This is a genomic window from Cutibacterium sp. KB22876, assembly GCF_059728865.1.
Window position 1 is genome coordinate 1,148,542 of record NZ_AP040858.1, and the last position, 57,127, is coordinate 1,205,668.

Sequence of the window (57,127 nt, forward strand, 5' to 3'; positions counted from 1 at the left end):
GGCAGGATCCACTCGGACGGTACGTAGGTCAGAGCGTTGAATAGTGCGTCCACCCTCGATGGGACGGGCGGCAACGATGACCTCTCGTCCGGAGGATGTCGTGGCGATTCCGGGGGAGGCCACGAGCAGCACCGCCAGTGCGGCGAGAAGGGCTGCCAGGCCGCGTCGATGGCGCGCGACGAGGACATGCAGACGGCGTCGCGCGGTGGTCTTGTGCTTAAGAGTCGATTGTGGTCGGCGAGGGTCCTGGGAGTTCTTCGATGTCAGTCTCACACCCACAGTTATCGTCGGAGGAGACGAAATCGTTCAGTTGTCCACAGGGCAATTTCTGTCCACAGGCAGTTCACGTCCTGTCCGGACCCTCCACTCAGGACGCGCTGTCAGCAGTCTTCGTCGTCGAGGGGGATGACGAGGACGACTCGGACTTCGTCGAGGAGGAATCGGAGGAGGTCGAACTCTCGGCGGTAGCCGCTTTGGATGCTCCCTTGGTGTGGTTGTCGGTGGAGTAGAAGCCCGACCCCTTGAAGACCACGCCCACTGCGTTGAAGACCTTGCGCAGCTCACCCTCACAGGTGGGGCATTCGGTCAGCGAGGGATCGCTGAACTTCTGCACGACCTCGAGGTCATGGCCGCAGTCGTTGCATCGGTATTGGTAGGTGGGCATGGTCTCCTCGTTCCGGCCCGATCGGTGTCAGGCGCCTGTCGAATGATAGGCGTACTGCCGGGTACCAAGAAATTCCGCGTCATTCACTGACCCAGCAGGTGCAGGCCAGTGGGAGTGAGAGCAGCGGTGACCGGCTCGTCCCATGGATCATGGGGAACCTCGTCGACGATCTCGTCGTCATTGACGACTGCCCACACCGGAACCCCAGGGGTTCGCTGGGTGAGGACGCGGTCGTACCAGCCGCCTCCCACGCCAACCCGGTACCCCGCCCGGTCGACCAGCAAGGCTGAACACAGCACGACCTCGGCCACGGTGATGGCTGAGGCCGGCAGCACAGGAGCGATCGGCTCGGGGATCTGCCACAGACCGGTACGTACGTTCTTGCCGTCGTACCACGCCCACGCTGGTTCGTGCAGGGAGTGACCGTGGCCGTCCGTCAGGACCGGAGCAAGAACCTGTTTTCCCATCATGACGAGGGTGTCTGCCAGACCTACAGTGTCCGGTTCGTCCCCGCGAGACAGGTAGAGGGCGACCTTGTGAGCCCACAGCAGCCGACTCATGGCGTGCTCGGTGCGTCGGTCGTCCCTGCCCATTCGGGTCCGGTGGTCCACGGCTGCCCGGCGGTCACGGCAGCCACGTCGGAGCTCCTCCTTGCCGAGCCGAGGATCAGAGAAGTCCTCATTGGCTGGGCCGTGGTGCGTCATCACCCCCTCATAGTACGCCCTGGCCGAGTCGCTGTCGGGCAGACAGTGCAATGACCTCTAGGGTGATGCCATGGCGTTGTTCCACAGGAAGAAGCAGGTCGATGCCCCGGAGTCCGAGATGGAGCCCCTCGGTTTGCCGGGAGCGCCCGAGACGGACATGTCCGGGCGTCGGTCAGTCGTCGATCATCGCGACTACCTGTGCAGCCTCGTGCAGGCCGTTCCACCAGTCGCCATGAACTTGCCGCAGGCCGTGGGGCTGGCGGTGTGTGAGGACATCCACGCACCTCATGACGTCCCAGTGGTGACGACTGCCGTCATCGACGGGTATGCCCTCGATTCTGCGTCCACCAGAATGGCAGGTCGTTCTGGTGCCGTGGAGATCCAGATCGATCGTCGTCCTCCCACTCCGGTGACCCCGGGCACTGCTGTGCGCGTCATGGCTGGGTCGCTGTTGCCGGAAGGCACCGACTGCGTCCTCCCACTGGACCTGCTCGACGCCGACGGTGACATCGTGCTGTTCTCTCCGGTCAAGAGGTGGGCTGGGGCTCGCCTCGCGGGTTCGGACTACGGAACAGGTGAGGTTCTGGTCCGCAATGGGACGATCTTGCATCCGGGGATCATCTCGATGCTGGCCTCGGCCGGTATCGACGAGGTGTTCGTACGGCCGCGGCCCAAGGTCGTCATCGTCGCGGTGCGACCTGATGAGGATCAGCGCGAGGAGATTGAGAGGCGAGCTCGGGTCAATGGCGTCGAAGAGGTGGCCTCTCTCGATGCCACCGCTGCAGCCATCGAGTCCGCCACCCGGGCCCTTGACGTCGATGTCACCGTCATCTCCACCGACACCTCGAGCGACAACGAGTTGGCGCGGTTGCTCGCCGATGCCGGACGTGGTGCGGATCTCGTCCTCACCACCAGCGATCACATGGTTGTCGGTCAGCAGGACCCCGTCTCCTCGGTACTGCCACGTATGGGAGGTACTGACTTCGCCAGGGTAGCGATGGAGCCGGGGGCCAATCAGGGATTCGCCCTCATCGACCCGAGCCTGGTCCCCCTGGTCGTCCTGCCGGCAGGTCCTGGACCAGCTCTCATCTCGTTCATGGTGTTCGTGCAGCCTCTGCTGCGCAAGCTGTCAGGCCTGCCGCCGGCCGATGTGCTCAGGGCCGAGACGGATCGGCCGATTGCCCGTCACCCGGACTCCACCACCTTCGTCCCGGTGCGTCTGGCTCGAGTCGGAGGCCGCCCGGTCCTCTTGCGAGCGGGAATGGGTGATGTCACCCACACCATTGACCTGTCGATGGCCGACGCGATCGCCGTCGTCGGGGCGGGCGATGAGCCGGTTCCGACCGGTATGCCGCTGGTGTGCTGGCGGTTGAGGTGACGCCATGGCCTCATCTCGTCTGCCGTGGGGGGTGACGCTGCCACGTCACCACCATTGGCCGGTGACCCTGCAGGCTGGTGGGGTGGTTTTGCGTCCGCTTCGGCGAGCCGATGAGGTGAGATGGACGGCCACGCGCGAACTCGACTGGGAATGGCTCGCCCCTTGGGAGGCGACGAAACCACCGGGGTCCCACGAGCGCGTAGGTGGATATCTCGCGATGCTCTCCAGGAATCGCAAGCGTGCCAAGGAAGGCAGCAATCTGCCGTGGGCCATCGGTTGGGACGACGGATGGCCCGATCATCGGGCCACCAACCGTGCCACGACTCCGCTCATCGGTCAGCTGACGGTGTCGTCGATCTCCTTGGGATCGGCGATGTCATGCTCGATGGGCTATTGGGTGGCGTCCGCCCATGCGGGCAAGGGAGTTGCGCCGACAGCAGTGGCTCTGGCGTGCGACTACGTCTTCCAAGTGATGGGGTTGCACCGGGTCGAGATCTGCGTGCGTCCTGAGAACGTCAAGAGCTTGCGTGTGGTGGAGAAACTCGGCATGACAGAGGAGGGCATAAGGCCCGCTTACCTCCACATTGACGGTGAATGGCGCGATCACCGGGTGTTTCGTCTGCTGGCTGACGACTACCCCGATGGCGTCCTGTGCCACTACCTCGCCAACCACCTTCTGCCGGGGTCGCCGGTGGGTGAGGACGAGGACTGAACAACATCGTTGTGATTCGTTTTCCGACACTCCGCGTGTGGTCCACGCGACACGCCGAAGAGAGACCGTAGCGTGTCAATCGTGCAAGCCGTCCAAGCTGTTCTCATCGCCATCGTCCTCGTGGGATGGATCGCTTATCTCGTCCCCATGGTCGTCAATCGTCGACGTTCCCAAGAGGTGTCTGATGACAGGCACGAAGACTTCCCGGACACCATGAACGTGGTGTCCCGAGGCTTTTGCACAGTTACCCCTGACAAGACCGAGGACGGCCCCGAGGTGGAGCTGTCCACCCCGTACACCAGGTCGTACGCCCGTCGTGACTTGAGGCGGTCCTGGGCAGTGGCTGCCAAGCGTCGGATGGCGACGATGCTGGCGCTGTTGAGCTTGACGGTACTCTTCATGGTGCTTGCCATCGCCGACGTCACTCCGTGGTGGCTGGTGGCGGTCTTCGGCCTTCTGCTGGTCGGGTTTTTCGCCCTGGCGCGGTGGTCCGTGGTGGAGATGACGAAGCGTTTTGATCGTCGTTACGCCCTCATCGACAGGGGATGGGACGAGGACACCATTGTCTTGGAGGTGAAGACGGAGCCCTTTCGCACCGACGACGAGCCCACTTCCTGGACCATCGACCTCGACCGCCCGGTGACAGCCCCGGAGGGCTCGCTGTGGGATGACGTCGTCGTCACCGCTCCCACCTATGTCTCGACGCCGTTGAGCGCCCGGACCGTTCGCACCATCGACCTCTCCGCTCCTGGCCCGGTTCCTGGCCAGGTTGACACCCCCGTCGTCGCAGAGAAGCCGGTCGAGGCCTCCGACGACGAGCAGTCTGTCTCGGAGGTCCATGAGGGGCCATCGGGGATTGTCCGAATTGCGTCGGCCTGAGCACGGTTCCGACAGTCGCCAGATGAGGTGGCACAATGGCATCCGTGTTTTCCGGTCTGACGCTGTGCACGGTGCTTGCCGCGGTTGTCCTCCTCGTCTCGGGGGGCAGCAAGGTTCAGTCTCACGACACAGTCAGTGATGCCCTCGACGCACTCGGCCTCCCCGGTTCGCAACTGCCGTCGGGGGTGCTGTCCATGCTGCCCTGGGCAGAGATCGTGCTGGGGGCTCTGCTGCTCATCGTCGGTGGGGTGTTCGGAATCGTCGTCGCCTCCTGCGCTGTCGCGCTGTTCTGCCTCTACCTCGGCATCATCATTCGGGCAGTCGTGACGATCCCGGATCCGGTGGACTGCCATTGTTTCGGTGATCTTGCCCCCGGTGACATCGGAGCTCGAACCATCGTCCGCAACGTCTTGCTCGTCGCTGCGTCGGTGTTGGCCCTCATCGCGGCCATTGACGACCGTCGTCCGGCTATCGAGAGGATCATCAAGGCCTCAGCCGGTGACCTGTGGTGGTGGCTTGCCGCCGTGCTGACGGTCGTTGTCGTCGCGACGGTGCTCTACCGCCCGGTTGATGATGCGGCCGAGGAGGACGACGCCGAGGAGATCGCCGACTATGAGTCCGTGCCGATTCCGCTGGCATCGGTGACCGATGTCGAAGGACGCACCACGACCCTGCGTGGCCTGGTGGCGCAGCGTCCGGTTCTGCTGATCTTCGTCTCTCCCGGTTGCGGCCCGTGCGAGAGAGTCATGACGAAGGCTCCGGGATGGATGATGCTGTTGCCCGAGGTTGACGTGCGATGCCTGGTGACGAGCGAGTCTGTTCGCGAGGCACTGCCAGAGTCGTTGCGTCCGCTGTCCTTGGTTGACAAGGACGGGTCCACGAACCTGGTCTTCGAGGTTCACGGGTACCCGACGGCGTGGTTGCTGGGCGTGGACGGCCGTATTGCAGGTGGACCGCAGAAGGGCCCGTCCAACATCGAGATGATGATTCAGGACATGCGCGCCGTCCTCGACGACGTCGCCAGCGAACAGGGACAATCCGGGGCTGACGAGGTCCTTGTCGACTGAGTCACGTCCGTGGCGCGGGTCGCCCGGATGTGGTAGCGTAACCGCGTTGTTGGGGCATTGGCGCAGTTGGTAGCGCGTCTCGTTCGCAATGAGAAGGTCAGGGGTTCGAATCCCCTATGCTCCACCAGCAAGAAACCTCGCTGACTAGGAATTATGGTTCCGGTCACGCGGGGTTTTTCGATTTCAGGGCCATGTCATCGCCTCTCGCGGGCCCCCGGCGGGCCCCGGGGCTGCATTGAGCCTTGCCAGACCGGCGATGTCGGCGGTGGTCCCCAGGTGGTGCAGGTACCGGTTCGTGGTGGCGATGGACTCATGGCCCATCCATGCCTGCACGGTCCCCGGGTCCACGCCGCGGGCCAGCCACAGGCAGGCGGCGGTGTGCCGCAGGTCGTGGATGCGACGGCCCTGGGCGGTGTTCTTCCAGTCGAGCGTGCGGACCACGGCATTGCGGTGCAGCTGGGCACCCATGTACGTCGTCAGCAGCAGGTCGTTCGGGCCCTTGCCCAGGGTGAACCGCTTGATGATCGGCAGCACCCGGTTGGCGACGGGCACGCGACGCGAGCGCCCGCTCTTGGTGGCCTTCACCTCCACGCCCTCGGGAGCCGGGCGACGCACGTACAGCGCCGGGGAGGGCACCTCGACGAAGTCACCGACCCGCAGCTCGCGAGCCTCGGCCCAACGCAGTCCGGTCCAGCCAAGGACGAGCATCACGTCGGCCAGGCGAGGGTCGCGCTCCTGCCACGCGAGGTAGGCGGCTTCGAGTTCATCCTCGGTGAAGGGGTGCATCTCCACCGGAGGCGCGGAACTCTTGGGCACGCGGACGGCCGTGACGGGGTTGGTGGCGATCAGCTTCTCCCGCACGCACCAGGCGAAGAAGACCGAGAGGCTGGCCCGGTAGCGAACCACGGAGTTGTGGCCGAGCCCCCGCGAGAGCAGGGCCTCGAAGGAGCGAGCGACCTCGCGCCCCCTGACGGACGACACCTGCAACGCCATCATGCTGGTGGGCACCAGACGCAGCAGCTCGCGGTCGGTCTGCCAGGTCTTCGCCGCGACGGTCGTGCGACGGATCTCGAGCCAGCGGGGGAGCAGGTTACGCACCCGCTCCTTGCCGGCGCGAGGATCAATGCCCCCGTCCAGGGCGGCACGTTCACGGGTGAGCCAGGCGACCGCCTCGCGACGGGTGTCGAAGGTGCGGGTGGCGACCTTCACACGTCCGCTCTTGAGGTGGGCGCGGAAGCGCCCGTTGGGGGTCTTCTCGATGCTCACGCAGCAGCCCGCCTCAACCAGGCCTCCACATCGGCGCGCAGGTAGCGGGGGCAGGTGGACGACAGCCAGGTGCAGCGCGGCCCCTGACCGGTCTTGCGCCACCGGCACAGGGTGGACGGGGAGACGCGCAGCCAGACGGCCAGCTCGTCGCTGGTCAGGTAGTCGAAGGCGGTCTCGAGCCGGGGCGTGGTGTCCAGGCCGGGCAGGGTGTCGGTCTTGCTCATGGGTTCAGTTCTCCTTGGGGTGGGGGTGGGTGTTCTTGCGTGCGGCCTTCCACTGGTCGTACTCGCGGGCGCGGGCGGCGGCTGCGAGGGCGAGTGCTTCGTCGGTGGTGGTGTCCCATCCGGTGCCGTCGTAGGCCCAGTCGCGCAGCACAAGGGTGGTGTCGTCATCCTGTTCGTCGGCGAGCAGGTCGACTGTGGCCCAGTCGATGGGCTGGCCGGTGCGGTGCTGTTCGGCCATGAGGGACTGGAAGCGGGCACGGGCCCGACGTAGGGCGCCGAGGGTGATCGAGTAGCGGCGGCTCTTGGTGGAGAAGTGGCCGCGGAAGCCGAGTTCATGGGACCACTTGCCCAGGTGCGTGTAGACGTCGAGGCCGTCCTTGCCGACTGGTTGGGGGACGTGGTGGCCGGTGCGGCGCAGGTTGTCCCGGCCCCGGGCATGGCCCGACCAGGCGCGGCAGAGGGCAACCAGCCGGTCGAGGTGCGGGTTGGTGGTGCCGTGCGTGCCGGCGGTGGCGTCCTTGGTGGCGTACTTGGCGAGGTAGCCGGCCACCTGGGCGGGCTGCAGTTCGCGGTCGGGGTCGTCGGGGCGGTGGCTGGTGCGGACGGGCTTGGCGTCGACCTGCGCGCCGAAGACGAGCAGCATGGGCCGAATGGACGGGTGGGGCGCCGGAGCCACGTAGGAGACGGCCGCGGCCGCGTCCCGGGCGATCTGGGCGAGGACTTCGGAGGTGATGCCCGCCGGGGCGGGGGCGCCGATGCCCTGGGCCACGGGCCCGTCGAGGCGGATGAGGGCGTGAAAGTGGATGGCGCCACGGGTCTGCATTTCGGCAACCTTGGCGAACTGCACCGAGCACGAGTCGTTGAGCTTCGACGGCGACACACCCAGCACTCCGGCGAGGTGGCGGCGCAGGGTGATGGTGAAGCGTCGCCACAGCTCGGGGGCCCACCACTGCCACATCAGGTGGTGGCCGTAGCGGTAGCAGTCGGGGCAGATCGGTTGCCCGAGCAGCGTGTCGTTCTCGTCGTGTCGCAGGTTGCACCACTGGGGCTTGCCGTGCGGGCAGAGCTGGCCTTCGCGGCGCGGGTGACAGGGCTTCCCGCCGCGGGTGCCGTGGACGGCGCCGAAGGAGGGGGCGGTGAGGGTGAGGAAGACCAGCGGATTGTCGGCGACGGTGTCGGGGATGTTCTTGCCACCCTGGACGCCGCAGCGGATCACCTCGAAGGTGTCGCGGGCGTAGAGGCGGGAGCACGACGGGCACACGGATTCGCGGCGGTTGCCGCAGCGCTGGAACAGGACACCGAGGGGCTGGTCGGTGGAGCGGAAGACGCTCAACACTTCACCCGTGTGCGCGTCGATACGGGTGGTGGAACCGGACAGGCGGATGGGGTGGGCGCAGTGCCCGACGTGGGCGGCAGCGGTGGCGAAGGCATCGAAGGTGCCGTCCTTGACGCGGTCGAGGAGCTGGGCGGCCATGCGGGGGCTCAAGTCGAGGTCGAGAGGGGATGCCTCACCGAACCCGTCGAAGTGAGCCCCCGCAAGCGTGGTCATGCTGCCTGATCACCCTTCTGGTCCTTGAGCCTGTCAAAAGGACCGTCCGCGTCGTCACGGTCATTGACCTTGTCGAAATGACCCTCGCTGCCACCGCTGCGTGGCTGGCGGGGCTTGCGCGGGGCCCGGGGCTTGCGTGCCCTGGGCATGGCGCCCTGGGATGCAGCGTTGCCGTCAGGAGCGTTGGTGATGTTGAGCGCCGGCGGCAGCGCTGCTTCCGCAACCTGCTGTTCGGTGGGCAGCTCGACCACCACGGGGGACGGATACCGGCGGGCCACCTCGCGGATGGTCTTGTCGGGCCAGTAGTCGGCGCGGACCTTGTCGAAGCTGCCTTCCTCGTCCTGGATCCAGCCGGTGCCCTGGTGCGAGCGCAGGATGCGGTGGGCGGGGGCCACACGGGTGGTCTCGTCGCCGAGCACCATCCGGGTCTCGGTGGCGCTGTTGAGGCGCAGCGCGAGGGTCTGGGTGAACAGGTTGCGCATGCCGACGATCTCCTTGCGGGGGTCCTGCACTGCGGCGAGAACGACGACACCGAGGGCGCGGCCCTGCGTCAGGATCTCGGAGAGCAGACGGGACGACTCCTTGACGGTCTCGGGCGGGCCGTAGGAGGTGAGCACGGCCAGCTCGTCGATGACCAGGACGTGCAGCGGGTCACCAGGGCGGGGCTCATGCAGGCGCGAGACACCTGCCTCAACTGGCGCAGCACCTCCAACGCCTGGGCGGGGGTGGTGGCCATGCAGCAGAACAGGTCCTTGCCCATGGACAGTTCGAGGCCGTGCTTGAGGTCGATACCCCACAGCTGCACCTCACCGGTCGGCACAGCGGGGGCGAGGTTCCCGACCACCGACCACATCGGCGAGCCCTTGCCGGACCCGGACGCACCCACGATCAGCGTGTGCCGCCCGATCACCTGCAGACGCCACGTGGTGCCTGCCTGGGTACGACCAGCAGGGACGATGCCGACAAAGTCCAGATCTTCACGGCGCAGGATGCTTGCCTCACGGCCGGAGGCGAGGGTGTTGCGCATCATGAGCTGCACCTCCACCTGGCACTCCGAGACGAACACGCACCGGCCCGAGGTGGCGGCGGCAGCGACCTGCAGGGCGGGGACGGCGGCCTCGATCTCCTCCAAGGTCTGCCCGATGCGGGCCCGGATCCGAAGTACCAGCAGGTCACCCCGCGTCTCGACACGCGACAGGTACGGCGCCACCCAGTGCTTGACCTCGCGGGGCTCACGGACGTACTCGGTGTGATCGCCCACACGGATCTTGCGGGTCACCTTTTCGACGCGGGTGCGCTGCACCGACAGGCCACATTCGCGGGCCAGCTCGCCCCAGTTCTTCCGAGCCCACCGACGCCAGTGCCAGCGACGCCACGGGCCTGCCACGAATCGGTCGAAGGTGAACGGGTTGGCCAGCGACCACACGACGCCCAAGACCACCACCACCGCGTATGCGCCGAAGATCCAACCCATCAACCGCACTCCGCGCTCGATGCCGAGGAGCCAGCAGCTGGCCAGCCATGAGGCGTCGCACGCGATGAAGAGCCACTTGGTGGTCCAGAACCCCTTGCCCAGTCGAGCCAGCGCGACGCCGACGAGCCGGATGCCGTGCCAGATATCGGCTAGCACGGGCGGCGCAGTCCAGCGGCGGCTGGGGATGGCGACGATGGCCATTGTCAGGCCGCCTTGCCCTGGTCGCGGGACGAAGGCGTCGGGGCGGCCTCGGTGAAGCCGGAGGCACGCAGGGAGTAGGCGATCTTCGGCTTGGGGCCGTTGTCGTCAACCCAGGGGGTGACGGTCAGGTCGGTGAAGCGCACCGGCGTGAAGGGGAAGCCCGACTTGTTCTCGGGCGGCACCGGCTGGTGCTGGGCGATCAGCTTCACCACGACGGTCTTTTCGCGGTTGCCCGCCTCAGGGTCGGGATCCAGGACTGCGACCTGCCAAACGGGGAGGCCGGTGTCCTTGTCGAAGAGCTGCGGGCGAGAACCGTCAGGACGGCGCACCTTGTCGTCGAAGTTCAGCACCGGCTCGACCTGGCCGACCAGAAACGGCGGGATGGGGAAGACCGTCGTATCCACGACGGACAGTTTGCGAGGGACAGCCATGATCACTCCTTCGTGACGTCTCCTGCCACCTGCAGGACGTATAAGACATCTTGCACGACCTGAAGGTCTCCTGCAAGACGTTTTCGTCATCTCGTGTGATCTATGCGTCCGTTCCTGTCCTTACGCTCCGCATGGGGTGCAGGTCAGGCATGATGTCTATATGGACATGTCAGAAGTCATTCGCGCGCGCCGTGCTCGCCTTGGCATGTCCCAGGCCGAGCTCGCGTCGCAGTCAGAAGTGGCGGTGCGACAGATCGCCCGCTATGAAGCAGGGGAACAGCAGCCGGCCTTCAACGTCGCCCAGCGGATCGCCACAGCCCTCGACCTCACTCTCGACGAGCTGGCCGGCAGCTACAGCGACGGTCTGGACCTGTCCGGTGACTGGCACATGTCGTGGCAGACCTGGAAGGACGGCGAGGAGTACTACACCGTCCAGCGGGTCCATGTCGCCCAGAAGAACGACCGCCTGGTCTTGGTGGCCGAGCGCGGAGACGGTGAACTGGAAGACGGGTACTACGCCTGGCGCGGCGAACTACGCCTGTGGGACAACGACACACTTCTGGGGTGGTACGCCGCCAGCGACGGCGCATCCCGCTCCAAGGGAACCCTGATCTTCCGTTTGAACCCGCAGGGGCTTCACGCTGACGGCTTGTGGACTGGCATCAGCTACGACGGGCTTCTGGCTGGACGGGGCGGAATGGCTCGTACGCAGGCCAAGGCTCTAGAGATAGCGAAGGTCCCGCAAAGTGCATGACTCTCTGATCCTGGTGACTCTAACCGGACCAACCGAAGGCCAGTTGGCTGAGCTCTGTAAAGTCCTAATAGGTGATCGGTTAGCTGCCTGCGCGAACATCGTCCCCAAGATTCGCTCTATCTACCGGTGGGCGGGACAGGTACAAGACGAACACGAGGTGCTGGCGATACTTCACACAACAATAGGGGCTTTTGAACCTCTGGTCGCGCGGGTTGAAGAAATGCACCCATATGACGTTCCCCAGATAGTTGCGACAGACCTGCTCGCGAGCGACTCTTATGGACGTTGAATCAAAGAGTCCGTCGCTTCATCGTCGTGAGTGGCCCCTAGAAAATCGATATGCAGAAGCAGACGGAGTCGGCCGCGGTCAGGTCGCGTTATCTCGATCAAGAAGGGTGAGACATGCTGAGAACTGTGGACATAGATGACCTTACATTGGACCGAAAGAATCCCAGATTTCCAGACGAGGTGGATTCTGAGGGTGAGGCTGTTACAGCACTGATAATGGACGGCCCAGCAAAGCTCTACAATCTCGCCGAGGACATTGCCAAGAAGGGTTCTCTCAATCCCACAGAGCTGCCCGTTGTGTGCCAGGAGGACGACGAACTCGTGGTGGTCGAGGGCAATCGACGAATCGCTGCCCTCAAGCTGCTGTCAGATCCTAAGCTGGCTGACTCGGCTACCGCGAAATCTCCGGGCTTGAATCTAGTGAATCGCCTGACTGCGCTCGGTAAAGACGTCAAGCTGCCAACTGCGGTTGACGTGTACGAAGCGCCCGATAGAGAATCCGCCCGACACTGGATCGAGCTCCGCCATACCGGAGAGAATGATGGCGTCGGCGTTGCCAGTTGGAAATCGTGGCAAGCAAACAACTATAGGCGTCGCAGGGGCAGTCAAGCGGATAAAGCGTCAATCTACTGCGCAGCCATTCAGCAGGACTACGCCAACGATCCTTCGATCTTGGCGGATGTTGTTCAGGTTCGGAAGACCCGCCTAACTACTTTGGGGCGCTTGCTGTCGGATCCCGACTTCCGGCGCGAGGTTGGCGTGATCTTCCAAGATGAAGATCTCGTGTTTGAGTTTCCGGCAGACGCAATACAACCATTCGTGCGTAAGCTCTTTCAGGACTTGGCTGACCCATCTGGTCTTACCGTGACCGCAATCAAGACTAAACAAATGCGTCGCAAGTACGTCGCTGATAATGAAAGCTACCTCCCGGACCGGGCCACTCGTCTGCCAATTCCTCGACGTCCAGGCGCAGCAGCGTCCAACCCACCTTCCCAACAGTCCGCTCCGGGCGCCCCCTCGGCGAACTCGGCCACCACAGGGACCGGACAACAACAGCAGCAGGCTTCTCCGGCGGCACCGCCGTCGGGGCCCACTGGCTCTGTTCCCCCGCCTCGGACTCCACCGGCCGAACGGGTAATCTTCCAAGGAGCGCGGCTGCCGAAGTCGAACGCACGTATCGGATCACTTCTGCGCGAGAGTCAGAAGATCAGCATCGATGATGCACCCCAAGCTTGCGGAATTCTACTAAGAATCATTCTGGAACTCGCGATCACTGACGCAATCAACCGTAAGAAAATCAAGGGCAACGAGAGTGATACGCTAAGGAAAAAATTTCGCAACGCGTTACTTGCCATTGACCCGGACTGCGCAGATCCCAAGCGGCGTCGGAAGGACCTTGAAGTCGCTTGGACGCAGAGCCAAGACCCAAACGGAGTGGCCATCCAGTCAATGCATGCTTTTGTTCACAACTCCCATGCGTCACCGAACTCCCAGGACGTTCGCAACTTGAGTCACAACTTCCGTCCGCTGCTGGACGGAATAACCGGAATTCTATAATCTTCGGAAAGCTATGGCAGACAGATTCCTCAGTCCCCTTCGCTATCCGGGCGGTAAGGCCCGCATGGCGCCTTACCTTGCCCGTTTGATCGCAATGCAGCCAGTCCGCCCAACAGCATACGCCGAGCCCTTTGCGGGCGGCGCCGGTGCCGCTCTTCGGCTTCTGGTTGATGGCACGGTTGATCGAATCTACATCAACGACCTAGCGCCCGGCATCGCGGCATTCTGGCGCAGTGTCTTTATGCACACGGAAGAACTCGCCACCATGGTCGAAACGGCCACGGTGGACCTCACGCATTGGTATCGCGCCCGTTCGATTTGCACTAGTCAGGTCGGCTATGATGATCTATCGCTGGGCTACGCCACCTTCTTCCTGAATCGCTGCAATAGAAGCGGAATCCTCGGGGCGCGTCCTATTGGGGGCCTTCAACAAACCGGAAAATGGAAGATTGATGCCCGCTTCAATCGGGCGAATTTGGCCGGCCGTATCCGGATGTTGGGCGAATACCGGGATCGAGTCGTCGTTTCTCAGCTGGACGCGCGAGAGTTCCTGGATCAAACGAAAGATCTGGGCGAGAGGCTCTTTCTCTATGTCGATCCGCCCTACGTGGAACAAGGTGAAGATCTCTACTTGGACTCCCTGGAGACGAAGGATCACGAACAGCTCGCGGAGCAGCTGAAGGAACTTATCAGTCCCTGGGTTCTGACCTACGACGTCGCCAACTTTGTTTCAGAAGATCTCTATGCAGATCTCCGAACGGCAAAATTCGGGATCGCTCATACCGCTCAGCGGCAGCACATTGGATCTGAACTCGCTGTCTTCTCAAAGAACCTGCTTGTGGACAGTATTCAAGTCCTTCCCAGAGCTAACGCCACTTGGCTCGAGCCCGCCATCTCGCTGTAGCCGCATCTCGGTCGCTCCGGCGTAGTGGCCGTCAAGCTGGCCGCCCGTGAGAACTTTCCTTACTGACTCAAGGCGCCTTCGGCGCACGTGACCGGCGGCAGCGGGGCCCCGCGACAGGGCCCCGCGCTCCGGTCGCTTCGCTCCCTCTGCGCACCCCGTCGCACCCCACCACCACCGGTCACACACAAGCGGGACGCCCTGGGCCAGTTGGTCCAAGGCGTCCCGCTCTGTCGATATTCACTTGTGCCGCGTCTGCTGGGCGTCTGTCTAGGGTCGAGCCATGTTCCGTCTCTGAGCGCGTCAGCCAACAACCTCGACCCGAACGGAACCACCATGCCCTCAGACCTCATGACCCTGCACCTCACCGGTGCCACCCCGCAGTCGCCCTCCGTCGACCTCGTCCCGCTGGACACGAACCGCACCCAGGAACTCGCCAAGGCCTACTTCAACGCCTACCCGCCTGGCATCGCCTGCAACACCCTCGAAGAAGCCGTTCAGGAGATCCGCGAGACCTTCGCCGGTGAGTACGGCAGCCTTCGTCACGACGCGTCGGCCATGGCCGCCCATCAGGGCCGTGTCTTGGGCGCCGTCCTCGTTGTCGAACGGTCCATCTGGGATGCCGAACTCGACGGGCCGTTCATCATCGACCTGTTCGTCGATCCCGTCGCCCAGGGCGCGGGACTTGGCAGAGCCCTGGTCCAGCACGCAATCAGCCAGTGCACTGAAGCCGGTGATGAACAGCTGTCGTTGAGAGTAGGGGAGGGCACCTCGCCCGCAGCTCACGCCCTTTACACAGACTTGGGCTTCGTCAGCAGGTAGAACGCCGCCACGGTCCATGCCGGCAGCACCCGCCGTGGCAAAGTTCTCACCGGCATGGACCGCGCCGGACCGAAAATCGAACAGTCCGGTTCTCGCGGGCCCCCGGCGGACCCCCGACCTGAAATCGACGGCATCCGTGCAGCCGCCGGCAGGCGTGGAACCGCCTCCAACCGGGGCGAATCCACGGCCGGGAGGCTTTCGCAATGAGAAGGTCAGGGGTTCGAATCCCCTATGCTCCACCCCACCACAAGGCCCGAACCCTTGCCATCCTCGATGGTTTCGGTTCGGGCCTTGTTGCTGTCTTGGGCTCAGGTGATCGTGCCCAAGCGCAAGCGCCGCCGGGATGGGATCGATCAGACCGTGCTGTTGGTGACCGCGCGGGTTGATGACTGGTGAGATCGCCACGCACTTCGACGAGGTTTGTGGGGGTGACGGCCTCCACGCACACCATCAGCCGGATCACGGAGAAAGTCACCGGTGAACCCACCTAATGGGCGAGCAGGCCGCTGGATGCGATCTATCCGGTGATCTTCGTCGACGTGATCGTGGTGATGGCCCTGACGGGGCAAGTCCGTAACACTCCGTTCCATGCCGTGAAGGGCGTCACGGTGAATCGGGCCATGCCGTCCTCGCCATCTGAGCTGGCGACGGCACAGCGGGTGCTCGGTTCTGGTTGCAGGCGCAGTTACGCCTCGATTCGGCGCACTGTGCTTGTCAGCACGGTTCAGGGAGTGTCAACCGCTGGCCCTGCCATCGTTTGCGCAGCCACCGGTCGTGTGAGGCAACGACGACGGTGCCAGGGTATTGGACGAGTGCATCTTCGAGTGCGGTGACGAGGCTGAGCGAAAAGTGGTTGGTCGGCTCATCCTGCAGCAGGATCTCTGGCGGGTCAGCCAGTACTACCGCGAGGGCAAGGCGACGTTGTTGGCCGACGCTGAGTTCCTGCACACGTCGGTTGTGGTCTCGACTAGGTGTAACCACCACACAGGTTAGGTACATCGGGCTGGTTAGAGACAGCTGTGGCTGGACACGGGCGAGGGCCTCTGGGTGGAGTGTGTTGCTACCACACAAAGCACGACTCCCAAGAGGCCCTCATGACCCACTGTAATGCCCCGTTGTCCGAAACCGGACGTTTGCGCCTGGCCTGCTGCATCGTCGAGGATGGCTGGCCCCTGCGTCGGGCCGCCGAACGCTTCAACGTCAGCGTCACCACGGCCCAACGCTACCGCGCCCACGGGCCGGCCGGAATGCGTGATCACTCCAGCCGACCCCACCACCAGCCCCGACGGGTCTGCCGTCGCACGCAACGACGGGTGGTGGGATTGCGCATCACCCACCAGTGGGGCCCAGCACGCATCGCCTACCACCTACGCCACCAGCACCTCAGCGTCTCGACCGTCGGCAAGATCCTGCAACGCTACGGATGCCCACCCCTGACCTGGATCGACAAGGCCACCGGCGCCCGGCTACGCGCCCAGCCCACACCCGTCCGCTACGAACACGACACCCCCGGTTGGCTGGTCCACGTCGACATCAAGAAGCTGGGCCGGATCCCCGACGGCGGCGGCCACCGCATGGTCGGACGCGCCCAAGGAGTACGCAACCGTGGCCGATCCGCCAGCGGGGGTGGGTATCACTACATCCACAACGCCGTCGACGACCACTCCCGCCTGGCCTACGTCGAGGTCCTCAGCGATGAGCGCAAGGACACCGCCGCCGGGTTCTGGACCAGGGCCCAGGCCTGGTTCGCCAGCCAGGCCATCACCGTCAAGCCGGTCCTGACCGACCACGGCTCCTGCTACCGGTCCAAAGCCTTCAACAAGGCACTCAAAGACACCCACATCACGCACACGTACACCCGGCCCTACACGCCCAAGACCAACGGCAAGGTCGAGCGGTTCACCAGGACCCTGGTCGCCGAGTGGGCCTACCCACGGCCCTACCCCAGCAAGACCGACCGCCTGGCCGAACTCCCCGGCTGGCTGCACCACTACAATCACCACCGCGGACACACCGCGCTCAAAAGCACATCACCCGCCGACCGCGTACCTAACCTGTCCGGCGATTACACCTAGTTCTCGCTCACGGCGTTGACGCTAATATCTAGAGCGCACTCCAGCTCAAGCATGCCTTAGTCCACCGGAAGAGTTCCGCCCGATCAGTGGGTGCTTTGTGCTTCAGGTTGAGGCGAACGAGTCTGATCTCACCGTCCCCCGGTGTGACCCACTCCTCTTTGTCACACCCGTGCCGAAGTCAGCTCACAGCCAATTCTTCTTGTGGAAGATCACGTACAGGATCACACCGCTGGCCACCATGCTGAGCAGGCAGTAGAAGTATCCGTATCTCCAGTGCAGTTCTGGCATGTAGTCGAAGTTCATGCCGTAGATCGAACCAATGAGGGTGGGCACGACGAGGATGGCCGCCCATCCGGAGATGATCTTGACGTCCTCGTTGGAGCGTTGGTCGACCAGCGTCGCATTGACCGTCAGGATCTGGGTCAGCAGTTCCCGAATGTCAGTGATCTGGGAGGAGATCCGGGCCAGGTGGTCGGCAACGTCAGCCAGATAGGCCTGCAGCTCGGGTGGCACCTGATGTTTGGCGGACCCGGCGCGCAGGGCAGCGATGATCGGGATGAGCGGGTTGGTGGCGTGCTGCAGGTCGATGGCCTCACGAGACAGGCGGTAGATACGTTCGGGGGCTGCGGAATCCCCACTGAAGACCTGCCTCTCGATCTGTTCGATGTCGAACTGGATGCCGCTGATGACGGGGAAGGTCTGGTCGACGACACCGTCGAGGATGGTGTAGAGCACCGACTCCGGACCGTGGCGCAGCAGCTCCGGGTCACTGGGAAGACGCGGAGTCCACCTCAGGCTCGACAACTCGTCAGGGATGCGCTGCACGATGACGACGACGCAGTTGCGCTGCTTGATGACCTCGGCCTCGACGAAGGCCACATCCTCCATTGAGTCGATGTAGAACGGCGGGTGCAACACCAGGAACAGGGCATCCCCGTGGCGTTCCAGCTTGGGACGCTGGTGGCCTTCCACCAGGTCCTCGGCCAGTAGTGGGTCGAGGCGCATGAGGTCGACAAGGCGCTTGATCTGGGTCCGATTCGGACTCTGCTCGACGATGATTCCCAGACGCTCGGGGTGGCCGTCCAGCCAGGACAGCGTCGTCTCGACGTCAGCCTGGTGTTCCGGGTCGGCCGGGACTCCCTGCTCGAACCACTTGATGTCGACGATGCCGGGTTTGGTGTCGGCGATTGGCCTGGTTGCCAATGGTGATGCGCCACCATGGGTGCGCGCACTCGTCGTGACACCCTTCCTTGGCTGGGGTGTTGCTGCCATAGATCGCCTCCTCCGTCATCTGGGCCGCAAGCCTACTGCGTACGGCGTCGATCTCCCTCACGACGACGACGGTCGTCGGGGGTATCGTCGTCAACGTACATGCCAGGAGTGTCGAGGATGATGTTCGTGCCTCCGGCCGCGTCGGACAGCTCGTTGGGTGCGAGCCACTTGGCGAGGTGATAGACGCCGACGGTGACGATGGTGCCCAGGGCGATGCCGCCCAGGGTGAAGGAGTCGCTGAACTTCAGCGAGACGTCACCGACGCCGATGATGATGCCGGCTGCCACCGGGACGAGGTTCACCGGATTGCCGAAATCGACGTTGTTCTCCTTCCAGATCTTGGCGCCCAGAAGGCCGATCATGCCGTAGAGGACGACGGTGATGCCGCCCAGTACCCCACCGGGAGTTGCCGAGATGACGGCACCGAACTTGGGGGAGAAGCCGAACAGGATCGCCACGACCGCAGCCACCACATAGGCGGCCGTCGAGTACACCCTCGTTGCCGCCATGACGCCGATGTTCTCCGAGTAGGTTGTCGTCGGGCCCGCACCGAGGAAGGTGGCCAGTATGGAGGTCGCTCCGTCAGCGGCGACTGCCCGCCCGACCTGATGATCAAGGTCCTTGTCGGTCATCTCGGCAACGGCCTTGACGTGACCGGTGTTCTCGGCGATGAGGGCGATGACGACCGGCAGGGCCAACAGGATGAAGGCCAGGTGGAAGGCAGGCAGGTGGAACCCAACGACGTTGGTGGCCGCGTAATGGGATCCGTTCTGGGCCTGGGGTAGGTACTTCCAGGTGTCCAGGTTCGTCACCGGGGGCAGGCCGATCCATGCTGAGTCATGCACGGCTGACCAGTCCACTCGTGGGGCGACGGTGCCGTCGGCGTGATGAAGCGGACCGAACACCAGATCCTCGATCCACGACAACACGTAACCGATGACCAGGGCCAGGAAAATGGCGATGCGGGAGACGAATCCGCGCGGTCCCACCGACAGTGCGATGACGAGCAACATGACGATGAGCGCGGTCCACTGATCGGTGGGCCAATAGGTCTTGGCAACCACCGGGGCGAGGTTGAAGCCGATGAGCATGACGACGGCGCCAGTCACCGTCGGAGGCAGCACCTTGTGCACCACCCGCGAACCAGCGGCCTGGATGATGATGCCGCAGATGAAGAGGGTCAGGCCCACGCACAACAGGGCGCCCGAGACGTCATTGGGTTTGCCGCCGGAGGCGTAGATGGCCGTCGCCACGCCGGGGAAGGCTGCCGAGGAACCGAGGTAGGACGGCACCTCATGCTTGGTGACGAAGATGAAGACGAGGGTCGCGACACCCGACATCATCACTGCCAGTTGCGGGTTGAGGCCCATGAGGACGGGGAAGACGAAAGTTGCCCCGAACATCGCCACCACGTGCTGGGCTCCCAGCCCGATGGTTCGTCCCCATCCGAGCCTCTCGTCGGGAGCCACCACCTCACCTGGCTCCAGTACACCGCCGTTGTGCAGCTTCCAGATCATGGGCGTCCTTCCGGGTTGGTTCCCTTCCGGACCCTCAGCGTATCTGCTCGACGAGCAAATCCCCGTCGGGCGTCCGATGACCGACTCAGATCCAGGAGCGGAACCACATCCGTGCCAGCCATGCCTTTCGGGTCATGAGGCTGTCGGTGAGGATGGGATAGATGAAGGCGAAATCGGCCGCGACCAGGGCCATGACCGTGCCAACGACGATTGCACCGATGCGGCGTCGGCTGGTGGCCTTGGCCGGGCCAAGGATCTGACCGAGCCAGATCGCCAGGATTGTCACCGTGAATGGGATGATGCAGATGGCGTAGAAGAAGAACAGCGGACGGTTGTCGTAGCGGAACCACGGGATCCACGTCGACATCATGGCGACGATCGGCAGGGTGAACCGCCAGTCACGGGCGAAGATCCACCAGATCACCGCGGCCACCAGGGCGATGGCTGCGAACCACCACAGCACAGGGGTGCCGGTCGCGGAGATTACACGCAGGCAGGTGTCACCGACGGCCTCGCAACCCTGCTGGCCCGGCTTGATGTCGTTGACTGCGTCGATTCCGAGCGGTCGCTGGTTGATCAACCATCCGGATGGATTCGAGGCGTAGACGTGGGTCTGCGTCATCATGTACGAGCCGGTGTGGAAGTCGTACATCTGCTGGTGGTAGTCCCACAGCGCGGCCAGGGGTTTCCCGATCACCTTGGACAGGCCCGGATCAGGGTTCGGGCCGGCCCAGGATTTTCCGAGAACCATGTGTGGGTAGACCGAGAGCCACCGCGCCCACGTGGCGATGTAGCTGCCCACGGCCACGACGACCATGTAGACGAAGGCCGGTACCCCGTCGCGCAGGAAGGACCACCAGGCCTTCGTACCCGCACCGGCGAGCCGGCGTGCCGACCAGTCCCAGATGACCGAGATGATGCCCATCGTCGCCAGCACGAACATGGAATTCCATTTCGTGGCGCAGGCCAGACCGAACATGACTCCAGCCACCAGACGCCACGGACGCCACCCCTGGGCTGGACCGAAGACCCCGTCGAGATGGGGCTTGCCGACGGCTCTCAGATGATCAGCCAGATGATGACGGAACCAGTCCCGGTCAGCCGCCACCGCAGACACACCTGCCACCAGGAAGAAGGCCTGGAAGATGTCGAGCAGTCCGACCCGGCTCATGACGAATGCCAAGCCGTCGAGGGTGAGCAGGATGCCAGCAATGGCACCCACCATCGTGGACCGGGAGAGACGTCGAGCCAACCGGATCGTCATGAGGACGAGCAGGGACCCGAATACCACGGAGGCGAATCGCCAACCAAAGGAATTGAAACCGAACAGTTGCTCCCCGATCGCGATGAGCCACTTTCCCATCGGGGGATGGACGACGAACTCGGCGTCGGGAGTCCAGGCGTTCGTGATCCCGTTGACGATGCCGGCATTGGCCTTCGCAGCGTCAGGCCAGGTGCCTTCGTACCCTTGTTGGAGCATCGTCCAGGCGTCCTTGGGGTAGTAGGTCTCGTCGAAGACGAGGTTCCTCGGGAAGCCGACATTCCACACCCGCAGCAGGAAAGCCACTGCGGTGATGAGGGCCGTGACGATCCAGCTCGTGTACTCATCGGTCATTCGGCCGTCGTCGAGACGCTCGATGGTCGACAAGGATCTTCTCGCTGCTGCCACATCGCCATGGTAGAGGGTTGGTGAGACGCCACCGTCGGTCCGGCGTGGGACGATGATCAGGTGAACCAGGCACAACCGGGACGAGTCATCCTTGCAGGCACCCCCATCGGGGACCGCCGTAGCGCCTCACCTGCCCTCGTCGAGACCTTGCGTGACGCCCGCATCATCGCTGCCGAGGACACCCGACGACTGCGCGATCTGCTGCGCCGCCTTGACGTCGAGACCTCTGCCCGCGTGGTGTCCTATTTCGAGGGCAATGAATCGGCCCGAACCTCCGAGCTCATTGAGTGTCTTCGTGACGGGGACGACGTCGTTGTCGCCACCGATGCGGGGATGCCCTCGGTGTCCGACCCGGGATACCGGCTCGTCACCGCCGCCATTGAACACGACATCGCCGTCACCTCGGTCCCCGGAGCCACCGCCGTGACGACAGCCCTGGCCATCTCGGGAATGCCGACCGACCGGTTCTGCTTCGAGGGATTCCTGCCGCGCAAGTCGGGGGAGAGGCGTCGTCGCCTGGCTGAACTTGCCGATGAACCGCGCACCACTGTCGTCTACGAGGCTCCCCATCGGCTCGCCGATCTGCTCGACGATGCCGCTGAGATCCTCGGCACCGACCGACGCGCTGCGGTGTGCCGGGAATTGACGAAGACCTACGAGGAGGTTCGTCGCGGCGGTCTGGCAGAGCTGGCTGAATGGGCTCGTGAGAACGCCCGCGGCGAGATCACCATCGTCATCGAGGGAGCCAGGGGGAACTCCGTGAGTCTTGACGAGGCCGTCGAGATGGTCGCCGAGCTCACCGACGACGGAATCAAGCCGTCCAAGGCCGTCGCCCAGGTGGCACGGGCCACCGGTGTCGACCGACATGAGCTCTACGACGCCGTCCAGAATGCCTCGACCGACCAGGAGGAATCGTGAACGAAGCCATCCGTGAGGTACTGGCCGAGGCTGGCCTGCCGCCCCTGCCCGAGCCATTGGCCGCCCCTCTGGTGGACTCCCACACCCACCTCGACACGGTGGCCGACATCGTCCATCTCGATCCCGCCATCAGTCTGGCCGCCGCTCGTGAGGTCGGGGTAACCCACATTGCTCAAATCGGGTGCGACGTGGAGGGGTCCGAGTTCGCCGAGGAACTGGCGCGAACCCACAAGAACGTCATTGCGGCGGTGGCGATCCATCCCAATGACGCCGCCCGTCTAGGACGCAAGAAGATCGGCGATGCCCTCAAGCGCATCGATGACCTTGCCAGCGCCGGCGACCACGTCCGGGCCATCGGCGAGACTGGCATCGACCACTTCGGCACGACTGACGACGAGGGCCAGGCCCTCCAACGGGAGGTCTTCGCCGCCCACATCGCCCTGGCCCATGAGCACGGTCTCACCCTTGCGATCCACATGCGTGATGCCCGCAACGGTGGTGAGGGAGACGGTCCGACCCAGGGCCGACAGGCCCACGAAGACGTCGTCGACGTTCTCGACTCAGAAGGTTGGCCGGAGCGGGTCATCATGCACTGCTATTCCGGTGATGCCGACCTGGCCCGGATCTGCCTGGGGCACGGGGCATACCTGTCGTTCTCCGGGACGATCACTTTCAACTCTGCCGGCCCTCAGCGCGACGCCCTGGCGATCGCTCCCGACGACCGCATCCTCGTCGAGACCGACGCACCGTTCCTGACCCCGGTGCCACGCCGCGGCAAGCGCAACGGCCCCTACCTGCTGCCGCACACCGCCCGTTTCGTGGCACAGCAGCGTGGGTGGGACGAGACGCGCGCCTGCCAACAGCTCACTGACAACGCCTTTTCCGCTTATGGAGGTGCCTGGTGACCGAAACCGGATTGCTCGATCCCGCGTCGATCCGACGCATTGCCGGTCAGATCGGCCTGAGACCGACGAAGACCCGAGGGCAGAACTTCGTCCACGACGCCAACACGGTGCGTCGTATCGTCTCCTTGGCCCAGGTGGGTCCCGACGACCGTGTCATCGAGGTCGGTCCAGGCCTGGGATCACTGACCCTCGGCCTGCTTGAGACCGGCGCCCAGGTCGTCGCTGTCGAGATCGACGAGGTACTGGCCACCCAGCTTCCCGACACCGTGGCCGAGCGGACGCCAGAGGCTGCCGACAGGCTGGAGGTCATCCTCTCCGACGCCCTCGACGTCGATGCCGTCCCCGGTGCCGATCCGACCGCGTTGGTGGCGAACCTGCCCTACAACGTCGCTGTCCCGGTGTTGCTGCACATGCTGGCGATCTGTCCGCAGTGGTCGACGGGTGTCGTCATGGTGCAGTCGGAGGTGGCCGACCGTCTGGTGGCCGCTCCCGGATCCAAGATTTACGGGGTTCCCAGCGCCAAACTGGCCTGGTATGCCGAGGCGACCCGGGTGGGAAATGTCCCCCCGACGGTCTTCTGGCCGGTGCCCAACGTGGATTCCGGGTTAGTCCGGATCACGAGGAGACGTCCTCCCCAGATCGATGGACGAGCCCCTGAGGCCATTCGCTCCCAGGTCTTCCGCGTGATTGACGCGGTCTTCGCGTCCCGTCGCAAGATGCTGAGATCCGCACTGGCTGGACTGTGTGGTGGTTCGGCGGCTGCCTCCGACCTCATCGGCGCTGTCGGGATCGACCCGACGGTGCGCGGAGAGGTCCTTGACATCGTGGACTTGACCCGTGTTGCGGAGGCGTTGGCCCAGGCCGGCGTCCTCGGCGATCCGGGTCAGGTGTGAACTTCTGCCGGTACGGTAAGCACATGATGATGGACGATCCGTTCGACCTGCTCCGTCCCACGACCGTGACGGTGCGGGTCAGCGCCAAGGTCAATCTGGCGCTGGGGGTCGGCAGCCTTGCGCCTGACGGTTTCCACCCGCTGGCAACGGTCTTCGAGGCGATCGGGATTCACGACGAAGTGACGGTGACCCGTCGTGACGACAAACGCATCACCCTCACCGTCTCGGGAGAGGATGCCGACCAGGTTCCCACTGACGAGACCAACCTCGCCTGGCGGGCCGTGGAGATGGTGCGTGAGGAATTCGCCCTGGAGCGGGGGGAGCGCGATCATGGCGTCGATATTCACATCGACAAGTCCATTCCGGTCGCCGGAGGCATGGCAGGTGGGTCCGCTGACGCCGCCGGAGCCCTGCTCGCCGCAGCCGCCCTGTGTCGTCTTCCCGATTCTCCTGAGAGTCTGCAGCCGCTGGCCGCGCAGCTAGGCTCCGACGTGCCCTTCTGCCTCATGGGCGGGGTGGCGCTGGGCCGAGGGCGAGGGGACCGTCTGGCTCCGGTGATTTGTCGTGGCCGTCATCACTGGGTCATCGCCACCTCGAACCAGGGACTGTCCACCCCAGCCGTCTACCGACGTTTCGACGAGATGGGCGGGAACCCCGGGGGAGAGGCAGTTCCTAACGACCTCATCTCAGCCCTCACGCGGGGAGATCTCGACGCGGTCGCGGCCACCATGAGCAATGATCTTCAGGCCCCCGCTGTTGACCTGCGTCCCGAACTCGGCGAGGTGCTGGAAGTCGGGAAGGAAGCTGGAGCTCTCACCGCCCTCGTCTCGGGTTCCGGACCCACCTGCGCCTTCCTCGTGCGCGACTCCGCCGGGGCCAAGAAGGTCAGCGGGGCTGTGTCCGCCCTACCGCAGGTCAATCGCACCAGGGCGGCCCGCGGCCCGGCCTCCGGCGCTCAGGTGTTGCCGGGGCCGGTGGGGAGCTTCGCATGACGACCTCCCACCAGCACCAGGACCCGAAGGACGCCGTCGACGTCATCATCGCGGCATGGGCGAGGGAGCGACCCGACCTGCCCGTCGAGGTGATGGAGGTGTGGTCGCGCGTCACCAGGCTGGCACGTCGCCTTGATCGAGACCGGTCCAAGGCATTCTCACAATGGGACCTGGAGGGCTGGGAATTCGACGTCCTGGCAGCCCTGCGACGCTCCGGGGAGCCCTATCAGCTCAGCCCCGGACAGCTCCTCAGCGAGCTTGAGGTCGCCTCGGGGACGATGACGAATCGGATCACCAGACTGTCAGACCGTGGCCTGGTGTGTCGTCTGCCTCACCCCAAGGACGGTCGCGGGGTCATCGTCGAGCTCACCGATGCCGGACGAAATCGGGTCGACGGAGCTCTGGCAGCCTTGTTGGAATCCGAGGGACGTCTCCTCGACTCGATGGACCCGCAGGCCGTTGAGCAACTGGGCCGGGGACTGCGCGCGGTGCTGGCTCGTCAGGAAGAGCTGGACTGATCCTCTTCCCGCTCGCTGTGGCGGGTGAGACGCGGGTTTTCCGACACCCGTGTCAGCCCGTTGAAGGCCAGGTCGACGAGGTGAGCGGCGACGACTTCCTTGGCTGGTGCCCGGGTGTCGATCCAGGCCTGTCCTGCCATGCCCACCATCCCGGTGAGTGCCGGGGCATAAAGGGGTGAGAAGGAGGCGTCGAAGCCGTGACGGTTGAAGTTGTCGGCGAGAATCCCTTCCGCCCAGGAAGCGACGTCAGAAAGGATCGAGGCGTAGGAGCCGGTCGTTGATCCGACCGAGGAATCTCGGGAGATGATGCGAAATCCATCGGGGCGATCATCGATGTAGTCCAGCAGGGCCAGCACCGCGGACTCCAGGGTGCGGCGTGGTCCCTGCTTCGGGCGGGTCATCGCGGCATTGAGGGAATCCTGCAGCAGGCGCACCTCCCGATCGACGACAACGGCGTAGAGCCCGTCCTTGGACCCGAAGTGCTCGTAGACGACGGGTTTCGAAACTCCTGCGGTGGCAGCGATCTCCTCGACGGAGGTGCCCGCGACGCCGTTGTCGGCGAAGAGACGACGCGCCACGCTGATGAGCTGCTCGCGGCGCTGTCCGCTGGTCATCCGGGCCCGTGGGTGCCTGGAAGATCGGGATGCGGGCGTCGACGTCATAGCATCGAGCCTACTCAGGCCCGTTGCGTGGCCGAATCGCGGTCCATGCTCTAGGGTTGGGGGGACTCGGTTTGCCGAGCGTTCCCCGGTTGGTCTGTCGGCAGGGCCCGCCTGACTTTGAATCAGGATCAGCGACGCAGGTTCGACTCCTGCCCGGGGAGCTCATCCACCCTGTCGTACCTCCTCACGGTGCGGTGCGACCGCGTGACGGCTACAGTTGGCCCTGCATGCCGCATCCGAACTGGGAGAGCACCGTGACGTCCAGCCCGTCCACTGACCGAACCGAGATCGACGGAGTGGCCGCCGTCATCGTGCTGGCTGCTGGCGGTGGCACCCGCATGAAGTCCTCGAAGTCCAAACTGCTCCACGAGGTTGCCGGTCGACCCATGCTGTCGTGGGCCGTAGGAGCGGCACGCGGACTCGATCCAGAGCATCTCGTCGTGGTCGTCGGACATCGTCGCGATCAGGTAGAGGCCCATCTGGCTGATGACGCCCCCGACGTCACCACCGCTGTTCAGGCCGAGCAGAAAGGCACCGGCCACGCCGTCGCCTGTGGTCTCGAGGGGCTGGGCCAACTTCACGGCGAGGTCGTCGTCACCTATGGTGATGTCCCGATGCTCACCGGAGAAACCCTCCAACAGATGGTCGAGGTCCACCGCGAGCGTCGCAATCTCGTCACCGTCCTCACTGCCGAGGTCGATGATCCCACTGGCTATGGGCGCATCCTCCGCGACGGAGAGACCGTCGTCGGGATCGTCGAGCACAAGGACGCCGACGAGGCTCAGAGGGCCGTTCGAGAGATCAACTCCGGCATATACGTCTTTGACGCCGAGGCCCTGCGTGACGGCGTCTCCAAACTGTCCAGCGACAACGCTCAGGGCGAGTATTACCTCACCGACGTCGTCACCATGGCTGCCGATGGCACCGTCGAGGTTCCTGGTCGCGGTCGCGTCGGTGCCTTCCGTACTGACGACGTCTGGCAGACCGAGGGAGTCAATGACCGGGTACAGCTGGCCCGCATGAATGCCGAGGTCAACCGACGCATCGTCACCGCATGGATGCGGTCCGGGGTGACCGTTATCGATCCGTCCTCCACCTGGATCCAGCCGGATGTCGATCTCGCCAATGACGTCACCTTGCATCCAGACGTTTTCCTCAGCGGAGCCACGACGATCGCCTCCGGAGCCACCATTGGACCGGATGTCACCGTCACCGACTCCGAGATTCGGGAAGGGGCCACCGTCACCCGGTCCGAGATCACCCTCGCGGTCGTCGGTGAGGGAGTACGCGTCGGCCCGTTCTCCAACATCCGCCCCGGCTCCGTCCTCGACCGCGACGCCAAGGTCGGAGCCTTCGTCGAGACCAAGAACACTCACGTCGGAACCGAGGCTGCCATACCCCACATGGCCTACGTCGGCGATTCCGAGGTGACCGCAGGATCCTCCGTCGTTGCCGGATCCGTCCTCTCCCGGGAGTGCGCCACTCCCGCCACCGACTCGGACGTCATGTCCGACAGCCAAGACGACACCCTCAACCCGGAGGCTGACCAGTGAGTGGAACCACCCGTCCGAACAACAAGCACCTCATGATCTGCTCAGGACGGGCCTATCCCGAACTTGCCGAGCAGATCGCCGCCGAACTCGGCGTCGACCTCGTCCCCTCGCGTCAGGTCACCTACGCCAACTCCGAGATCTACGTGCAGTTCCAGGAGTCCGTGCGTGGTTGCGACGCTTTCGTCATCCAGTCCCACAGCGCCCCGGTGAACGAGGCCATGATGGAGCAGCTCATCATGATCGACGCCCTCAAGAGGGCATCGGCCAAGCGCATCACTGTGGTTTCCCCGTTCTACCCCTACGCCCGCCAGGACAAGAAGCACCTGGGCCGCGAGCCCATCTCCGCTCGCCTCATGGCCGACCTCTACCAGGTTGCCGGTGCTGACCGGATCATGTCGGTGGACCTGCACGCCGCCCAGATCCAGGGGTTCTTCGATGGGCCGGTCGATCACCTGTGGGCCTTGCCGGTGCTCGCCGACTACGTCGCCTCCAAGTACGACAACTCCGACATGGTCGTCGTCTCCCCGGATGCCGGTCGTGTGCGTCTGGCCGACATGTGGACCGACAAGATCGGTTGTCAGCTGGCCATCATCCACAAGCGCCGCGACCCGAACAAGGCCAACGAGACGACCACCCATGAGGTCGTCGGTGAGGTCGAGGGCAAGACCTGTCTACTCGTCGACGACATGGTCGACACCGCCGGCACCATGTGCCAAGCTGCCTCGGCCCTCAAGAAGCACGGTGCCAAGCGCGTCATTGCGGCCGCCACTCACCCGATCCTGTCGGATCCGGCTGCTGAGCGCATCAACAATTCCCCGATCGAGGAGCTCATCGTTACCAACACGCTCAGGATTCGTGACGACATCAACATCCCCTCGATGACGGTGTTGTCCATCGCCCCGCTCATCGCGAAGGCGATTCAGGAGGTCTTCGAGGACGGGTCGGTCACCAGCCTGTTCCGCTGACACGACAGCTCAGTCGCCCACGGCACCGCGTGTGCTGTGGGCGACTTTGCATTTGGGAAACGACGACGTCGTGCCGTACAGTGGCCTTGCTTGGCGAGGGACCGCAAGGTCCGTGATCGACTGGCCGCCCGATTGGGCATCCTCTCGTCGAGCCGTTTCACGTCAACGAGAAGGAGAAACTGCCATGGCAGACATCATTCACCTCAAGGCCGAAGAGCGTACCGAGTTCGGTAAGGGCGCTGCTCGTCGCATCCGTCGTGACGACAAGGTTCCCGCCGTCATGTATGGCCATGACCACGACCCGATCCATGTGACCCTTGAGGGCCACGCCACCCTCCTCGCGTTGCGTACCGAGAACCCGTTGCTGTCGATCGAGATTGAGGGCAAGGAGCCCGTGCTCGTCCTGCCGAAGGACGTCCAGCGTGACGTTCTCAAGGGCTTCGTCCGTCACGTCGACCTGCTGTCCGTGCGTCGTGGCGAGAAGGTCGACGTCAACGTCGCCCTGCGCATCACCGGTGAGTCGGCTCCTGGCACCATCGCCATGACCGAGTTCAACGAGATCGAGGTCGAGGCCGACCTGCTCAACATCCCGGAGCTCATCGAGATCGACGTCACCGGCCTCGAAGCCGGCACCACCATCTACCTCGGCGACGTCAAGCTGCCCGAGGGCACCACCCTCAAGGGCGACCCGGAGGCCGTCGCTGCCACCGTCGCCTTCCCGGAGACCGAGCACGCCGAGGACGAGGAGTCCGAGGGTGAGGACGCCGAGGGTGGGTCCGAGGTGAAGGCCGAGGACGAGTGAGCCCTTCCTGGCTCGTGATCGGGCTCGGCAACCCGGGCCCGCGCTATGACGGCACCCGACACAACGTCGGGGTGGACGTCATCACCGAGTTGTGCCGTCGGGCCGGCGAGAAGCTCTCGTCGGCCCGTGGGCAGCGGGCTGAACTGGCTCGCACCCGCATCGGCTCGGCTGGTCTCGGTGCCCCGGCTGCCAACGCCCAGGCCGTCACCCTGATGCGCAGCCGTACCTACATGAACGAGTCGGGTATCGCCGTCCGCAAGGTTGCGGATTTCGCAGGTATCACCCCCGACCATCTCATCGTCATCCATGACGAGATCGATCTCGACCCGGGCCGTCTGCGCCTCAAAAGCGGTGGCGGAGACAACGGACACAACGGGTTGAAGTCCATTCGCGCCCATCTCCACACCGGTGACTTCATCCGGGTGAGGGTTGGCGTCGGTCGTCCTCCGGGCCGTCAGGATCCCGCTGATTGGGTATTGGCCCGGGTTCCTGCCAAGCAGCGCGCTGACATGGACGTTCAGGTGGCCTTGGCCGCCGACGCCGTCGAGACGATCATCACCCACGGGTTGACGGCAGCCCAGAACCGTTTCAACTCCTGACTCTTCTCAATTCGCCGGATGCTGCGCCTGCGGGAGCTGCGACATGAAGGGCAACTGGCCCAACTTGTCGGGGCGTGCCCGCAACCATTCCGAGAGCTGATCACGTCGGCGCACCAACTCGGGGCCTCCCTCGCCCCTGGCGATGCGGTGCTGCGCGAGCGCGGCTTCCGTGACAGCAGTGATGGTCCGTTCCTGACTGCGCTTCGCAGCCCTGCCGTGCTTGCCCGAATCAGCGAGCACGGCGCGACGCTTGCCCGGATCCGCGATCATGTCCGCTTCGGCGGGAGTCAGCAGGCCGGCCTCGACCATGAGCGGAAGCTGGGAGCGCACTGCCTCGGACTCCTTGCGACGGTTACGAGTCGTCATGACGACAGTGCCGATGAACACCGGGACGAAGAGCACCACGTAGATGAGGACCATCGCCGTCAACTGGCCGTTGACGCCCAGCCTCATGGCACTTGCCACCAGAGTCGGACCACCGTTCCACAGACCATGCATCAGGCAGGCGACGAGATAGCCCAGAACGACCCTCCAGAATCCGCCCTTGTTGCGCCAGGCCCACACGCCGACCGCCGTCGCGGTGGTGTAGAGCGGGTGGCCGAAGACACCGAACCCGGTGCGCACCAGGGCCATGACGACGATGTCGCCCGTCCCCTCAGCGGTCGCGAAATATCCCAAGTTCTCCACGAAGGCGAAGCCCAGGGCACACACCCCGGCGTAGAAGATGTGGTCGGTGAGAGAGGTGAGTTCCAGCTTGCGCAGTCCAGTGACGAGCAGCACGAAGACTGAGGCCTTGGCGAACTCCTCGACGAGTGGCGCGACGACGGCGGCGGTGCCGAATTCGCTGGCAGGAATGGCTGCCTCGACGAGCATGGAGAAGATGACGGCTGCTGACCCTCCCCAGATCAGTGCCATCACGGTGAGACGGGCGGGTTCTGGCTCCCACTTGTCGAGCCATCGGTAGCACAGCAGGCACACGATGAGGGCAGCAGTCGACGGGATCGCGCCGACGATGAAGTATGTGGGCGATCCGGCACCGATGACGGCCACCATGAGGAGGATGGTGATCGCTCCCAGAATGGTGATGACGATCGGCAGGATTCCGCCGCGTCGAACTGGTTTGGGGGCGAGTGGGTACTGCATGGGTGGGGTGCTCACGTCGACATGCTATGGGTTGGCAAGCCCGGGGGACCAGCGCAGAACACGAAGGCAGGCACGCTGTCGGTGTTACCACGTACCCTGTCTTGGTGATTTCTGGCGGATTGACCTCCCTTCTTTCCCGCGAGCCGGTGCTCTCCCATTCCGTGGAGGACGCTCTTACCCGGCGAACCCCCACTCTCGACCTGCAAGTGGCTCCGTCTGCCCGCCCGGCCGTGGCTGCTGTGCTCAGCCAGGCGCTCACTGGTTCCGGACGGTTGCCGGTGCTGCTGGTGACGAGCACCTTCCGGGAGGCCGAGGAGTCAGTGGCCACCTTGGAGACGTGGCTCGGTCCCGATGCCGTCTGCTACTACCCGTCCTGGGAGACCCTGCCTCATGAGCGGTTGAGTCCTCGCACCGACACCGTTGGTCGACGGATGGAGGTGCTGCGCCGATTGTGCGGCACAGAAGGAGAGGTGCCGCAGGTCGTCGTCGCCCCGGTGCGATCCCTGCTTCAGCCCCAGGTGGCCGGGCTGGGCCGCATCAAGCCCGTCCGTCTGGCTGTGGGGGAGGAGCACGATCTCACCGATCTGGCGGCAGAGCTCGTCAATGCCGCCTACAGCCGGGTCGACATGGTGGAACGCCGAGGCGAATTCGCGGTACGCGGCGGCATCGTCGATGTCTTCCCGCCGGTGCTGGAGCACCCGGTTCGTATCGATTTCTTCGGTGACGAGATCGAGGAGATGACCTCCTTCGCGGTGGCCGATCAGCGATCCACCGACGAAACCCACCAGGAGCTCATCTGCGCTCCGTGTCGTGAGCTCACCCTCACCGACGAGGTCCGATCCAGGGCCAGGACCCTGTTACCGGACCACCCCGAACTGGCGGACATGCTGGAACGAATCGCCGATGGTCAGGCTGTCGAGGGGATGGAAGCCCTCATGCCAGCCCTGGTCGACGAGATGGAGCTGCTCGTCGACGTCCTTCCCGAGCACGCCATGGTCATCCTCTCGGACCCCGAGATGGTGCGCTCCCGGGCAGCAGACCTGGTCCGCACCTCCGAAGAATTCCTGGGAGCCGGGTGGGCGGCTGCCGCCGGTGGTGGCCAGGCCCCGATCGACCTGGCGGCCTCGGGATACCGCAGCCTGTCCCACGTGAGGGCCCACTGTCTCGAGCGCGGCATGGCGTGGTGGTCGATGTCCTCCTTTGCCCTGGACGCCCCTGCCACGGATGCCCTTGCCGACGACGACGTCACGACCGCCCCGCGCACCGTCAACCCGCATCTGGAGGCCGTCGAACCGTGGCGCGGAGACGTGGAGGCGGCCGTCGAGGATCTCACCACCAGACTCGGTGAGGGCTGGACGGTCGTGCTGTGTGCCGAGGGTGAGGGCATCGCCAAGCGCATGGCGGAGCTGCTCGGTGAACATCACGTCGCGGCCAAGCTGGTCGACGAGGTCGACGCCGACATCACCGAGCCATGCGTCCAGGTCGTCCGGCTGCATCAGCGTCATGGTTTCGCCGCGGATTCCCTCAAACTGTTGGTGGCTTCCACCGGAGACCTCGCTGACTCCCAGGACCCAGTCGTCAGTGGCGAGCGGCGCATGCCCCGACGCCGTCGCAATCAGATCCAGCCGCTTGAGCTCAAGTCCGGCGACCTCGTCGTCCATGAGCAGCACGGTGTGGGCCGATACGTGGAGATGGTGCAGCGCACCGTGGGTGGGGCCACCCGCGAGTATCTCGTCATCGAGTACGCCCCCTCCAAGAAGGGTCAGCCCGGCGACCGTCTCTTCGTCCCCGTCAACTCTCTGGACCAGGTGACCCGCTATGTCGGTGGTGATGCTCCCAGTCTGGACCGGATGGGTGGCGCCGACTGGCGCAAGCGCAAGTCTCGTGCCCGCAAGGCAGTCCGTGAGATCGCCGCTGAACTCATCAAGCTCTATGCCGCCCGGCAGGCCACCAAGGGCCACGCCTTCGGCCCCGACACCGCCTGGCAGCGGGAGCTGGAGGACGCCTTCGCCTACGTCGAGACCCCTGATCAGCTCACCACCATCGCCGACGTCAAGCACGACATGGAACAGGTCGTCCCGATGGACCGTCTGGTCTGTGGCGACGTCGGTTACGGCAAGACCGAGATCGCAGTGAGAGCCGCTTTCAAGGCCGTTCAGGACGGCAAACAGGTGGCCGTGCTGGTGCCAACCACCCTTTTGGTGCAGCAGCACTTCCAGACGTTTACCGAGCGTTACGCCGGGTTCCCGGTCAAGGTCGCGGCTTTGTCCCGATTCCAGACCGACGCCGAGACCCGCGAGACCCTGGATGGCCTCAAGCGCGGCACGGTTGACGTCGTGGTTGGTACCCACCGCTTGCTCGCCAAGGAGGTTGAGTTCAAGGACCTCGGACTGGTCATCGTCGACGAGGAGCAGCGCTTCGGCGTCGAACACAAGGAAGCCCTCAAGCGCATGAGGGTCAACGTCGACGTCCTGGCGATGAGCGCCACCCCGATCCCGCGCACCTTGGAAATGGCCGTGACGGGCATCCGAGAAATGAGCACGATCGCCACGCCGCCGGAGGAACGTCACCCCGTCCTCACTTTCGCCGGCCCCTACGACGAGGGTCAGGTGGTCGCTGCCATCCGTCGCGAGTTGGCTCGCGAGGGTCAGGTTTTCTACATCCACAACCGAGTGCAGTCCATCGAGAAGACGGCCGCCAAGCTGCGCGAACTCGTGCCGGAGGCGCGAATCGTCACCGCCCACGGCCAGATGAACGAGAAGCAACTCGAACAGATCATGGTGGACTTCTGGGAGCGCCGCGCGGACGTGCTGGTCTGCACCACCATCGTCGAGTCGGGTATCGACATCTCCACGGCCAACACCCTGCTCATCGATCGCGCCGACCGTATGGGCCTGTCTCAGCTGCACCAGTTGCGCGGTCGTGTCGGTCGCTCCCGGGAGCGCGGCTACGCCTACTTCCTCTACCCGGCTGACAAGCCGCTCTCCCAGACCGCCCACGATCGATTGGCGACGATGGCCGCCCACACCGACCTGGGAGCCGGCATGGCCATCGCCATGAAGGATCTGGAGATCCGCGGTGCCGGAAACTTGCTGGGTGGCGAGCAGTCCGGTCACATCGCCGACGTCGGATTCGACCTCTACATCCGTCTGGTGGGTGACGCCGTCGCAGAGTTCCGTGGTGATGCCAGCGCCGCCGACGAACCCGAAATGCGCATCGAACTCCCGGTCGACGCCAACCTGCCCGTCGAGTACGTCGAGACCGAGAGGCTCCGCCTGGAGATGTACAAGAGGTTGGCCGAGGTGCGCAGCGACGAGGAGGTCGACGCCATCGCCGCCGAGCTCGTCGATCGCTACGGTCCGATGCCCGAGCCGGTACAGGCCCTCCTCGGGGTGGCTCGGTTCCGTCTCATGTGTCGCAGGGCAGGTATCCACGAGGTGGTCCCGTCGGGACGCAACATCCGGTTTTCCCCGGTCCATTTGCCGGAGTCGCGCGTGATGCGACTCAAGAGGCTGTATCCGGGGTCAGTGGTCAAGGAGACGGCTGGGCTTGTCATGGTTCCCAAACCGACTACCGCGCGGATCGGGGGGCAGTCTCTGGCAGGTCAGGAACTGCTCGATTGGGCTACCGGTCTCGTGGCCGGGGTGTTGGACACCAAAGACGGGGCTGTGCCACGTTCTTGACCAGTCGAGTTAGGGTATGCTGACATCGGAACACAAGATAAGTCCATGGTTTTCTCGAGGTTGAGATGATATAGAGATTATGCAGAATAAAATTGGACGAGTCATGTCTGCGGCTGTGATCGCCGGATGCGACTTGGGGTCGATTTCTGTGCCAGCGTTTGCTGAAGGTAGTTTCAAATCGCATCTCAGTAGCGTCAGAGTGGGGTTTGAAACGCGGTCTTGGCACGACAATGCAAACGATAATGCTAAAACGATTGTCTGGCACAATGGTAAGTGTTCCGCGAAATCCATCACTTGGGGCTTGCATGAGGATAGGTGGGTTCTTCCAGATATTGCAAGAGGGAATAAGGCGCTGCTGTGCAAGTATTCAGCTACTCACACGGGTTGGGGAATACAGCCTGCTGGTGACTATCACCTGACGGTGGAGGGGATTGATGGCGGCTCAGTGGTGTCGCTCCCCTCGATGACGATCAGCTATTGATGTTTCACGAGTGCTGAGTGCCATGAAACGCGCACTGCTGGAATCTGAAGTGACGATCGAAGGAGTTTATTTTTCCTATGGTCGACACGGTGAGATTTTCCATGGGTTCGACTGTGAGCTTCATAGCGGGAAAACTGTCCTTCTGGGTCCTAATGGTGCTGGGAAGTCGACGTTGTTTCGAATCATGGCAGGAATCCTTAAACCGTCTGCTGGACGGGTAATCCTGCCTGATTCCCCAGGACCCGTGTCGCCCTCACGGTCACAGGTCGCACTCATGCCCCAGGATGTACCACCGATACCCGGGCTCCGTGTCGATGAACAGGTGGCCTATTCCGGCTGGCTAGCGGGCCTGTCGCGTCGAGATGCGCAGAGTCGAGCCGTGGAGGTACTGGCAGCAGTCAATCTCTCTGACAAGGCGTCCTCGCGGGCCTCGCGCCTGTCAGGAGGACAGCTACGCCGTGTCGGTCTTGCTCAAGCTTTGGTGGTGAACCCGCAGGTTCTCCTGCTGGACGAGCCAACCGCAGGTCTCGACCCAGCCCAACGCCATTCCTTCCGAGAGGTTCTCAAGTCGGTGCCATCTGGAGACCAAGTCGTCGTCGTGTCAACCCATCTGGTCGATGACATCGAGGACCTTTACGACCGTGTGGTCGTCATGAATGAGGGTTGCGTCATCTTCGCAGGAACGCCCGATGAGTTCATCAATCTTTCGGAACCGGGTCCCAATCGCGCCGAACGCTCCTACCTTGGCCTCGTCGGATCGGAGCGGGCATGACCTGGTTGACGCGCATCCGGATCTCACCAGGCATCTGGTTGGCACCGGTCATGGCTCTCACCTCCATGACATACTTCGACGCTCCGGCCGCCCAGGGATACGCCCTCGCATCAGCCACCCGCGACGCCTACAGTCTTCTGCTTGTCGCTGCGCTCTCATGTGCTGCCGGCGCCTGGGAAGGTCATCGACTCCAAACGGGTGGGGTGCTATCCGGAGTAGCGCGTCGGTCTCGGTTCGCGATCATGGCAGCCCCATGGGCCTCTGCGGTGGTTGTTCCCACCGTCTTGGACGTAGTGATCTTCATCCGTGACGGGGCGTTCACCAGCATTGACGCCGTGCCCGTCATCGTGACGACCGTCGGCACTGTGTGGGTGTGGGCCTTGGCTGGAATGGCGGTCGGAGTCGCTGTGCGTCCCGCACTGTCGGTGCCGCTCAGTCTCACGGTTCCGGTCTTGTGGCTCATCATGCTTCCAGCCAGCGAAACCTTGTGGCTGCGACATTTGACCGGAGGCTGGCCCTCATGTTGCGGCGTCAACAGCACGCTGTCGTGGCGTGCCATTTTAGCGACGTGGACGGTGCTCGCCAGCGTGCTGGCGGCAAGTCTCCTCGTGTTGTGGACACGTGGTCGTGCCGTGGGTCCCGGTCCTCGTATGGTCGCCGGATTAGTGGCCGTTCTGGTCGCGAGTGGCCTGGTGGGTGGTGCCAGCATGGTTCGGGGGATGGGCCCCGATCCCATCGCGCCGCGAACCCATGGTTTGCACTGTGACGTGGTGGCCAAGGTAAAGGTCTGTGTGTGGCCCGAACATGAGCCTGCCGCGGCTAGGTTCAAGACCGTTGTGGCCACAGTGGTTCCGGTCTGGCGTCAGGCAGGCGTTACACTGCCCGAGGTCATCACCGAGGTCAGCCCCCCGGATTCCGCATCATCGCGTTCGCGTGATGGCCGAGACGCGTACATCTATCTTGGGCAACCATCCCCAGCTCCGGACGACCTGCTGGGGGCCTTGACGAGTGATCTTGCCACGGCACCATGTCTGGAACGGGAGAACGCCGAGATCCCGGCGTGGGCTACGGCCGACCAAGGGCGTTACCGAGCGTGGCTGCAGCTGTCGGGTGCACGGGCCTTGGGTCTATCGGAGAAGGACGTGAGGGATGGGAACATTCCCACAGACCAGTGGCACTGGGCGCAGAAAGTCCTTACGCAGCCTGCTGCCCAGCAGACGAAGGCGGTGAACATTGTTGCCACTAGGCTGTCCTCGTGCCGGTGAAGGTGGTTGGGCCAGTTCGGCGGTGAGGTGCCATGATTTGGTGGTGTAAAAACCGCGGCGTCGCAGTTGTGCTGGCGTGCTCGGTCAGTATGGCAGTCTTGGTGGTCCTCACCGGAAATTCGATTCGCGATATTCCGGTCATCTTCGGAGGGGTCGCACTGCGGGCACCACTGGTGTTCTTCGGGTCCCTTGTCGTCATTGTGGCTCACGGCTGGTCGGTGGCCAGGAATCCGGTCGAGTTGGAGTTGAGATCTCGGCGTCCGGTGCGTTGGGCTGATGTTGGGCTTATGGTTGCCGCAGCCCTGCCTCTGCTGGCCACCATCGTGTGTCCCGGCCTTATCGAGGTGGGTTTGGTGATCTTGCGCAATACCGTGATCGGTATGGGACTGACCCTCCTGTGTGCGCGTTTCATGTCGCGGGGGCTTGCCTCGATGCCTGCTGTGGGTATGTTCCTGATCGGAGTGCTAACGGGACGCGGATACGGCCACGAAGCGTGGTGGAACTGGGTTGTCAGCTCTAGCGCGAGTCCGGTGGGAGCGGCGTGGTTCCTCGGGTCCGTCATCGCCGGGTCGGCTGCCACACTCACGGGTCGGGCGCGGAAGCCGAGAGTCTCGTCGTAGGATGCTGCTGACAGGCTTCTTCGCCGTGCCGAGGGCGCGGCACCGAGTTCAGGAGGGTTGCCCCATGGCATTGTCGCGTCCCATGCCGATCCGCATGGTCGCTGTCGCAGTGACCGGATTCCTCGGTATAGCAGGGTTGTCCGGGTGCGCGAGCTCCCCCAACACCGCGGCCACGGTGGGGGGCACAACGGTGTCGATGAAGTCGATCGATGAGGCAGCGGATCACTGCTCGAAGTACATCAATCCCAGCACGGAGCTCACCCCTCGCCAGGTCATCTCCTCGACGGTCATTCGTGGTGCCGTCGCCCAGGAGGTCCTGGACAACCGCGGGGAGAAACTCTCCAATGCCCAGCGCGACCAGGTCATCGCCCGCAATGGCATGACGGCACTCACCTCCGACCCGGTCTGCCATGCGATGGTCCGTGACTTCGCAGGCCTGTTCCATCTGTTCGACCGCGAGGGTGAGAAGAAGGCCATGGCCGACCTGGCCGCGGTCGAGGTCAAGACGAATCCGCGGTTGGGCACCTGGGACGCCAAGAACCTTGCGGTCCACGGGAGTTCCTCGCTGTCGGACCCCTTCACCTCTCGCTCCTGATCCTGATGGCGTCGGACGACTCCCGACCGAGGGCTGATTTCTCCGACCTCGTCGCCGTCATGGCGAGGTTGCGCGACGAGTGCCCGTGGGATCGCAGCCAGACCCATCGCTCCCTCGTGACCTATTTGGTCGAGGAGACCGGAGAGGTCGTCGATGCCATTGAGGCCGGCACTGACGACGACCTCGTCGAGGAATTGGGCGACCTATTGCTCCAGGTGGTCTTTCACGCGCGCATCGCGGAGGAGGAGGGCGTCTTCAACATTGACGAGGTCGTCGGTGGGATCGTTGCCAAACTCGTGACCCGTCATCCTTATGTCTTCTCGGACGAGGACGTTCCCGAGGACCTCGACGCCGCATGGGAGGCGCGCAAGGCAGCGGCCAAGGGACGCACCTCCAGCCTCGATGGCATCGCGCACTCGCTGTCGAGCGTGGCCCGCAGCGCCAAGGTCATCTCACGGGCTCGCAACCGTGGCGTGGACGTCGAACTGCCTGAGGAACCCATCACCGCCGAGCAGACCGGAGATGAACTCCTGACCCTCATCGCCCGTGCCCAGGCTAGCGGCGTCGACGCTGACCAAGCTCTGCGCGACCAGTTGCGCAGGCTAGAGAGCGACATCCGGGACGCCGAGGGACACTGAACCATACGCAGTATTACCTGAGGGGAATTCCTTTGTGATGAGGAGAGGAGACCTCGATGGATCCGTGCAGCCTCCGCCCATCGAGGACCAGACGATCGTCGTGAGTATCGACGCCGCCCCCGAGATTACCTACACAATCGACATCGATCGACATCGCCAGGAAGGCCACCAAGACCTGATGGTCTCTTTCCGCCGAGCCTCACGTGGTGTTGAGGTTCCAACATCACTACCGTTGACCGAGAAACGGAAGAGGTGAACGATGCGACGAACCCTGACAACGATGCTCGTCGCCGTCGTCACCATGTCTGCACTGACCGGATGCAAGGGCAGCGACAATGACCCCGCTGGTCTGACCGAGGTCTCGGACGTGCCGGAAGCTCCTGCATCTACGGTGTCCCCGATCTCCTCGGGGCGAAAACCAACTCCGGAGGAGATCAATCCGAACGCCGATGCGGCGGCAACACCGCGCAGGGGAGGCATGAACAGATACCTGCCTGGCCTGACTGGGATCGTCAGTGATCGCGTCGTCACCGGGAACACCTCCCAGGCCATCACCGTCAAGGCCGGAACCGTCACCGACTACTACTTCCTGTGCGACACCACTGACGCTCAAATCACGGTGACCGAGAACGACGACTCGGCCAAGTCCACCTCGTGTCATGAGGGCTATGCCCATCTCAGCTACGGCAAGCGGACACAGAACGAGAAGATCGACCTGCTGATCGAGGCTCCTGCCGACGTCACCTACGAATTCGTCATCACCGAAAACCCTCTGACGGCCACGACGACAAGTGACGGGGCGCCCTGAAATACCGCTGGTTGGCAGGCTTCGATACGCTTTGGGGTGGACGCAAAGATCCTCTCTGAAAGGTTGGTCCATGGCAACCATCGAATTCATCGAAGCCCGTGAGATCCTCGACTCCCGCGGCAACCCGACCGTTGAGGTCGAGATGATCCTCGACGACGGCACCGAGGCCCGCGCTGCGGTTCCCTCCGGCGCGTCGACCGGTCAGTTCGAGGCCGTTGAGCTGCGCGACGGTGACAAGGAGCGCTACTCCGGCAAGGGCGTTCTCAAGGCTGTTGAGAACGTCAACGAGAAGATCGCCGAGGAGGTGCTCGGCTGCGACGCCAGCGAGCAGCGCATCATCGACCAGATCATGATCGAGCTCGACGGCTCTGACAACAAGGGCGAGCTGGGCGCCAACGCCATCCTCGGTGTCTCCCTGGCCGCCGCTCACGCTGCCGCTGACTCGGCCGACCTTCCTCTCTACCAGTACCTGGGCGGACCGAACTCCCACGTGCTCCCCGTTCCGATGATGAACATCCTCAACGGTGGCGCTCACGCCGACTCCGACGTCGACATCCAGGAGTTCATGATCGCTCCGATCGGCGCTGAGTCCTTCAAGCAGGCTTACGAGTGGGGCGCTGCCGTCTACCACTCCCTCAAGAAGGTCCTCAAGGACAAGGGTCTTGCCACCGGCCTGGGAGACGAGGGCGGCTTCGCCCCGAACCTGCCCAGCAACGCCGCTGCCCTGGACCTCATCCTCGACGCCATCAAGGCTGCCGGCTTCGAGCCCGGCAAGGACGTCGCCCTCGCTCTCGACGTCGCTGCTTCCGAGTTCTTCGAGGACGGCAAGTACAGCTTCGAGGGTCAGGCCAAGTCCTCCGCCGAGATGATCGAGTACTACGAGGGTCTCGTCGCCAAGTACCCGCTGGTCTCCATCGAGGATCCGCTGGACGAGGAGGACTGGGACGGCTGGGCCGAGTTCACCAAGAAGCTCGGCGACAAGATCCAGATCGTCGGCGACGACCTGTTCGTCACCAATCCGAAGCGCCTCGCCAAGGGCATCGAGACCAAGGCCGCCAACGCCCTGCTCGTCAAGGTCAACCAGATCGGCTCCCTCTCGGAGACCATCGACGCCGTCGAGCTGGCCCACCGTAACGGCTACCGCTGCATGATGTCGCACCGTTCCGGTGAGACCGAGGACACCACCATCGCCGATCTTGCCGTCGCCCTGTCGACCGGCCAGATCAAGTCCGGTGCCCCGGCCCGTGGCGAGCGCATCGCCAAGTACAACCAGTTGCTGCGCATCGAGGAGGAGCTGGGCGACTCCGCTGAGTACGCCGGCGCTTCTGCCTTCCCGCGTTTCAACGCCTGAGATCGACTGACGACGGCTCGGCCCGGCCCCCACGGGGCCGGGCCGAGCCATGTCTTGACCGGGCCAGCCACCGAAGACGCAAACGAGAATCATTCTAGGGTATCCTGTACGGGCTCACTAGGAAGGAGCTCTGATGCACCCCACTCGCACCCTCGGAGCGCTGTCGGCGGCCTTGGCCGCTGCGGTTCTCTTCGCCGGGGCACCCGCCGGTCATGCCGGACCCGACGACGGCAAGGTTGTCATGACCGAGGCCCACGTTGACGCCCCCAAGACGTACTGGGAGGACGGCCATTTCGTCCTCAAGAACGAGGCGCACATGAAGGCGGTCCCGCTCGACGGCACTGTCAACTGGATCGGCCGTGGCTACAGCACCCTGTTGCGCCCCGAGCAGAAGTTCATGTTCACCGTTCCCGATGACCCGGCCTTCGCGCCCTTGTCCGACCACGGCCGACGCTGGTACGCCGCCCCCCACATCGCCGGTGACCACAACACCCCGATCTGGGCCGGATTCGGCGCTGACGACAAGATTCCGGCCGACACCTTCCGTGACGGGTCCTTCTCGCTCGATGTCGTTGGGTTCTCCGGGCCCGGACGGATGGAGGCCTTCAACGCCTGGGACCACTCGTTGAATCGCCTGCTGTCGAGCCACGACCCCAGCTACCGGTCCGCCTACCTCACGCCTGGCAACCACACGCACAACGTCACCGCCTTCACCAAGCCCGGTCGCTACGTCGTCGACTACCGGACGACCGCTCGAGGTAAGGACGGACGTCTCATCGTCTCGAAGACCTCGACCCTGGTGTGGCAGGTCGGCGGTACTCGCCCGGCCGACAAGGCGACGACGCCGCTCGAGGACCGCTTCGCAGCAGCGCACTCGGGCAGGTCGAACACTCCGTACACATTCACGATGAAGCCGCACACCGGCCGTGACAAGCCCGCCGACGACCAGCTCACCGACCTCGTCTTTGACGCCGGTGACGCCGCCGCCGAGGGCACGGTGACCTTCTTCCTCGACGGGTTCCATCTGGCCGAGGTGCCGGTCCACGGAGGACGTGCCACCTGGAGCGAGATGATCGGTTCGGGAACCTCCAAGTTCCAGGCGGTCTTCGTGCCGGCCGCAGGGTCCACTGCTCCGCGGTGGGCCTCCAGCCAGCTCGCCTACCAGTTTGGTCAGAAATCCGCCTCGACGACGTCGGCCACGGGCCTGGATGCTCTGCCGACGCCCCACTCCCAGGATCCGGCGCCAGCCTTCGACCTCAAGGAGTACATGCCGACCAAGGCGGTGAAGTGGAGTGTCGACGTCACTCCCGGCAAGCCTGACGAGGACGGCGACAAGCCCTTCGTCACCCGGATCAAGCTCTCTGACCCCCGGTACCGGGCGAATATCGACGGCGGCTACTACGACGCGCCGGACGCGAAGTACTCGACCTGTCAGGTGTACGGGGTGGCCGACGAGCACGGCGAGTTGACGGTCTCGAACGATGGTGACGTCTGTGGCGGTTACTACCTCAAGTTCAAGATCGCTCCCCACGCCCTCGTCAAGGCCCCTGGAGGATCGATCGACGTCACCGTGCCGTTGCCGAAGGACTCGTTGACTCTGCATCGCAACGGTGAGCTCCACATGAGTGATGCGGGGGCGACCGCGGCTCCCACCGCGGCTTCCACGTCGGCCCCGACCGTGACCCCGACTCCGAGCCTTACTCCGGCTCCGGCACCCTCTGCGTCCACTTCTGCGTCCTCCTCGGTGCTCACCGCGCCGGTCCTGCTCGAGCATGGGCACGTCGACCTCAAGGCGACCTTTGACGGTGGTCGGCTTGGGGCGGTCGTGGGTGATGACACCCTCAGCCACGCCAAGCAGTCGGTGGACCGGTCCATCGGTTCGGTCGCCCTGGCGGTGCCCGACTCGGCTCGTCGACGCCGTCCGACGGCCGGGTTCATGGCCGACCCACGGTTCGACTTCCTCGGCAAGAAGGGCGGCCTCGTCCACATGCTGCCGCAGGTCAATGACAACGTCCACGTGTGGCCCGGGTGGTCGACGAACGCCTTGGCCGGCACCGGGGCGGGACCGGCGACCCTCAAGCTCGAGCCTGCCGTGCTTCCGGCCGGGGGTGCCTACGACGTCTTCACGGCCGATTCGCTGACCGGAAGTCTTGACCACCTCATCGATTCGCGGCACGGTCGAGTGTCCATGACGATCCCGGAACCGACCCACGCGCACGCCTCATGGGCGTTCAGCAAGCCGGGTGCCTACCTGCTCAAGGCGAGCTACACCAGCCGTGTGGGAGGCCACGAGGTCTCCAGTCGGCCCGAGTGCCTCACCTTCCTCGTGGGTGACGAGGCCATCGCCGCCCACCGCGCTGGTCGGACGCCGTCGTGCCCGGCGACTACCTCGCCTGGGCCGAGCGCGTCCAGTCCGGTCTCGCCCTCGGCTCCGTCCGTGACGGCCACGCATCCGGCCCCTGTGTCGTCTGCGACGCACTCTTCGGTTCCTGTGTCGTCCGTGACGGCGGCCGACCGGCCGATGGCCCCGACGAGTGCGCAGGGTGCGACTCACGGCATGCGTCTCGCACTTCCCCGCACTGGGGTCTGAGAGAACGCCGCACCTGTCGCAGCGGACCGCCCCGCCCCGTGAGGACACCTCCTCGGGGCGGGGGCGGTTGGTTGTCGCCCGTATCGGCTGGTGTGCGTCATGATGGAGGCGATGGCGGGCCTTCCTGGCTCCCGGTACCCGGTCCCGAAGCACAGGGGCGGGTGCGCAGGAGCGCGACGTCGAGCCCCCTCGTGGCGCAGCGCATCGCCAAGTACAACCGGTTGCTGCGCATCGAGAAGAAGCTGGGTGACCCTGCCGAGTCCGCCGGCGCTACTACCGTCCCGTGTTTTAGGCCTGATTGACGTCACAAGGTGCTGATCCCGGCACCTGACATGATACGACCGCCCGGTGTTTCCGGGGCGGTCGTGTCATGATGGACCACGATGGCCAGCACACCGAGCAACCGAAATCGCCCGTCCGGACGGTCCCAGCGACCGGACGGAGGACGGACGCGCTCATCCTCCCCGAACCGTTCCGGCCCGAGGAACCGTGGTTACTACGAGCGCACAACCCGCACGGAGCCGCCGCGAAACCACGCTCCCAAGGATGAGGAACCTCGTCGATTCGGTCTGACGCTGCGGGCAGTCGTCATGGGAGCTGCGGTCCTGCTGGTGCTCGTCATGATCACGCCCAGTCTGGGGATTTTCTTCTCCCAGCGCTCCCAGATCTCCCGCATCCAGGACGACGAGGCCGAAGCACGTGCCTCCATCTCGACGCTCCAGGACGAGGTCAGGAGGTGGCACGATCCCGACTATGTACGCGCACAGGCGCGAGCTCAACTCGGTTGGGTGATGCCGGGAGAGACCGGCTACCAGGTCATCGCGGAGAACGGCAAGGTCATCGGATCGACGACCTCACTGGACGAGAAGGACCCCGCGACCGAGGCCAGCGCTGATGTCCACTGGTGGAGGCAAGCCGCCGAATCGATCCAGGACGTTGACCATCCCGCACCGCCCACCGCCACCCCGAGAGCGATGATCACACCTACTCCCTCGGTGAAGCCGTCCTCCCCGAGCCCCTCCCATCGATGAGGTGACCATGCTTGAAGAATTCACCGAGGACGACCGCCAGGCCGTTCGGGACCAGCTTGGTCGCGAGCCACGAGGCGTCGCTGGCGTGGCCTGGCGATGTGGCTGCGGGAAGCCCGCGGTCATTGCGACCGAGCCCAGGCTGCCCAATGGCACTCCCTTCCCGACGACCTACTACCTGACCTGCCCCCGTGCAGCCTCCCTCATCGGCACCCTCGAGTCCTCCGGACTGATGGCCCGGATGACCGAACGACTTGGTGAGGACGAGGGACTCGCCGAGCAGTACCGACGCGCCCACCAGGCCTACCTTGCCGACCGCACTCGGATTGGTGAGGAGGCCGGTCTGGACCCCGTCTCTGAGATCGATGGGGTCTCTGCCGGCGGCATGCCGACCCGCGTCAAGTGCCTGCATGCCCTGGCTGGGCACGCCCTGGCTGCCGGCCCAGGCGTCAACCCCTTTGGTGACGAAGTCGTCGAGGAGCTGGGAGAGTTCTGGTGCAACCCATGCTCGCCCGAACACCACGACCCGGAGTGACAGGAGGACGACATGACTGACGATCGCACCGTCGCAGCCATTGACTGCGGGACGAATTCCATCCGCCTGCTGATTGCCTCGGCCAGCCCCGACGGACATCTCATCGAGCAGACCAGGGATTTGGAGCTGGTCAGACTCGGCCAGGGGGTCGACACCACCGGGGCCTTCCATCCTGACGCACTGGAACGCACGTTCACGGCTTGCCGAGCCTTCGCCCGGGCCATCACCGAACACCACTGCGACGACATTCGCTTCGTCGCGACCTCGGCCGCCCGCGACGTCTCCAACCGGGATGAGTTCTTCGATGGGGTGCGCGAGGCGCTTGGGATCGACGCGGAGGTCATCGCGGGCAGCGAGGAGGCAGGTCTGTCCTTCGCCGGCGCGATGTCGGGGATCGAGGTGAGCGAGGAGCCCGTCCTCGTCATCGACTGTGGCGGAGGCTCCACAGAGCTGGTGCTGGGCCATGGCACCAAGATCGACTCCCAGGTGAGCCTCAACATCGGCTCCGTGCGGCTGCGTGAGCGCTTCCTGCACGACGATCCGCCCACCGCCGAACAAATCGACGAGGCACGCACTTACGTCCGGGAGATGCTCACTGAGTGCCCTGTCGACATGGCCACCGCACACACCGTCGTCGGGGTCGCCGGAACCGTCACGAGTCTTTCAGCGATCAATCAGGGGCTGACGGAGTACGACCGAGCCAAGGTTCACCGTTCGGTGCTGACAGCCGATCAGGTGGCGGGCCTGGCAGACACACTGCTTGCGTCGACGGTCGACGAGGTCGAGCAGATGGGGCCGTTGAAGCGACGCCGTGCCGAGGTTCTCTGCGGCGGTGCTCTTATCATTGATGAGGTGTGCCATCGGACGACGGCGGGGGAACTCGTCGTCTCGGAGACCGATATCCTTGACGGCATGGCGCTGGCGATGCTGGCGCAGGGGAGGTGACCTTCTCCCTGGCCCCCGTAGCCCAACGGCAGAGGCAGACGGCTTAAACCCGTCCCAGTGCGGGTTCGAATCCCGTCGGGGGTACCCGAAGATGCACCAGCTATGCGGTGTGTACGACCCCAGTCGTCGGGGTGGTCCGAATGTCGTCCCGCAGTACGGGGAAGGTTTCACGTCCTCGCGGCGTTGTTTACAGTAGAGGTCACCACGATTTTCACAGGAGGATCCCATGGCCAACCCGGTCTTCAGCCGAGCTGAGGCTTTCCAGCCGCACGGCAATCCCTATGGTCAGCCAGCGTACGCTGGCCAGGGCTACGGGCCGCAGTACGGCATGTCTGGACAGCCCGGTGCCGAGTGGGGGGCTCTGTCACACGACGACATGCACGAGCAGCGCGCTGAGCGTGCGATGACCTTTGACGACGTCTTGGGTCGCACCGGCTTGGTACTGCTTATCATCGCTGCGATCGGCGCCGTGAGCTTCACCTTGATCGGGCCGAACGTCATGGCCAGTGGTGCTGCCCTGTTGGTGGGCTCAATCGCCGCATTCATCACGGCCATGATCGTGAGTACTCGCCGCAAGGTCCCCGTCGGGGGCGTCATCTTCTACTGTCTGTGCGAAGGCCTTGTCCTGGGTACCATGTCGGCCATTTTCGAGGCCATGTACCCGGGAATCGTCGTGCAGGCCGTCCTGGGCACCTTTGCCGCCGCTGGCGTGACCCTGGGCGCCTACAAGTTCTTCAACATCCAGGTGACGCCGCGATTCCGTCAGATCGTCATCATCTCGACCTTCGGCTTTGCCATCGCGATGCTCATCAATATCGTGCTGATGCTCTTCGGGATCCATCTCGGTCTGGCCAGCTTCGGTCCCATCGGCATTCTGTGCTCCGCCGTGGGCGTTGTGCTGGCTGCCATGAACCTCGTGATGGATTTCGACTACGCCGAGCAGGGGGTGCGTAACCAGGCTCCCGTCTCCGAGTCTTGGCGAGCTGCCTTCGGCATCGCCGTGACGATGGTGTGGCTCTATACCGAGATTCTGCGGATCCTCAGCTACTTCCGTTCTGAGTGACGTGAACGTCAGAAGGGGCCCGGTCATGATGACCGGGCCCCCTCGTCATGCTCAGGTACTGGGGACGTCGCGCAGATGGGTCTCGAGGCACATCCGGGTGGCTGCTCCCCAGGACAGTCGACGCCATCGCCACAGAGGAATCCATTGGGCCGACTGGGTGGTGCCGCCGACGTCGATGACATAGGGATCAGTCGGGTCCTCACTCGTTGCCGAGTAGATGATCCGCAGTGCGTGGAAGTCTTCCAACACCCCGGAGGGAGACCGACCAATCCAGTGGTCGGACTGCAAGTCGATGATGCGGTTGAGCCGGACCCGCTGCCCGGATTCCTCCATGACCTCTCGGGTGACGGCTTGAGCTGGGGACTCTCCAGGCTCCAGACCACCACCGGGGAGGGCCCACAGGCCCGGTACGGCGGTACGGGGAGAGCACTCGGTGCCCAGCAGTCCTCGACGCGACCGCACGACGGCGTAGGCGGCGATGCGTTGATAGGGACGAACCGGTTCGCCGGCCTGGCGGTCGTCAGACAGATCCGGCACGCCATCGCGGGTGCGGGGCGGCTGGGAAGTAGATGTTCTGGGGCCGACATGGGCCGTCACGACGATCTCGTCGTCCACCCGATCAGCGGACAAGTACTCCTTGATGACGAGGCCGTGGCGCCACAGTTCAACGTGCGGATTCATACCGTGACGGACGCGGAAGGCATGGGTCTGCCCACTGCCTGGCGTTCCGACCGCAGTAATGAGCACACTTTCATTCAACCACCTTGGTCCTAGGAAGCGGTCCGGCTCCGTGATGAGCTGAATCACGCAGGAGGCTTTTCCGGGCTATTTGAGCTTGTCAGTGACGTCGACGCCCTTGGTGTCGAAGGCCGTCGCGACGCCGTTGATGCTTGTGCGGATGACAGGGACTTCGAGCTTCTTGTCCAAGGAGATGGCCCACGCCATGTCTGACGGCGTTTCACTGGTTCCGGCGGCCGCCCGCTCCATGATGCCGACGAGGACTTCTGGTTTCAGGACGGCGGGGGAGAAGGTCGCAGTGGCATCTCCCTTGCGCTGGATGGCCCATGCCGGCATGTCGGCGGAGCGGGTACGCCGCATGACGATGCCAGACGTCGCGGTGGGGGTGTCGGCCATGACTCCCTTGTCGGGCTGGTAACTGATCTGGCCGACCTCCTTGGCGCCCGCGATGGCGTCGGCCAAGGCCTCCGCCATGCCAGTCGTGGTGGCGAAGTCAATGTGGTTGATAACCGACCCGTTCCGTCGGAAGAACACCGTCTGACTCTCTGGCTTGGTCGACACTGTCATGAGGACGGTGCCCTCGTTGTACTCGACGATCTGCAAGTTCTGGTTCATGTGAGACCCGGAGATCTCAGCTGCCTTGCTGAGGATCTCCGGCATCTTCTCGACGGCGAAGTTGTCAGGGTGGAAGGGCCGCGACGCCGTCTGCGTGCTGTGGGTCGCGGAAGAATCGATCTTCCCGTTCTGCCAGGTCCACACCGTGGGAGAACCGCCAGCCTGGACAGTGATGCTCAGGGCCGTCTTGGTGATGTCCACCTTGGTGACAGGGCCATTGTCCGAGGCCGCTACCAGCTCGTCGATGATCGTTCGGGTGTGGATGCCATCGAGGGGAGATATCGACGGAGTGACCTTTGAGGAGGGGGCGAGAGCAGTACGGCTGGGTTCGTCCGAGGGGGTGGTGGGGGACGACGAGTGACATGCTGCGCACAGACATAGGGCAATCCCGCTGACGACCACGCCGGCAACTCGGCGGATCCCTTTGACTCGAAACGTCACGGGTCGAGTCTATGGGCAGGGGAATAGGGGACTGACGACTACCTTCCGTGGCGACGCAGCTGGGGGTTGGCCTGTCTTGATTTGCGTGGTGGGTGTGGTTGTGGCAGTGTTATCTCTCGGCCCGGCGCCCGGTGGGTGTGGGCTGGTGGAAGTGCTGATGGTCCTGTTGTGGGATTGTTGGTGACACGATTTGACGATTGTTTGAAGAGTGTTTAGGCTTCTGCGGGTTCCCTTGTTGGAGGGGGCTGGGAATGACTGGATGGTTTTCTTGATGGTGATTTCCCTGGTGAATTCCTGGATTTGACATTCAGGGTTGATCCGGTAAAGTTGGTCGGGTCGCTGCTTTTCGGGGTGGTGGCACGGTTTGGCTGGTTTTGCTGGCTGATCTTGATACCGCGGGTTTTGCGGGGTTGGGGTTGGTGTGGTAGGGTCGGTCGGGTCGCCTCGGGGTGGTCCTGCTTGTTGGTGGGGTTGTTCTGGTGGGTGTGATGCTTGAGAACTCAACAGTGTGTCTTTGATAGTCAATGATTTTTTGATGCATCTATCGATGTGTCGGATTTGTTTATGAATTCCTTTGTGATTCTGGACATGGACTGATTTTTTTGGTCAGTGTTTGGGGTTAGTGTTTTGGATTCTCTTGTGACACCGTTGCCTGCATTGTGTGTGTGGGTGGGTGATATTTTTTCATTGGAGAGTTTGATCCTGGCTCAGGACGAACGCTGGCGGCGTGCTTAACACATGCAAGTCGAACGGAAAGGCCCCTTTGGGGGTACTCGAGTGGCGAACGGGTGAGTAACACGTGAGTAACCTGCCCTTGACTTCGGGATAACTTCAGGAAACTGGGGCTAATACCGGATAGGAATCCTTGCTGCATGGTGGGGGTTGGAAAGCTTCGGCGGTTTTGGATGGACTCGCGGCTTATCAGCTTGTTGGTGGGGTAGTGGCTTACCAAGGCTTTGACGGGTAGCCGGCCTGAGAGGGCGACCGGCCACATTGGGACTGAGATACGGCCCAGACTCCTACGGGAGGCAGCAGTGGGGAATATTGCACAATGGGCGGAAGCCTGATGCAGCAACGCCGCGTGCGGGATGACGGCCTTCGGGTTGTAAACCGCTTTCAGCAGGGGCGAAGCTTTTGTGACGGTACCTGCAGAAGAAGCACCGGCTAACTACGTGCCAGCAGCCGCGGTGATACGTAGGGTGCGAGCGTTGTCCGGATTTATTGGGCGTAAAGAGCTCGTAGGTGGTTGATTGCGTCGGAAGTGAAAACTTGGGGCTTAACCCTGAGCGTGCTTTCGATACGGGTTGACTTGAGGAAGGTAGGGGAGAATGGAATTCCTGGTGGAGCGGTGGAATGCGCAGATATCAGGAGGAACACCAGTGGCGAAGGCGGTTCTCTGGACCTTTCCTGACGCTGAGGAGCGAAAGCGTGGGGAGCGAACAGGCTTAGATACCCTGGTAGTCCACGCTGTAAACGGTGGGTACTAGGTGTGGGGTCCATTCCACGGATTCCGTGCCGTAGCTAACGCATTAAGTACCCCGCCTGGGGAGTACGGCCGCAAGGCTAAAACTCAAAGGAATTGACGGGGCCCCGCACAAGCGGCGGAGCATGCGGATTAATTCGATGCAACGCGAAGAACCTTACCTGGGTTTGACATGGACTGGGAGTGCTCAGAGATGGGTACGCCTCCTTGTGGGGCTGGTTCACAGGTGGTGCATGGCTGTCGTCAGCTCGTGTCGTGAGATGTTGGGTTAAGTCCCGCAACGAGCGCAACCCTCGTTCACTGTTGCCAGCACGTTATGGTGGGGACTCAGTGGAGACCGCCGGGGTCAACTCGGAGGAAGGTGGGGATGACGTCAAGTCATCATGCCCCTTATGTCCAGGGCTTCACGCATGCTACAATGGCCGGTACAAAGAGTTGCGAGCCTGTGAGGGTGAGCGAATCTCGGAAAGCCGGTCTCAGTTCGGATTGGGGTCTGCAACTCGACCCTATGAAGTCGGAGTCGCTAGTAATCGCAGATCAGCAACGCTGCGGTGAATACGTTCCCGGGGCTTGTACACACCGCCCGTCAAGTCATGAAAGTCGGTAACACCCGAAGCCGGTGGCCTAACCTGTGTGGGGGAGCCGTCGAAGGTGGGACTGGTAATTAGGACTAAGTCGTAACAAGGTAGCCGTACCGGAAGGTGCGGCTGGATCACCTCCTTTCTAAGGAGCACTTCATTGTAAGGACTCATTATTGCTGTGTGGCTCGTCGTGAGTCGTTGGTGGATGGGTTAGCTTCTTGTGGAACATTGGCGTGTTCATCTTGTGGTGGACGGTCTGAGGCATGCTGTTGGGGTTCTGGGGTATCACACGTGTGTGTGGTGGCCTGGTGCGGTGATGCTGCGTCTGCTGTGTGGTGGGTGTGGTGTTGATTCGTGTGGTGGTTGAGAACTGTATAGTGGATGCGAGCATCTTAATTTTTTGTGTCTTGTGTTGTTGTGCAAGTTGTTAAGTGCGATCGGTGGATGCCTTGGCACCAAGAGCCGATGAAGGACGTTGTAACCTGCGATAAGCCCTGGGGAGTTGGTAAACGAGCTGTGATCCGGGGGTGTCCGAATGGGGAAACCTGGAATGTCCGGAGTAGTGTCCGGTGACCCTGCCCTGAATGTATAGGGGTGTGGGAGGTAACGCGGGGAAGTGAAACATCTTAGTACCCGTAGGAAGAGAAAACAACCGTGATTCCGTGAGTAGTGGCGAGCGAAAGTGGATGAGGCTAAACCGTGTGTGTGTTCAAGCCGGCAGGTGTTGCATGTGCGGGGTTGTGGGGGCCTTTGGGTTCTGCTGCCGCAGGATTGGCCAGTGATAAATGTTGCGTGAAGGTGAAGCGTCTGGGAAGGCGTACCGGAGTGGGTGAGAGTCCCGTAACTGTAAGCGTGGCACTGGTGAGGGTTACCCCAAGTAGCGTGGAACTCGTGGAATTTCGCGTGAATCTGGCGGGACCACCCGTCAAGCCTAAATACTCCTTGGTGACCGATAGTGGATCAGTACCGTGAGGGAATGGTGAAAAGTACCCCGGGAGGGGAGTGAAATAGTACCTGAAACCGGTCGCATACAAGCCGTCAGAGCCTTGTGGGGTGATGGCGTGCCTTTTGAAGAATGAGCCTGCGAGTTAGTGATGCGTGGCGAGGTTAACCTGTGTGGGGGAGTCGTAGCGAAAGCGAGTCCGATAAGGGCGTGAGTCGCGTGTTCTAGACCCGAAGCGGTGTGATCTATCCATGGCCAGGATGAAGCGTCGGTAAGACGTCGTGGAGGTCCGAACCCACTTCAGTTGAAAATGGAGGGGATGAGCTGTGGATAGGGGTGAAAGGCCAATCAAACACCGTGATAGCTGGTTCTCCCCGAAATGCATTTAGGTGCAGCGTTGCGTGGTTCTTGTCGGAGGTAGAGCACTGGATGGTCTAGGGGGCCTATCAGCTTACCGAAATCAGCCAAACTCCGAATGCCGGCAAGTGGAGCGTAGCAGTGAGACGGCGGGGGATAAGCTTCGTCGTCGAGAGGGAAACAGCCCAGATCATCAGCTAAGGCCCCTAAGTGGTAACTCAGTGGAAAAGGATGTGGAGTTGCGCAGACAGCCAGGAGGTTGGCTTGGAAGCAGCCATCCTTGAAAGAGTGCGTAATAGCTCACTGGTCAAGTGATTCCGCGCCGACAATGTAGCGGGGCTTAAGTTATCCGCCGAAGCTGTGGCAAGCCCGTGAGGGTTTGGGTAGGGGAGCGTCCTGTGCGAGGTGAAGCTGCCGGGTGACCGTGTGGTGGATTGTGCGGGAGTGAGAATGCAGGCATGAGTAGCGAATGACGGGTGGAAAACCCGTCCGCCGATTATCCAAGGGTTCCAGGGTCAAGTTAATCTGCCCTGGGTGAGTCGGGACCTAAGGCGAGGCCGACAGGCGTAGTCGATGGATAACCAGTTGATATTCTGGTACCGGCTTGTCACCGTCCGTGTCGAGGTGTGTGATGCTAAGCGTGCGAGCCTGCCTCCGCGACATCGTTGATGTGGTGGTGGTGTGGTGAGTGTGTGAACCGATCATGTAGTAGGCAAGCTGCGGAGGGACGCAGGGAGGTAGCTCATCCCCGGCGATGGTTGTCCGGGGCTAAATGTGTGGACCGTCTGGTAGGTAAATCCGCCAGGGTTGTGGTTGAGGCATGATGGCGAGCCCACAGGAAGTGGGTGAGTGAGTGATCCTGTACTGTCGAGAAAATCTTCGTGAGCGAGGTGGCTGGTCCGCCCGTACCCTAAACCGACACTGGTGGATAGGTAGAGTATACCGAGGCGATCGAGATCATCATGGTGAAGGAACTCGGCAAAATGCCCCCGTAACTTCGGGATAAGGGGGACCTGAACTGTCAAGGCTTTTACAGTTGGTAGCGGTGAGGGGCGCAGAGACCAGGGGGAAACGACTGTTTACCAAAAACACAGGTCCGTGCGAAGTCGTAAGACGATGTATACGGACTGACTCCTGCCCGGTGCTGGAAGGTTAAGGGGAACTGTTAGCGTTGGCGAAGCGGTGAACTTAAGCCCCAGTAAACGGCGGTGGTAACTATAACCATCCTAAGGTAGCGAAATTCCTTGTCGGGTAAGTTCCGACCTGCACGAATGGAGTAACGATTTCCCTACTGTCTCCACCATGAACTCGGTGAAATTGCATTACGAGTAAAGATGCTCGTTACGCGCAGCAGGACGGAAAGACCCCGGGACCTTTACTATAGTTTGGTATTGGTGATTGGGACGACTTGTGTAGGATAGGTGGGAGACTGTGAAACGGCCACGCCAGTGGTTGTGGAGTCATTGTTGAAATACCACTCTGGTCGTTCTGGTTATCTAACTTTGGGCCGTGATCCGGTTCAGGGACAGTGCCTGATGGGTAGTTTGACTGGGGCGGTCGCCTCCTAAAAGGTAACGGAGGCGCCCAAAGGTTCCCTCATCCTGGTTGGTAATCAGGTGTTGAGTGTAAGTGCACAAGGGGGCTTGACTGTGAGACTGACAGGTCGAGCAGGGACGAAAGTCGGGACTAGTGATCTGACGGTGGCTTGTGGACGCGCCGTCACTCAACGGATAAAAGGTACCCCGGGGATAACAGGCTGATCTTGCCCGAGCGCTCATAGCGACGGCATGGTTTGGCACCTCGATGTCGGCTCGTCGCATCCTGGGGCTGGAGTCGGTCCCAAGGGTTGGGCTGTTCGCCCATTAAAGCGGCACGCGAGCTGGGTTCAGAACGTCGTGAGACAGTTCGGTCCCTATCCGCTGCGCGCGGAGGAATCTTGAGAAGGGCTGTCCTTAGTACGAGAGGACCGGGACGGACTGACCTCTGGTGTGCCAGTTGTTCTGCCAAGAGCATGGCTGGTTGGCTACGTCGGGTTGTGATAACCGCTGAAAGCATCTAAGCGGGAAGCACGCTTCAAGATGAGGGTTCCTGCAGATGAATCTGGTAAGGTCTCCGGTAGACGACCGGGTTGATAGGCCAGGCGTGGACGCATCGTAAGGTGTGGAGCTGACTGGTACTAATAGACCGAGGACTTACAAACACACACTTTCACGTCCAATAAGAATTTTGATGATCGCATCCACTGTACGGCTCCCAGCCCCCACGCGGGGGTTGCGCCAAGCCTGACTGGCCCCATAGTTTTTCCGGTGGCCTTGGCGGAAGGGAAACACCCGGTCCCATACCGAACCCGGTAGTTAAGCCTTCCAGCGCCGATGGTACTGCACGAGGGATCGTGTGGGAGAGTAGGACGCCGCCGGAATCTTATTTGTGTGCGTGTGGAGACAAGGATCATCCTTGTCTCCACACGCTTTTTCTGTATACCCGCATCACTACTGGTACATGTCGACATGTACCGGCAGTGATGCGTTGGGTGGACGTTGATTCAGTGTGGTGGGGATACTGCTGGGTTGCCGTCGACATGGAGCATTGTCAGGTGGTTGTTCTCGCTGGAGACTTCGACGAATCCAGCCTTGCGATAAATCGTCATGGCTGGTTCATTCGCAGCGTCGACGCTGAGGCTCACGGAATGGATGCTATGACGCCGGCATTCGTCGAGGAGGCTGTCCAAGAGGTACCTGCCGTGGCCCTGACCACGTCGCTGAGGAGAAATGGCGATGGTCAGTTCTGGAATACCCGGGGCGACGAAACCATAACCGGGATCGGAGGCCGGCAGGTCACGCAACCAGACAGCCCCGATGGGGGAGCCAGCGACGAGGCAGATCATCCCGATCTGGTCTGGGGTCCAGCCGTCGATGTAGTGGGCGATGGCTGGATTGGTTCGGCATTCCTTGATGTCGAGTGGTTCCGATACCCCGCCGACCGCATGCCGCAGCACATGGACCATGAACGGCAGGTCGGCTGTGGTTGCGCGTCGTGTTATGGCCATGGTGTCAGGGTATCGACCGGTGACGACGGTCCTTGACCCAGCTGCAAAAATGGATTCGTGGTGACGAGTGCGAAGCGAATACGAGGTAGGAGGATTCCCCGACGCTCTGCCCCTCGCGTCTTTGCCAGAGCGTGTTTGACGATCCACTCCGTTCTGCCGTTCCCGCTGTCAGGGCTCCCCGTCACCTTCATCGGCTACTGCATCATCAACGGGCTCGGGTTCCTCATCGACATGAGCCTGTTAGCCGTTTTCTTTCGCGGCGTCGGACTGCCGTACCCAATTTCGGTATCGCTGGGATACGGATTGTCGGCCATCTACTCCTTCTTCGTCAATAGGTGGCTGAATTTTCAGTCTCATGGCGATCTGGGTCGTCAGAGCGGTCGTTACGTCATCACGATGGTGACCAATTACGTCTGTCTCACCCTGGGATTCTCGTCCCTTTTGGAGCACATAGGGGTCCATTTCGAACTTGCTCGCTTCACCGCTGCGTGTGTTGAGGGGCTTTACGTCTATTTCATGTTGAGCCTTTGGGTGTTCCCGAAGTCTGGTAGGCGGCAATTGGCGTAACTAGTGCCCCGTGTTTGAAGTTGTTGGACGGTTGGCTTTGGTGAGGATTTCGTTGGCGGTTTTGGTCCAGACGAAGGGGTGGCAGCGGTCGTTCCAGCCGTTGACGAAGGCCCGGATCTTCGCGTTGAGGTCCTTGACCGACGGGAACACTCCGCGGCGGATGGCTTGCTTGTCGATGATCCCGAACCAGACCTCGACCAGGTTCAGCCATGAGCCGCTGGTGGGGGTGAAGTGGACGTGGATCCGCGGGTTGGCGGCGAGCCAGTCACGGACCTCGACGCGTTTGTGGGTGGCGTAGTTGTCCATCACCAAGTGCAGCTGCTGGTCGGGATAGGCACGGGCGACTTGCTTCAAGAACGCCAGGAACTCTTGGTGTCGGTGGCGGGGTTTGCAGGCACCGGTCACGTGCCCGGTGGCGATGTCCAACGCCGCGAACAAGGTGGTCGTGCCGTGGCGCACGTAGTCATGGGTGCGACGCTCGATCTGGGTGGGCTGCATCGGCAAGGTCTTCTGGGTGCGGTCCAGGGCCTGGATCTGGGACTTCTCGTCCACGCACAACACCACAGCATTCTCCGGTGGCGCCAGATAGAGCCCGACGACGTCGGTGACCTTGGCCACCAACTCAGGG

54 protein-coding genes, 3 tRNA genes and 3 rRNA genes (2 of these 60 running past the window's edge) are annotated in these 57,127 nt (G+C 63.2%); 41 read left to right on the top strand and 19 right to left on the bottom strand.

Annotated elements, in window-relative coordinates; all coding sequences use genetic code 11:
- The 3 genes from AC6I1W_RS05250 to AC6I1W_RS05260 all read right to left on the bottom strand — a co-directional run.
- Positions 1-192 carry the beginning of an SAF domain-containing protein gene (locus AC6I1W_RS05250; RefSeq protein WP_333490145.1) on the bottom strand. The gene continues 393 nt to the left of window position 1, outside the view, so the window shows 192 of its 585 coding nt (coding positions 1-192); the start codon lies at positions 190-192; its stop codon lies off the left edge, out of view.
- Positions 193-367: 175 nt separating this feature from the next.
- Positions 368-664: an FmdB family zinc ribbon protein gene (locus AC6I1W_RS05255; RefSeq protein ID WP_063279545.1), complete on the bottom strand. Its 297-nt coding sequence runs from the start codon at positions 662-664 to the stop codon at positions 368-370.
- An 83-nt stretch (positions 665-747) separates the two neighbouring features.
- The gene (locus AC6I1W_RS05260; protein WP_081302627.1) at positions 748-1,368 is read right to left on the bottom strand and encodes a 5-formyltetrahydrofolate cyclo-ligase; all 621 of its coding nucleotides are present in this window, start codon (positions 1,366-1,368) and stop codon (positions 748-750) included.
- A gap of 70 nt (positions 1,369-1,438) precedes the next feature.
- On the opposite strand from AC6I1W_RS05260, the gene AC6I1W_RS05265 reads away from it, so the two are divergent.
- The 5 genes from AC6I1W_RS05265 (at position 1,439) to AC6I1W_RS05285 (ending at position 5,531) form a co-directional block, all read left to right on the top strand.
- Entirely contained in the window at positions 1,439-2,746 is a 1,308-nt protein-coding gene (locus tag AC6I1W_RS05265) for a molybdopterin molybdotransferase MoeA (protein WP_270237312.1), read from the top strand.
- Positions 2,747-2,813: 67 nt separating this feature from the next.
- Positions 2,814-3,458, top strand: coding sequence for a GNAT family N-acetyltransferase (locus AC6I1W_RS05270; protein ID WP_171048614.1), 645 nt, complete (start codon positions 2,814-2,816; stop codon positions 3,456-3,458).
- Positions 3,459-3,539: 81 nt separating this feature from the next.
- A complete protein-coding gene (locus AC6I1W_RS05275; protein ID WP_171048607.1) occupies positions 3,540-4,337 on the top strand; it encodes a hypothetical protein in 798 nt (265 codons plus the stop codon).
- 35 nt (positions 4,338-4,372) lie between these two features.
- On the top strand, positions 4,373-5,404 hold the full coding sequence (locus AC6I1W_RS05280; protein WP_270237314.1) for a TlpA family protein disulfide reductase: 1,032 nt from the start codon (positions 4,373-4,375) through the stop codon (positions 5,402-5,404).
- Positions 5,405-5,455: 51 nt separating this feature from the next.
- Positions 5,456-5,531 (top strand) — tRNA-Ala (locus AC6I1W_RS05285).
- 56 nt (positions 5,532-5,587) lie between these two features.
- Here AC6I1W_RS05285 and AC6I1W_RS05290 read toward each other — a convergent pair.
- From AC6I1W_RS05290 to AC6I1W_RS05315, 6 genes are read right to left on the bottom strand one after another with little or no spacing between them, the layout of a single operon-like run.
- The gene (locus tag AC6I1W_RS05290; RefSeq protein ID WP_270237315.1) at positions 5,588-6,670 is read right to left on the bottom strand and encodes a tyrosine-type recombinase/integrase; all 1,083 of its coding nucleotides are present in this window, start codon (positions 6,668-6,670) and stop codon (positions 5,588-5,590) included.
- Positions 6,667-6,894, bottom strand: coding sequence for a helix-turn-helix transcriptional regulator (locus AC6I1W_RS05295; protein WP_016667075.1), 228 nt, complete (start codon positions 6,892-6,894; stop codon positions 6,667-6,669). Before AC6I1W_RS05295 ends, AC6I1W_RS05290 begins: the two co-directional genes overlap by 4 nt.
- 4 nt (positions 6,895-6,898) lie before the next feature.
- On the bottom strand, positions 6,899-8,443 hold the full coding sequence (locus AC6I1W_RS05300; protein ID WP_284950388.1) for a replication initiator: 1,545 nt from the start codon (positions 8,441-8,443) through the stop codon (positions 6,899-6,901).
- The gene (locus tag AC6I1W_RS05305) at positions 8,440-9,060 is read right to left on the bottom strand and encodes a hypothetical protein (protein WP_270237317.1); all 621 of its coding nucleotides are present in this window, start codon (positions 9,058-9,060) and stop codon (positions 8,440-8,442) included. Before AC6I1W_RS05305 ends, AC6I1W_RS05300 begins: the two co-directional genes overlap by 4 nt.
- On the bottom strand, positions 8,994-10,118 hold the full coding sequence (locus AC6I1W_RS05310) for an FtsK/SpoIIIE domain-containing protein (RefSeq protein WP_270237319.1): 1,125 nt from the start codon (positions 10,116-10,118) through the stop codon (positions 8,994-8,996). The genes AC6I1W_RS05305 and AC6I1W_RS05310 overlap by 67 nt, the downstream gene beginning before the upstream one ends.
- A gap of 2 nt (positions 10,119-10,120) precedes the next feature.
- Positions 10,121-10,549 carry a plasmid replication, integration and excision activator gene (locus AC6I1W_RS05315; RefSeq protein WP_270237320.1) on the bottom strand — a complete coding sequence of 143 codons (429 nt, stop codon included), beginning with the start codon at positions 10,547-10,549 and terminating at the stop codon, positions 10,121-10,123.
- Between the two features lie 166 nt (positions 10,550-10,715).
- Here AC6I1W_RS05315 and AC6I1W_RS05320 point away from each other — a divergent pair, with 166 nt between their 5' ends.
- From AC6I1W_RS05320 to AC6I1W_RS05340, 5 genes are all read left to right on the top strand, one after another.
- Complete coding sequence (locus AC6I1W_RS05320) at positions 10,716-11,303, top strand: helix-turn-helix transcriptional regulator (RefSeq protein ID WP_284950389.1); 588 nt, start codon at positions 10,716-10,718, stop codon at positions 11,301-11,303.
- Positions 11,304-11,316: 13 nt separating this feature from the next.
- Positions 11,317-11,592, top strand: coding sequence for a divalent-cation tolerance protein CutA (gene cutA / locus AC6I1W_RS05325; protein ID WP_416241603.1), 276 nt, complete (start codon positions 11,317-11,319; stop codon positions 11,590-11,592).
- A 113-nt stretch (positions 11,593-11,705) separates the two neighbouring features.
- Positions 11,706-13,148, top strand: a complete 1,443-nt coding sequence (locus AC6I1W_RS05330) for a hypothetical protein (RefSeq protein WP_270237324.1) — start codon at positions 11,706-11,708, stop codon at positions 13,146-13,148.
- 13 nt (positions 13,149-13,161) lie between these two features.
- Complete coding sequence (locus tag AC6I1W_RS05335; RefSeq protein WP_270237326.1) at positions 13,162-14,052, top strand: DNA adenine methylase; 891 nt, start codon at positions 13,162-13,164, stop codon at positions 14,050-14,052.
- Between the two features lie 348 nt (positions 14,053-14,400).
- Positions 14,401-14,871, top strand: a complete 471-nt coding sequence (locus tag AC6I1W_RS05340) for a GNAT family N-acetyltransferase (RefSeq protein ID WP_270577007.1) — start codon at positions 14,401-14,403, stop codon at positions 14,869-14,871.
- A 714-nt stretch (positions 14,872-15,585) separates the two neighbouring features.
- Here AC6I1W_RS05340 and AC6I1W_RS05345 read toward each other — a convergent pair.
- Positions 15,586-15,819, bottom strand: a complete 234-nt coding sequence (locus AC6I1W_RS05345; protein ID WP_333490143.1) for an ATP-binding cassette domain-containing protein — start codon at positions 15,817-15,819, stop codon at positions 15,586-15,588.
- A 146-nt stretch (positions 15,820-15,965) separates the two neighbouring features.
- Here AC6I1W_RS05345 and AC6I1W_RS05350 point away from each other — a divergent pair, with 146 nt between their 5' ends.
- Positions 15,966-16,946, top strand: coding sequence for an IS481 family transposase (locus AC6I1W_RS05350; RefSeq protein ID WP_497743525.1), 981 nt, complete (start codon positions 15,966-15,968; stop codon positions 16,944-16,946).
- Positions 16,947-17,129: 183 nt separating this feature from the next.
- Here the strand turns inward: AC6I1W_RS05350 and AC6I1W_RS05355 are convergent, their stop codons facing one another.
- The 3 genes from AC6I1W_RS05355 to AC6I1W_RS05365 form a co-directional block, all read right to left on the bottom strand.
- On the bottom strand, positions 17,130-18,149 hold the full coding sequence (locus tag AC6I1W_RS05355) for a magnesium and cobalt transport protein CorA (RefSeq protein WP_063279743.1): 1,020 nt from the start codon (positions 18,147-18,149) through the stop codon (positions 17,130-17,132).
- 101 nt (positions 18,150-18,250) lie between these two features.
- Positions 18,251-19,735: a uracil-xanthine permease family protein gene (locus AC6I1W_RS05360; protein ID WP_270237346.1), complete on the bottom strand. Its 1,485-nt coding sequence runs from the start codon at positions 19,733-19,735 to the stop codon at positions 18,251-18,253.
- Between the two features lie 85 nt (positions 19,736-19,820).
- Positions 19,821-21,350 carry a dolichyl-phosphate-mannose--protein mannosyltransferase gene (locus AC6I1W_RS05365; protein WP_065673651.1) on the bottom strand — a complete coding sequence of 510 codons (1,530 nt, stop codon included), beginning with the start codon at positions 21,348-21,350 and terminating at the stop codon, positions 19,821-19,823.
- 114 nt (positions 21,351-21,464) lie between these two features.
- On the opposite strand from AC6I1W_RS05365, the gene rsmI reads away from it, so the two are divergent.
- From rsmI to AC6I1W_RS05390, 5 genes are read left to right on the top strand one after another with little or no spacing between them, the layout of a single operon-like run.
- A complete protein-coding gene (rsmI, locus tag AC6I1W_RS05370) occupies positions 21,465-22,322 on the top strand; it encodes a 16S rRNA (cytidine(1402)-2'-O)-methyltransferase (protein WP_065673644.1) in 858 nt (285 codons plus the stop codon).
- The gene (locus AC6I1W_RS05375; RefSeq protein ID WP_065673643.1) at positions 22,319-23,227 is read left to right on the top strand and encodes a TatD family hydrolase; all 909 of its coding nucleotides are present in this window, start codon (positions 22,319-22,321) and stop codon (positions 23,225-23,227) included. Before rsmI ends, AC6I1W_RS05375 begins: the two co-directional genes overlap by 4 nt.
- Positions 23,224-24,120, top strand: a complete 897-nt coding sequence (gene rsmA, locus AC6I1W_RS05380; RefSeq protein WP_065673642.1) for a 16S rRNA (adenine(1518)-N(6)/adenine(1519)-N(6))-dimethyltransferase RsmA — start codon at positions 23,224-23,226, stop codon at positions 24,118-24,120. The genes AC6I1W_RS05375 and rsmA overlap by 4 nt, the downstream gene beginning before the upstream one ends.
- A 23-nt stretch (positions 24,121-24,143) precedes the next feature.
- Positions 24,144-25,112 carry a 4-(cytidine 5'-diphospho)-2-C-methyl-D-erythritol kinase gene (locus AC6I1W_RS05385; RefSeq protein WP_221268814.1) on the top strand — a complete coding sequence of 323 codons (969 nt, stop codon included), beginning with the start codon at positions 24,144-24,146 and terminating at the stop codon, positions 25,110-25,112.
- Entirely contained in the window at positions 25,109-25,630 is a 522-nt protein-coding gene (locus AC6I1W_RS05390) for a MarR family winged helix-turn-helix transcriptional regulator (RefSeq protein WP_065673640.1), read from the top strand. The genes AC6I1W_RS05385 and AC6I1W_RS05390 overlap by 4 nt, the downstream gene beginning before the upstream one ends.
- Here the strand turns inward: AC6I1W_RS05390 and AC6I1W_RS05395 are convergent.
- The gene (locus AC6I1W_RS05395) at positions 25,612-26,244 is read right to left on the bottom strand and encodes a TetR/AcrR family transcriptional regulator (protein ID WP_065673639.1); all 633 of its coding nucleotides are present in this window, start codon (positions 26,242-26,244) and stop codon (positions 25,612-25,614) included. The genes AC6I1W_RS05390 and AC6I1W_RS05395 overlap by 19 nt on opposite strands.
- A gap of 130 nt (positions 26,245-26,374) precedes the next feature.
- On the opposite strand from AC6I1W_RS05395, the gene AC6I1W_RS05400 reads away from it, so the two are divergent.
- The 5 genes from AC6I1W_RS05400 to pth all read left to right on the top strand — a co-directional run bounded on the left by AC6I1W_RS05400 (position 26,375) and on the right by pth (position 30,211).
- Positions 26,375-26,453: transfer RNA gene (locus AC6I1W_RS05400), tRNA-Gln, on the top strand.
- A gap of 93 nt (positions 26,454-26,546) precedes the next feature.
- Entirely contained in the window at positions 26,547-27,845 is a 1,299-nt protein-coding gene (gene glmU / locus AC6I1W_RS05405; RefSeq protein WP_117188982.1) for a bifunctional UDP-N-acetylglucosamine diphosphorylase/glucosamine-1-phosphate N-acetyltransferase GlmU, read from the top strand.
- The gene (locus AC6I1W_RS05410) at positions 27,842-28,810 is read left to right on the top strand and encodes a ribose-phosphate diphosphokinase (protein WP_117188751.1); all 969 of its coding nucleotides are present in this window, start codon (positions 27,842-27,844) and stop codon (positions 28,808-28,810) included. Before glmU ends, AC6I1W_RS05410 begins: the two co-directional genes overlap by 4 nt.
- Before the next feature lie 184 nt (positions 28,811-28,994).
- Entirely contained in the window at positions 28,995-29,612 is a 618-nt protein-coding gene (locus tag AC6I1W_RS05415; RefSeq protein WP_065673638.1) for a 50S ribosomal protein L25/general stress protein Ctc, read from the top strand.
- Entirely contained in the window at positions 29,609-30,211 is a 603-nt protein-coding gene (pth, locus tag AC6I1W_RS05420) for an aminoacyl-tRNA hydrolase (RefSeq protein WP_065673637.1), read from the top strand. Before AC6I1W_RS05415 ends, pth begins: the two co-directional genes overlap by 4 nt.
- A gap of 6 nt (positions 30,212-30,217) precedes the next feature.
- Here pth and AC6I1W_RS05425 read toward each other — a convergent pair whose 3' ends face one another.
- Positions 30,218-31,354: a PrsW family intramembrane metalloprotease gene (locus tag AC6I1W_RS05425; protein ID WP_117188749.1), complete on the bottom strand. Its 1,137-nt coding sequence runs from the start codon at positions 31,352-31,354 to the stop codon at positions 30,218-30,220.
- Between the two features lie 26 nt (positions 31,355-31,380).
- Here AC6I1W_RS05425 and mfd point away from each other — a divergent pair, with 26 nt between their 5' ends.
- The 16 genes from mfd (at position 31,381) to AC6I1W_RS05505 (ending at position 47,728) form a co-directional block, all read left to right on the top strand.
- Positions 31,381-35,037, top strand: a complete 3,657-nt coding sequence (gene mfd / locus AC6I1W_RS05430) for a transcription-repair coupling factor (RefSeq protein WP_171048601.1) — start codon at positions 31,381-31,383, stop codon at positions 35,035-35,037.
- 103 nt (positions 35,038-35,140) lie between these two features.
- Positions 35,141-35,518, top strand: coding sequence for a hypothetical protein (locus AC6I1W_RS05435; protein ID WP_117188745.1), 378 nt, complete (start codon positions 35,141-35,143; stop codon positions 35,516-35,518).
- Between the two features lie 49 nt (positions 35,519-35,567).
- Positions 35,568-36,290, top strand: coding sequence for an ATP-binding cassette domain-containing protein (locus AC6I1W_RS05440; RefSeq protein WP_117188980.1), 723 nt, complete (start codon positions 35,568-35,570; stop codon positions 36,288-36,290).
- Positions 36,287-37,555 carry a DUF7224 domain-containing protein gene (locus AC6I1W_RS05445; protein ID WP_117188743.1) on the top strand — a complete coding sequence of 423 codons (1,269 nt, stop codon included), beginning with the start codon at positions 36,287-36,289 and terminating at the stop codon, positions 37,553-37,555. Before AC6I1W_RS05440 ends, AC6I1W_RS05445 begins: the two co-directional genes overlap by 4 nt.
- 89 nt (positions 37,556-37,644) lie before the next feature.
- The gene (locus tag AC6I1W_RS05450; protein ID WP_249361243.1) at positions 37,645-38,175 is read left to right on the top strand and encodes a hypothetical protein; all 531 of its coding nucleotides are present in this window, start codon (positions 37,645-37,647) and stop codon (positions 38,173-38,175) included.
- Positions 38,176-38,239: 64 nt separating this feature from the next.
- Complete coding sequence (locus tag AC6I1W_RS05455; protein WP_117188739.1) at positions 38,240-38,770, top strand: hypothetical protein; 531 nt, start codon at positions 38,240-38,242, stop codon at positions 38,768-38,770.
- 5 nt (positions 38,771-38,775) lie between these two features.
- Positions 38,776-39,408, top strand: a complete 633-nt coding sequence (locus tag AC6I1W_RS05460) for a nucleoside triphosphate pyrophosphohydrolase (RefSeq protein WP_016667112.1) — start codon at positions 38,776-38,778, stop codon at positions 39,406-39,408.
- A gap of 259 nt (positions 39,409-39,667) precedes the next feature.
- Complete coding sequence (locus AC6I1W_RS05465; RefSeq protein ID WP_069101761.1) at positions 39,668-40,216, top strand: hypothetical protein; 549 nt, start codon at positions 39,668-39,670, stop codon at positions 40,214-40,216.
- A 70-nt stretch (positions 40,217-40,286) separates the two neighbouring features.
- Positions 40,287-41,567, top strand: coding sequence for a phosphopyruvate hydratase (gene eno / locus AC6I1W_RS05470; protein ID WP_004810888.1), 1,281 nt, complete (start codon positions 40,287-40,289; stop codon positions 41,565-41,567).
- A 133-nt stretch (positions 41,568-41,700) separates the two neighbouring features.
- The gene (locus tag AC6I1W_RS05475) at positions 41,701-44,157 is read left to right on the top strand and encodes a choice-of-anchor M domain-containing protein (RefSeq protein ID WP_117188735.1); all 2,457 of its coding nucleotides are present in this window, start codon (positions 41,701-41,703) and stop codon (positions 44,155-44,157) included.
- Between the two features lie 161 nt (positions 44,158-44,318).
- A complete protein-coding gene (locus AC6I1W_RS05480; RefSeq protein WP_256998377.1) occupies positions 44,319-44,459 on the top strand; it encodes a hypothetical protein in 141 nt (46 codons plus the stop codon).
- Between the two features lie 288 nt (positions 44,460-44,747).
- Positions 44,748-45,188: an FtsB family cell division protein gene (locus tag AC6I1W_RS05485; RefSeq protein ID WP_065673647.1), complete on the top strand. Its 441-nt coding sequence runs from the start codon at positions 44,748-44,750 to the stop codon at positions 45,186-45,188.
- Positions 45,189-45,195: 7 nt separating this feature from the next.
- Positions 45,196-45,720 (top strand): DUF501 domain-containing protein, encoded by a 525-nt coding sequence (locus tag AC6I1W_RS05490; RefSeq protein WP_063279929.1) that lies wholly within the window; start codon positions 45,196-45,198, stop codon positions 45,718-45,720.
- Between the two features lie 12 nt (positions 45,721-45,732).
- Positions 45,733-46,665: a Ppx/GppA phosphatase family protein gene (locus AC6I1W_RS05495; protein ID WP_117188732.1), complete on the top strand. Its 933-nt coding sequence runs from the start codon at positions 45,733-45,735 to the stop codon at positions 46,663-46,665.
- An 11-nt stretch (positions 46,666-46,676) separates the two neighbouring features.
- Positions 46,677-46,749, top strand: a tRNA-Leu gene (locus AC6I1W_RS05500).
- 142 nt (positions 46,750-46,891) lie between these two features.
- Entirely contained in the window at positions 46,892-47,728 is an 837-nt protein-coding gene (locus AC6I1W_RS05505) for a Bax inhibitor-1/YccA family protein (protein WP_065673629.1), read from the top strand.
- Between the two features lie 51 nt (positions 47,729-47,779).
- On the opposite strand, the gene AC6I1W_RS05510 is transcribed toward AC6I1W_RS05505, so the two are convergent.
- Positions 47,780-48,409, bottom strand: coding sequence for an NUDIX hydrolase (locus tag AC6I1W_RS05510; RefSeq protein ID WP_171023518.1), 630 nt, complete (start codon positions 48,407-48,409; stop codon positions 47,780-47,782).
- A gap of 144 nt (positions 48,410-48,553) precedes the next feature.
- Positions 48,554-49,363, bottom strand: a complete 810-nt coding sequence (locus AC6I1W_RS05515) for a hypothetical protein (RefSeq protein ID WP_065673646.1) — start codon at positions 49,361-49,363, stop codon at positions 48,554-48,556.
- 843 nt (positions 49,364-50,206) lie between these two features.
- On the opposite strand from AC6I1W_RS05515, the gene AC6I1W_RS05520 reads away from it, so the two are divergent.
- The 3 genes from AC6I1W_RS05520 (at position 50,207) to rrf (ending at position 55,305) form a co-directional block, all read left to right on the top strand.
- Positions 50,207-51,728: ribosomal RNA gene (locus tag AC6I1W_RS05520) — 16S ribosomal RNA — on the top strand.
- 275 nt (positions 51,729-52,003) lie between these two features.
- Positions 52,004-55,086, top strand: a 23S ribosomal RNA gene (locus tag AC6I1W_RS05525).
- A 102-nt stretch (positions 55,087-55,188) separates the two neighbouring features.
- Positions 55,189-55,305: ribosomal RNA gene (rrf, locus tag AC6I1W_RS05530) — 5S ribosomal RNA — on the top strand.
- Together the 16S, 23S and 5S rRNA genes form the textbook arrangement of a ribosomal RNA operon.
- A 123-nt stretch (positions 55,306-55,428) precedes the next feature.
- On the opposite strand, the gene AC6I1W_RS05535 is transcribed toward rrf, so the two are convergent.
- On the bottom strand, positions 55,429-55,932 hold the full coding sequence (locus AC6I1W_RS05535; RefSeq protein WP_065673905.1) for a GNAT family N-acetyltransferase: 504 nt from the start codon (positions 55,930-55,932) through the stop codon (positions 55,429-55,431).
- Positions 55,933-56,067: 135 nt separating this feature from the next.
- Here AC6I1W_RS05535 and AC6I1W_RS05540 point away from each other — a divergent pair, with 135 nt between their 5' ends.
- Positions 56,068-56,499: a GtrA family protein gene (locus tag AC6I1W_RS05540; protein ID WP_065673904.1), complete on the top strand. Its 432-nt coding sequence runs from the start codon at positions 56,068-56,070 to the stop codon at positions 56,497-56,499.
- On the opposite strand, the gene AC6I1W_RS05545 is transcribed toward AC6I1W_RS05540, so the two are convergent.
- On the bottom strand, positions 56,500-57,127 hold the 3' portion of the coding sequence (locus AC6I1W_RS05545) for an IS630 family transposase (RefSeq protein WP_081314554.1). It continues 446 nt past the right edge of the window; only the last 628 of its 1,074 coding nucleotides appear in the window; the start codon falls outside the window, past its right edge — the gene reads right to left on this strand; its stop codon occupies positions 56,500-56,502.

Bases quoted from the DNA above. Each gene is read 5' to 3' on its own strand.
- AC6I1W_RS05255 (WP_063279545.1), bottom strand. From the start codon at position 664: ATGCCCACCTACCAATACCGATGCAACGACTGCGGCCATGACCTCGAG.
- AC6I1W_RS05260 (WP_081302627.1), bottom strand. From the start codon at position 1,368: ATGACGCACCACGGCCCAGCCAATGAGGACTTCTCTGATCCTCGGCTC.
- AC6I1W_RS05265 (WP_270237312.1), top strand. From the start codon at position 1,439: ATGGCGTTGTTCCACAGGAAGAAGCAGGTCGATGCCCCGGAGTCCGAG.
- AC6I1W_RS05280 (WP_270237314.1), top strand. From the start codon at position 4,373: ATGGCATCCGTGTTTTCCGGTCTGACGCTGTGCACGGTGCTTGCCGCG.
- AC6I1W_RS05295 (WP_016667075.1), bottom strand. From the start codon at position 6,894: ATGAGCAAGACCGACACCCTGCCCGGCCTGGACACCACGCCCCGGCTC.
- AC6I1W_RS05300 (WP_284950388.1), bottom strand. From the start codon at position 8,443: ATGACCACGCTTGCGGGGGCTCACTTCGACGGGTTCGGTGAGGCATCC.
- AC6I1W_RS05310 (WP_270237319.1), bottom strand. From the start codon at position 10,118: ATGGCCATCGTCGCCATCCCCAGCCGCCGCTGGACTGCGCCGCCCGTG.
- AC6I1W_RS05315 (WP_270237320.1), bottom strand. From the start codon at position 10,549: ATGGCTGTCCCTCGCAAACTGTCCGTCGTGGATACGACGGTCTTCCCC.
- AC6I1W_RS05320 (WP_284950389.1), top strand. From the start codon at position 10,716: ATGTCAGAAGTCATTCGCGCGCGCCGTGCTCGCCTTGGCATGTCCCAG.
- AC6I1W_RS05330 (WP_270237324.1), top strand. From the start codon at position 11,706: ATGCTGAGAACTGTGGACATAGATGACCTTACATTGGACCGAAAGAAT.
- AC6I1W_RS05335 (WP_270237326.1), top strand. From the start codon at position 13,162: ATGGCAGACAGATTCCTCAGTCCCCTTCGCTATCCGGGCGGTAAGGCC.
- AC6I1W_RS05340 (WP_270577007.1), top strand. From the start codon at position 14,401: ATGACCCTGCACCTCACCGGTGCCACCCCGCAGTCGCCCTCCGTCGAC.
- AC6I1W_RS05350 (WP_497743525.1), top strand. From the start codon at position 15,966: ATGACCCACTGTAATGCCCCGTTGTCCGAAACCGGACGTTTGCGCCTG.
- AC6I1W_RS05360 (WP_270237346.1), bottom strand. From the start codon at position 19,735: ATGATCTGGAAGCTGCACAACGGCGGTGTACTGGAGCCAGGTGAGGTG.
- AC6I1W_RS05365 (WP_065673651.1), bottom strand. From the start codon at position 21,350: ATGACCGATGAGTACACGAGCTGGATCGTCACGGCCCTCATCACCGCA.
- AC6I1W_RS05385 (WP_221268814.1), top strand. From the start codon at position 24,144: ATGATGATGGACGATCCGTTCGACCTGCTCCGTCCCACGACCGTGACG.
- AC6I1W_RS05390 (WP_065673640.1), top strand. From the start codon at position 25,109: ATGACGACCTCCCACCAGCACCAGGACCCGAAGGACGCCGTCGACGTC.
- AC6I1W_RS05395 (WP_065673639.1), bottom strand. From the start codon at position 26,244: ATGACCAGCGGACAGCGCCGCGAGCAGCTCATCAGCGTGGCGCGTCGT.
- AC6I1W_RS05415 (WP_065673638.1), top strand. From the start codon at position 28,995: ATGGCAGACATCATTCACCTCAAGGCCGAAGAGCGTACCGAGTTCGGT.
- AC6I1W_RS05425 (WP_117188749.1), bottom strand. From the start codon at position 31,354: ATGCAGTACCCACTCGCCCCCAAACCAGTTCGACGCGGCGGAATCCTG.
- mfd (WP_171048601.1), top strand. From the start codon at position 31,381: ATGGGTTGGCAAGCCCGGGGGACCAGCGCAGAACACGAAGGCAGGCAC.
- AC6I1W_RS05435 (WP_117188745.1), top strand. From the start codon at position 35,141: ATGTCTGCGGCTGTGATCGCCGGATGCGACTTGGGGTCGATTTCTGTG.
- AC6I1W_RS05445 (WP_117188743.1), top strand. From the start codon at position 36,287: ATGACCTGGTTGACGCGCATCCGGATCTCACCAGGCATCTGGTTGGCA.
- AC6I1W_RS05450 (WP_249361243.1), top strand. From the start codon at position 37,645: ATGGCAGTCTTGGTGGTCCTCACCGGAAATTCGATTCGCGATATTCCG.
- AC6I1W_RS05455 (WP_117188739.1), top strand. From the start codon at position 38,240: ATGGCATTGTCGCGTCCCATGCCGATCCGCATGGTCGCTGTCGCAGTG.
- AC6I1W_RS05460 (WP_016667112.1), top strand. From the start codon at position 38,776: ATGGCGTCGGACGACTCCCGACCGAGGGCTGATTTCTCCGACCTCGTC.
- AC6I1W_RS05465 (WP_069101761.1), top strand. From the start codon at position 39,668: ATGCGACGAACCCTGACAACGATGCTCGTCGCCGTCGTCACCATGTCT.
- eno (WP_004810888.1), top strand. From the start codon at position 40,287: ATGGCAACCATCGAATTCATCGAAGCCCGTGAGATCCTCGACTCCCGC.
- AC6I1W_RS05475 (WP_117188735.1), top strand. From the start codon at position 41,701: ATGCACCCCACTCGCACCCTCGGAGCGCTGTCGGCGGCCTTGGCCGCT.
- AC6I1W_RS05485 (WP_065673647.1), top strand. From the start codon at position 44,748: ATGGGAGCTGCGGTCCTGCTGGTGCTCGTCATGATCACGCCCAGTCTG.
- AC6I1W_RS05490 (WP_063279929.1), top strand. From the start codon at position 45,196: ATGCTTGAAGAATTCACCGAGGACGACCGCCAGGCCGTTCGGGACCAG.
- AC6I1W_RS05495 (WP_117188732.1), top strand. From the start codon at position 45,733: ATGACTGACGATCGCACCGTCGCAGCCATTGACTGCGGGACGAATTCC.
- AC6I1W_RS05505 (WP_065673629.1), top strand. From the start codon at position 46,892: ATGGCCAACCCGGTCTTCAGCCGAGCTGAGGCTTTCCAGCCGCACGGC.
- AC6I1W_RS05510 (WP_171023518.1), bottom strand. From the start codon at position 48,409: ATGAATCCGCACGTTGAACTGTGGCGCCACGGCCTCGTCATCAAGGAG.
- AC6I1W_RS05535 (WP_065673905.1), bottom strand. From the start codon at position 55,932: ATGGCCATAACACGACGCGCAACCACAGCCGACCTGCCGTTCATGGTC.